Genomic DNA, 57,671 nt, shown 5'->3' with positions numbered 1-57,671 from the left:
TCCTCCGCAGCTTGGGATGCGCAAGCTCGAGGGTACAGACGCGCGTCTCACAGTCGCGCTCGGGACACCGCCGTGCCACTGGGCACAACGCCGGGGGTTCTATTCGCGCGGACGGTGGGGCGGCGCCCAGTTTCCTCGACCGCTCGGCGCGAAGGATGTTGGCGTTGGGATCTTCTCTCCGCGCCCCCAGGTTCATCATCATTTTGGCTGTCGGTGATTTCCTCGAGCAGTTTGTGTCGGCAAGCTACATGTGCAGCTGCAATCCGCTCGCTAACCACAGTGCTATCGAGGGCGCAGTCGCGAAGGACGCGCCTGTCGCCTGAGCTCGTCTGCGCGCGCGCCCCGTCCCCATTCTTAGCCGTGGGTCAAGGGCAGCTATCTGAGAGATGGCGCAGTTTACCATCTGCGCGCTCGGACACGCTTTGCAAGTGTTCGCAATCGGACCAACCCAGACTTTGTCAGCGCCGCCCTTTTCGCCCGCGCTATAATTCAGCGCCGAACCAAAGAATACGCAGAACGACACCGCTTTTGCGGCACAATTAGCGCGATCTACGCGAGCCTCGCCCCTTAGTCTGCTGGGAAGTGACTGACTCATGATCATAGCGCCGGAAATGCACGGAAGCGGCCCGCATAAGCTCAAGATGGCCGGCCTCGTCGAAACACCTTGCCGCTGCCGTTTCCGAGTGAAACCGAACAAGGATACATATGATTACGAATCCGCCTTTCCGTCCTCGTGAAACACCGACTCGCCACCACGAGATCCTCATCGTTGGTGGAGGGATTGCGGGAGCAAGTGTTGCCTTTCACCTTGCAAGGAACGGTAAGAAGGACGTCGCACTCTTGGAGCGCAACAGTCTTACGTCCGGTACAACTTGGCACGCTGCGGGTTTGATCATGCAGACGCGTGGGACACACGCACTGACGGAGATCGCAAAATATAATGCTGAACTTTACTCCGCGCTGGAGGCCGAGACTGGCCAAGCTACCGGATTCAAGCGAAATGGCACGCTTGGGGTCGCCAGAACCAAGGAACGCCTATACGAAACTGCACGCAACGCCTCGATTGCCAAAAGTTTTGGCCTTGAGGCCAACATGATCTCTCCGAGCGAGGCGAAAAAGCTCTATCCGACGCTCAACGCCTCGATCATCGAAGGCGCAGTCTTTATCCCTGGTGACGGCCAAACCAATCCTGTCGACACATGCATGGCGTTAGCTCTTGGCGCCAAAAAGAACGGCGTAAAAATCTTCGAAAACGCAGAAGTCACAGACCTCTGGCGCACAGCAGACGGGCACTACCAAGTTCGGACCAATGAGGGAGTTGTTGAGGCTGAAATTCTCGTACTTGCGTGTGGGCTTTGGACCCGAGAACTTGCGTCGAAGTTAGGTGCGCGAATTCCGATATACGCGGCAGAGCACTTTTACGTAGTGACCGAAGCGATGGATTTTGTGACGCCCACCTTGCCAGTGTTACGCGACACCGACGGGCATGTGTATCTGAAAGAAGATACAGGGAAACTTCTGGTTGGTGCCTTCGAGCCTTGGGGAAAACCTTTGCCGATGGGGAAGCTTCCGAAGGAAACGGCATACATCGAGCTTCCTGAAGACTGGGATCACTTTGAGCTACCGATGACCAAAGCGATAGAGATTGTTCCTGACCTTGCGAACTGCGGCATTGCCAAATTTTTCAATGGTCCTGAAAGTTTCACCCCTGACCTTCTCTTCATGATTGGTGAAGTTCCTGGATTGAAAAATCTTTTCGTTTCGACGGGTTATAATTCAGAGGGCATTGAATACGGCGCGGGAGCAGGACGAGCTCTGGCAGAGTGGATCATTGGCGGTGAGCCTCAGATGGACATCAGCTTCGTGGATGTCGCCCGGTTCCATCCCTTCCAGATCAATAAACGATATTTGCACGATCGCACAGCCGAAGTGTTGGGTCTTCACTATAAGATGCACTGGCCGGCTTACCAGCCTGAGACGTCCCGAGGTGTCCGCAAAAGCGCTCTTCACGATCGGTGGGCGAGGCTTGGAGCTAGCTTTGGCGAAGGAATGGGATGGGAGCGTCCCATGTGGTTCGCGGGGGAGGGGGAATCGACTAAAAACGTCTACTCCTACGACGAGCCGAGTTGGTTCAAATATACCAGTCAGGAGTGCAAGGCTGCCCGTAACAATGCCATCTTGTTGGACCAAAGCTCTTTCGGCAAGCACTTGGTTCAGGGTCGCGATGCCTGCCGTTTCCTTCAGTGGCTTTGCGCCGGCAATGTGGATGTACCTGTAGGAAAGCTGGTATACACCCACATGCTCAATGGAAAGGGCGGGATAGAGACAGATATCACTGTAAACCGCTTGTCGCAGACAGAGTTCCTAATCATCTCGTCAGCGACCGTCCATCCCCGGGATAAGGCCTGGATCACAAAACACATTACAGACGAATGGAATGTCACGGTCACTGATCTCACGTCTGGGTACGCGGTCCTCTCATTGCAAGGCCCGCGATCGCGCGAGATCCTATCGCAGGTAACCGACACAGATCTGGCGAATTCGGCGTTCCCGTTCGCCACCAGTCAGGAAATCGATATCGGTTATGCTCGCGTAATAGCCAACAGGCTAACTTATGTCGGAGAACTTGGTTGGGAGCTTCATATTCCAACCGAGATGGCACAGCACGTGTTTGATGTTGTTTGGGAGGCCGGCCAGGCGTATGGCCTTAAGGCTGCAGGGTACCACGCGCTTGAACATCTGCGGTCCGAGCGCGCCTACCGAGAATACCAGCTCGATCTAACGCCAGTTGATACGTTGCTTGAAGCGGGGTTGGGATTTACGGTGGACTGGAATAAAGAAGGCGGATTTATAGGAAAAGAGGCGTTAACGTCCCAGAAAAATGCCGGGCCGCTTAAAAAACGACTAGTGTCATTCAAGCTTCGCGATCCGAAGCCAGTCCTCTTTCATGAAGAGCTTATCCGCTGCGACGGGAGGATTGTCGGATATATTTCCTCCGGCGTGAAGAGCTTTACGATCGGAACGTCAATCGGAATGGGATATGTAAACCACCCCGCTGGTGTCACGAAGGACTTGATCGAAAACAGTCGATGGGAAATCGAGATCGCCGGCAAACTCTACGAATGCGACGCGTCGCTCCGGGCGTTTTTCGATCCAAACGGGGATCGGGCTAAGCAATAGGTCGTGCGCCACCATAGAGGCGGAACGAGCTGGTTCTCTTCTGTTCCCCGGACGGATCCGCTCCGCAACTCCTTCGAAGCCCGGAGGCCCACTTTCTTGTGCCCTATTGGACTCCTCGGCTGCGGAGGCGGCCCATATGACGAGGCTTCGATGAGCTCCGAGTTGGAGGCTTCCAATTGACATGCGCCTCCGAGCCAACTGCGCCAGCGCAATGACTGAGGTAATGGTGGTGACGAAGGCTCCACAAGTAAAGCGCATCGAGAAAGATCCGCTTGGCCCTGTAAGCATCCCGGTCGATGCCTATTATGGGCCACAGACGGCCCGGGGCATCGCTAACTTCCCGATTTCGGGTATCCGGATCAGCCATTTTCCGAACTTCATCAAGTCGCTTGCCTACGTGAAAATGGCAGCGGCACGCGCTAACGCGGCGCTCGGAGATCTGGACAAGCAAAAGGCGGATGTCATCTGCCAAGTCTGTGCAGAAATCGCGGCGGGCAGACACCTTGCCGAGTTCCCGCTCGATGTGTTTCAGGGCGGCGCAGGCACCTCGACCAACATGAACATCAACGAGGTCATCGCCAACCGCGGCCTGGAGATCATGGGACTGCCACGCGGACAATACGACCAACTGCATCCCAATAACGACGTCAACTTCGCTCAATCGACAAACGATGTTTATCCGACGGCGATCCGTCTTGCGATCCTTCTTTCACGGGGGGCATTGCAGCGAGCTTTGGAGCAGCTCGCGGGTGAGCTGGAGGCCAAGGCGGAAACCTTTTCGGACGTGATCAAGCTGGGCCGAACGCAGTTGCAGGACGCTGTTCCGATGACGCTGGGCCAGGAGTTTCAGGCTTTCGCGACGACACTACGCGAAGATGTAGCCCGTCTCGGTGAGATTTCCGCCTTCTTCCATGAAATCAACCTCGGTGGCACGGCGATTGGCACCGGCATCAATACGAACCCCGGCTATCAGGCGGCAGCTGTCGCCGAGTTGCGCGCGATTTCCGGCCTGCCCGTCGTCCCGGCCGGAAATCTGATCGAAGCCTGCTGGGATACCGGTGCCTTCGTGCTCTTCTCGGGAATGCTGAAGCGGACAGCCACGAAACTCTCGAAGATATGCAACGATCTGCGGCTGCTTTCCAGCGGCCCGCGTGGGGGGCTGAACGAAATCAATTTGCCAGCGCTTCAGCCCGGCTCCTCGATCATGCCCGGAAAGGTTAATCCTGTAGTGCCGGAGGTGGTCAATCAGGTCGCCTTCCAGATCATCGGTTACGATCTCACGATCACACTCGCCTCCGAAGCGGGACAGCTGCAGCTGAACGTCATGGAGCCGGTGATCGCCTACAACATACTGCACTCGCTTGAGCTTCTGACCAATGCCGTCGATGTTCTGCGCACGAGGTGTGTCGTGGGCATTACCGCCAATGCAGAGACTTGCCGCAGACATCTCGAAGTCAGCACCGCCGTGGCAACAGCACTGACGCCCGCGATCGGGTATGATCGGGCGGCGGAGCTTGCAAAGCTAGTCTTGTCCTCCGGTAAAACGATCCGCGAAGTCCTGGCCGAGCAGCCGGATCTTTCGGAGGAGCTCATCGCACAGGCCGCCGATCCGCACCTTTTTGACCCGCCCGGTGCGATCGCGACCGGCTTCACAACAACGGGCCGAAGATTGATCGACTGATCTGCGTAGCGGCGCTGCTGCTCGGACACCGACGCTGCTGGCGAGCCGTGTTCGAACATACGGGCCAGGGATCGCTCAGAGGTGGTGCGTTCTTCGGGCTTAAGAAGGATCGAAGGGCTCTCTTCCGCAGTAAGCCCGCAGACGGGTTCCGGCCGAGTTCAACGTCACCAGGCTAGGTTTGCCCTTTGGCTGATCGCCCTTCACCTTCGGAGCAGGCAGCGCATCGGGGTTCACACCGACCACGAAGCCGCTCCAACTGGCTAGCCAGATTCACTGTCCGCCTGCGGCGAAAGCCGACGGAGCCCGGACGTTTTCAGCGTTCTTTGGTCGAGCAAGCGGGTCGGATATTCGGCAGTGAAGCAGGCGTCGCAAAATTGAGGCTGTTTGTTCTCGCGGGCCGTTTCGCCGAGAGCTCGATAAAGCCCGTCGATCGACAGGAAGCCGAGCGAATCCACACGGATAAATTTGGCCATTTCCTCGATCGACATATGCGAGGCCAAAAGTTTCGCCGTCTCGGGCGTGTCGACGCCGTAGAAGCATGAGGAGCGAGTCGGCGGCGAGGCGACGCGCATATGCACTTCCTTCGCGCCGGCATCGCGCAGCAACTGCACGATCTTCGAGGATAAGCGCATCGTGCTGGTCTGATCCGGCGGTTGGCATTGTGCTTCAGCTTGACGCCCATGTGGCGGATGGAATCGGTCGGCTGGATGAAGGTGCGGCCAACATAGTGGTTGCGGACGATGCCGAGCTCAAAGGGCAGGCCGGCAGCTTGGGCGAAGCCGATCGCGGCCGGCGTGCCGCCGTCGGGCACAGGCACTACGATGTCGGCATCGACCGGATTCTCGTCTTTCGCACTTCATAGACGTTGCGGCCCTCGACCGACGAATCCGGACGAGAGAAATAGACATACTCGAAAATGCAGAACCGCGGTTTCTGTTTTTCGAACGGGAACAGGCTCTCCACTCCCTCAGCGGTGACGATGACCATCTCGCCAGGCTTCAGGTCTCGAACAAAGCGCGCACCGATGATGTCGAGCGCGCAGGTCTCTGAGGCCAGGATCCAGGCGCCGTCAAGTTCGCCCAGTACCAGCGGCCGGATCCCGAGCGCGTCGCGGCAGCCGATCATTTTTGTGGACGACAGCGCTACCAGTGAGAACGCGCCCTCCAGTTGGCGAACCGCATCTATGAAGCGCGAATTGACGTCCTTCCCGCTGCTGGTTGCGATGAGATGCAGGATCGTTTCGGTGTCCGACGTCGACGAGAAGATCGAACCCTGCTTCTGCAGCGTACGCTGCAGTATCATCGCATTGGTGATGTTGTCGTTGTGCGCGATGGCAAAGCCGCCGTCGGCCAACTCGGCGAAGAAGGGCTGTACGTTGCTCAGCCCGGGTCCGCCGGCGGTGGCGTAGCGGGTGTGGCCGATGGCGCGCGTGCCCTTCAGCCGCTCGAGGATCGGCTTCTTGGTAAAGGTGTCGCCGATCAGGCCGACATGACGTTCGACGTGGAACTGCGTGCCGTCATAGGAGACGATGCCCGCCGCCTTCTGGCCCCGGTGCTGCAGGGCATGCAGGCCGAGGGTGACGACAGTGGCCGCATCCCAAGGGCCGAAGATTCCGAATATGCCGCATTCATCATGAAAATGAGCATCGGCCTCCGCCGAGAAGAGTTTATCTACCTCAAGCATCGGTCACGATCACAAGCCGGAAAATAAGGCGGCCGGTCTCTTCGCCTGAATCTGACCATGAGGCCGCCGATGTCGGACGCGAAGAACCCCGCAGCCAATTAGATCCGTTCCAATGCGCCAGACTCTTGTCGCATCGGAGCTCAGTCATGATTATCCGGCATCAGCGACATCATGTGAGTGGCTTCATACGGCTTGAAAATCGATCTTGGGGGTAAATAGTCCCGCGAAGCCGACGGCATCGCGGGACCTATTCCTGTGTGATTGCGCCAGATGGGCCCTAGTAGCTAAGCATAATCTTTTGGTAGATTTCGACAGCTTTAGTCAGCTGATCAATTTCGACATACTCGTTGGCAGTATGAGCCTGATCAATACTTCCAGGTCCAAGAATAACGCAGGAAATACCTCCCAACGAGAGCTGACTCGCATCCGTCCCATATGGAACTCCGCGGTGCTGGCCCGTTCCGGCAACTTCAGCACATGCCTTTGCCGCTACTGCGGCGATCTTTGTTGCTTCCGCGCTCGGGGGGGCTGGATCTTCCAGAGCGGGTAGCAGCGAGCGCACCTTGATCCCATCGGGACCCTGGCGCAGGCCTTCCAGTATGTTCTCTACCTCCTGTAGCGCGTCTGCCGGTCGTTCTCCCGGTATAAGCCGCCGGTCGATCCACACGCGGCAGGATGGCGGTACCGTCGCCAATTCCGTACCCCCTTCGATGAGTGTAATCGTGAGAGTCGGGGGGCTAACCAGCGGGTGCGCGCGTTTGGACAGAGTTGCATTGATCTTGTCGAGTGCCACGATAACCTTGGCCATTCCTGTGATCGCGTTCACCCCAAGATGGGGCTTGGAGCTGTGAGCGGGTACACCCTCCACTTCAACCTGCCAGCGGACCGAGCCCTTATGTGCAACGACAAGCTCCAAGTCAGTAGGCTCACCGACCACTGCGGCCTCGTAGGACACACCTGATTGAGCGATTTTTCGCGCTCCTTTCTTCCGGTATTCTTCGTCGACGCTTGCGCCTAGGACAATCGTGTATCGTGGCTTACGGTCCCCTAGAGTGCTAAGAGCCATGAGCATTGCCGCGAGCGGGCCCTTATCGTCACAACTTCCTCGCCCATAAATCCGACCATCCCGTTCGTCCGGCGAAAAAGGATCTGCCTCCCAATTATCAACCGGCACCGTGTCCATGTGGGATATGAACAGGACACGCTTATCGGGCTCCTGCCCGGGAACCCAGGTGAAGAAGTTGGCGCGGCCGTCCGTTACCTCCTGATACTCAAAGGGCAGGTTTCGCTCTCGGCAAAAGGCCTCGAGGAACTCAGCGACCTTTTGTTCACCGCTCCCCTTTGCCGACGCTGAAGGGTTGATGCTCTCAATTTTTATGAGTTGTTTGAGAAGCTCTACCGTTTGTGTGCTGATGGACGACATGAATACTCCTATCCCTCCTTGAGAATGCAAGCTTGCGGCTATGCCAGCCAGTTCTTTGCCAGGCCGACAACTCGGTCAGCCTCGTCTGCTGTGTTGTATAAATGTAGCGAGAAGCGCAGCATTCCCCGGCGTACAGAGACGATCACCTGGTTCTTCAAAAAATGCTCGTGCAGCGACTGAATGCGGCTATCGGCTTTTCCCGAACCAGGTCCTGGATCTCCGAGAGCAACAATACTTCCGGTGTGATCCCCTGGCGTTCCGCCGCAGACGGGGAGCCCGAGGTCTAGGAGGCCAGACGCCAGTCGCCTTGCAACCGATGTAACGCTTTGTTCAATAGCGGGCGTGCCGATTTCCATCAGCTGTCCGATGGATGCGTGGACCGCTATGACGCCCGCAAAATTGTAATGGCCAATTTCAAAACGGGGCGCGCCCGCGCGCAAGTTTACCGAATCGAATATTGGAGCCGACTCCGGCGCGTCGCCCAAATCGACACTAAAGCGGGCGAGATAGGCAGGGCTTAGACGATCGGCCCATTCCCGGCGGCAATATAGAAATCCCAACCCATAGAGGCCCATCAACCCCTTGTAAGATGATGCCACCAAACCATCGACGCCAAGCAGTTTGACATCGGTATGGAGTATGCCAACTGATTGGGAGGCGTCAGCCAAAAGAAAGGTGCCAAGACGCCTGCAAGCGTCGGCTATCGGCTCCATCAATGTCTTGAAGCCTGGCACCATTGTGACAGTCGATACTGTAACGATACGGGTGCGCGAGTCGATTTGATCGATAGTAGCGTCGCAGGGGATTGCGCCGTTATCAGATTCTACAATCCGCAGCTCAACTCCGTGCTTGTCTCTCAGTTGCAGCCAAGGAAGGATGTTGTTTGCGTGCTCCAATTGGCGGCACAGGACAACATTGTCTCCGGGCTTCCAGGCAATCGCGTTTCCGATTATGTTAATGCCTTCCGATGCATTCTTCGTAACAGCGATTTCGTCCTTTTCGGCCCCAATAAATTCAGCAAATCTGGAGCGTGTTTGCTCGACAAGCTGCATCATTCCTTCTTCGTCATTCAAGCCGTTTAGTCGATTATCAAGGTGCTGTTCCATGGACCTGCGGGTGGTTCTGGATATGAGCCCCTGATTTGCAACATCCATGTAAATGGCGCTTTGGGTGGCTGGAAATTCCTGCCGGAGGACGTCCAAAGGAAGAAAATGGCTTGTCATGCTCGTCATCATATCCGTGTTCGTGGGTAAAGAGCGCAAAACCTACTCGGGACGCCCATTTCTGCAGTTGTAGCAAGGAAAATGCCTGGATTGAGAAGCCGTCGTGCTACCTTGCGGGCGATCATACCATTCGGCCGAATTTATAAGACAAGAGGTTCACCACCGGGAGGCAAATGCCTTTCGCTGATCGGATCATTTTATGGCTTGATCCTTGTGGAACTCAGGCTAATATCGGGTGAGCCAAGCAGTTTTTCTGCGCAAATCTCTCCGTTTTTGCAGTGATCGTGAAATGGATCTGGATCGAGTTGATCGCAAGCTTCTCAACGCAGTGCAGCGCGACAATCGCCTGACGACGGCTGAATTGGGCGAACTTGCGGGCCTTTCTGCGACCGCTTGTCAGCGGCGACTGAAGCGGCTGCGTGATGAAGGTGTGATCGAGGCTGACGTTGCCATAGTCTCGCCACAAGCCGTGGGTCGTCCCATGCTCATGCTGGCGTCGATCAGTCTCGAGCGTGAGCGGGTAGATATCATTGATCGGTTCAAGCAGGCGGTTCGGCGCACGCCTGAGATCATGAGTGCGTACTATGTGACGGGTGAAGCCGATTTCGTTCTCTTGATCTCTGTCCAGGACATGGCCGAGTATGAGGCATTTACCCGCCGATTTTTTCATGAGTCCGATATCAAGGCAGTCAAGACGATGGTCGTAATGGATCGGATCAAGGCGTCATTGGCTCTGCCTATTGAAGAATAAGGGCAGTATGCGACCGCATCGACTTGCGCTGGCACTTGCGGTCTCAAGCGAATCAACCTGATAACCCTTGCTGTTCGTCCGGTAGCAAAGCAATCCTATGCCGCATTGACCTGATGGGGCGACGGTCTCCGCTCCCGCCATCGCAATGTGCCAAAGTGCGGCTGTCGAAAGTCACATGAGCGAGAACCGTCCATGGAGAAGGTTAGCACAATCGGTCTGGATGTCGCCAAGCACGTGCGGACGGCGTGGACGCGGAGGGCGCGATGGTTGTCCGCCGGAAGTTGCGTCGTGATGATATCGTCGCGCCGGGCGAGGATGGCGTTGGAGGTGAACTCGGTGCCGTGTCGGAAACGATCATGCCGGGCTTGCCGCGGCGGCCGATCAGCCCGTCAGCTAGCGCGCCACGCGGCGGTCCGAGATCGAGGTGTCGGCGACCACGGCAAGGCATTCGCGCGTCACCTCGTCAACAATGTTGAGCACGCGGAAACGACGGCCGCATGCCCATCGACCAACGCGCGTTGGGCGTCGCTCCCACCAGGATCGGCGCCCGCGTACCGACAGCGCGCCGCCGTGACCCTCGCTTGCGCACCGTCACCCCTTCCTCGCGGTAGAGGCGATAGATGCGGTTGATGCCAGATGGCTCGCCCTCGCGCCTGAACAGGATGAACAGCCGCCAGTAGCCGAAGCGCCGGCGCTCGTTGGCCAATTCGCGTAGCCGGCCGCGCAGTTCCTCTCCGGTGGGCGCCGCGACCGGTAACGGACCATCTTGCGGTCGGCGCCGACGATCGAACTAGCCCGCCGCTCCGACAGGCCTAGCGAGGCCTGCAGACTCGCGCCTGGCGCCAGGCCTTACCCTTAATGGGACGGTCCCGCCCCGTCCTCCCGCAGCATGCCGGCGCTGCCCGCTCGAAGACTCCATCAGCGCATCGCGTCGGTAGCGAACTCGCTGGACAGGCTCGCCGTCGCTGTCCAAGCCGACGACGTGGAACATGTTCTTGCCGATATCGACAGGCTTCACGAACTGCGCTGGCTCAGGCCAACCTTGTGCCCCAGTACCTGAAGCCTTCTGGCGATCCATTGCGATCCAGCGCACGATTCCATGCCGACGATTCATCATCTGGGCAGTCACAACAAAGGACGTTGCAATGGTCAGCAGGAGTTCCCCTCGGTGGACCTTCTGTGCTGGAGGAGGAGAACGCCGGGCTGAAGAAGCTGCTTGCTGACCAGATGCTGGAAGCCTCGGCGCTGCGCGAGCTGTTGTCAAAAAATGTAGGGTCCGCCCCGTCCGTGCAAAGGTTCGGGACATCGCCGACGACGATTCCAGTTGCATAAATGTATCCGGCCTCTCGCGAGTGAACTGCTGTCGCAGCCACCATGATGAGATCCGCGCACGCCGTTCCCAACAAATGGTTCGGGCACGAAGCCCGTTTTTTTGCGCAGGGCTTACGGCATGCTGATCCACTGTTTCGTCATCTCTATTCCCGGGCCTTACAATCGAGCCGGGGCGTCAGGCGGTGTAGAGGAGCGCGAAGGCGCTTACTAACGAGCAGTAGCGCTCCTTGCTAAACCTTACATGTTCCAGAATGTTTCTTTCCTTTAGGATCGTCCGGACCTTGTCACAATTGCCAAAGTTCTCAGTTCAGCCTACCTCCCGATCTCGGGCTCAATCATCGGAAGAGTCTGGTCGGTCCTGGAGCAGGGCACGGAGAATTCGGTCCGTTGGGGCACGGCTGGCGTACTCTGGGCACCTTTGTGCCGCCCCGCCGCGCTGGCGAACATTCAGCCCATGTCTTGGTCTGGTTCCGCCAGGAGCAAGTCCTCGTTCTGCCGGACTCCAAGGCCTCGAGAAGCATGCGACCGAGTGGGAGGCGCCAGTCTATCACACGCTGCGCCACATGCTGACCATCCGGTCTATGCCGGCGCGTATGCTTTTGGCCGGCCTGGGACGCGGGTTGTGATCGAAAGCGGCCGGAAGCGGGTCGTGCGCGACAGCCTGCCCCGGAACTGGAATGGACGGGTACGTTTTGATCCACGATCACCACGAGGGATATATTTCCTGGGAGGAGTTCGAGAGGAATCGCCGACGACGCCAACGGAAAGAGCTATCTTGGTCGCGGGGCGATCCGCCGCGGCGAGGCCTTGCTGCCAGGTCTCTTCCGATGTGCCCGCTGCAGCCGCAAATTGCGTGTGGCTTACAGCGGCAACACCCAACACTATGTTCTGACGCGGGAATGATTAAGGACGAGACCGCGCCTAAGATCGCATCAGTCGGTGACCACAGTGACGCTCCTCCGAAGCGAGCAGGCTTGATGGATGCCGATGGAGCTCTCAACACATGATTTTCAAAGGACGCATGTGCATCGGGTCAGTCACTTCCATTGACGATAGGCAGCGAGGTGTACCTTTCCGAGGACAAATATTCAACGCGAATACGAGATCTCTCCACTTCTCGTCCACATTGTCGTTCTCTTAAAGTTTGAAAATTAGCTGCGCAATTCTGACTATGTACTTAGGGCAGTGAAAGCTGAGCGGATGCAGCTTGGACGGCGTTAATCACCCGTGCCAATACCGGATGAGGCTGTTTACGGCGTCGCTCTGCTGGTGGTGTAGGCCATGCCCACCACGCAGCAGGTGAAATTCCGAGTTCCTGATCAGCTTTGCCAGCCTAAAACCATTGTCGGGCGGCACAGTTGGATCATCTTTTGACCAGATGATCAACGTCTGTGCATGAAGCTGGTCAAGATAAGGTATGATGTATCGCTGTTGCAGCGTTATATAGAGTTGCATATTCGTTTCTTCTTCGGGCGCGTTCTTTAGAATCTTCCATCTTTCGCGCGTATGGGGCCGCCGGTAGGCTATCCGCCGATATTCTTTCAGCTCGGCCTCAAATGGATCGTGTCCGCCAGCGGCTTCGCCTTCACGCATGAATTCCTCTTCGGTGGGCATCGGCTTGCCGAGGTCGGAATAATATTCCTTCTCGGTGGCGTCCATCCAGGCTTTGTCGCGTTCGTCTCCAAATGGGGGCGATGAGGAGTTGCCGGTGAGCAATACGAGCCTGAAAACTAGATCGGGACGCACGATCGCGACGCGCGCGGCAACGAAGGATCCCTCTGAGTTGCCGACGAGCGTAATCCTCTTCAAGCCCATTGCTTCGATGAAACCAATGACATGTTCCACACGGCCGAGGCGGTTAATATACTGGCCTGGAGGAGCGGGATTATCTGTCCCGCCAAATTGAAGCTGATCGAGCGCAATCACTCTGAATTGATCGGAGAGACCGTGCAGCTGCCGAATCCAGGAGAGCCTTGCATCCCAAATCATCCCAGGCGAGGCACCATGTAGGCACAAGATCGGATGACCGGTTCCCTTCTCGTAATACGACGTACCGATCCCTGCAACCGATATGCGACGCTCTGCGATCATCGGGTTCCCGACCGTCGCTGCGACTGCTGAGTGTCCTCAGCGACGGGTCGACTGACAGCATCGCGTTGCTTTGACATTTATTATGCGCCCTGTAGGTAAGATTGCTAGTGTCGCACCAATTCATACCATAATAGATGGGCGGCTTGCGGCGAATCATGCCCGTTTCGCGCAAGAAATCTGCGTGGCCTCCGTATTTCAAGTTTTCTTCAGCGCTAAGCCGATCCTTTGCTAAGCGACGAATGGCTGAAGCAGCCGGCAAACCGTGGTGCGGGCATGCTACAAAGGCGGCTGTTGCCGGACGTCTAACATAAGACCCTATGCCCGCACCTTTGAGGATGGCTCTCTACAGAAGTTTTCGTCGGGATCGATGTGACGAACGCAAATTGCGGTGGCCGACGAGGGACGAGCCGGCGAGGTTCGCTATTTCGGCGAGGAATGAAGTTCGATACGACGTACGTGAAGCAACTCGCGGCCCGGCGCCGGCGCGTATACTTTTGCTCGGGGCGACCGGTTATGGACTCTACCGACTGATCCGCGAGAGGGGCTACGAGTGCTCGGTCGTTTCGCCATCGCTTAGTCGCGCAGGCAGCTCTATAAGTTTGGAAAGATGCGCACGACATTGGTGGGTCGCGGATTTGTTGGCGGACTTCAAGTGCCTGTGGGCTGGCGTGGCAGGCAAAAGGTCGGCGTGCTGTCGATGGCCTCTTCCGCCCAGGTCGTCAGCCTTGGATAGCGACCTGACGGACAGCCATGCCGCGAGATCGGTCTGGGCTTCTCGGCGAGATCGCGCCGGTCGTCGGAGCCATCTGAGTTCCAGAGCCCTTCAAGCTTAATCCGCTCCAGCGAATGACGCCAGCGACCGCCAGCCGACTGTCTGCCGTGATCACTCGCATCCGTGAGGCGGTCGGCGAGGAACCGACCTTCCTCAGCTTCGATATCACCGCACTCAACATCGCCTACGTCCACGGTACCCAGGCGCCCGCGCCAGGGGAGCTTAGCGCTGTGCCGCGCGAATTTCTCAGCGACCGAGGCTTGGCCTCGCGGATCCGTCGCCTCCTCTAGCCGTCCTGTGTTACCCTGACAGCCTTGCGATTAGCATAGGACCCCACTCGACGAATCCGGTAGAGCGTCTCAACGGCGAGATTAAGCGGCGTACCGAGGTCGTCTGACCCTTCCCGAACGACGATGCGATCGTGCGCCTCGTCGGCGCATTCCTGCTCGAACAGAAAAATGAATGGGCAGTGCAGCGGGCCTGATATATGACCCTTGTGTGGATGCCAGCCGTTTTGCAAGGAAGATTTTGAACCTTTGAACGTGTGATCGAGTGCGGTCTTGTGTCAGGCCTTGAGTTGCGGCCATGACGTGCCGCGGGCCGGTATGGTGATGCGCGGATCAGGTCCCAATCTAGAAAGCGAGCGCGAGGCTCGGTGCGTCATTCTGGTTTTCCTGACCCCGATCTGATCGATCATTTGCCCATGCGGCTCAGGCCTTCCTCACATCCCCAACGGACCGGTCAGGTGTCCTGCTGAATGCTCATGCAGGCACCGTTGCCGGATTCCGGTAATCCTTTTCCTTTGTCAGCATGGCCCAGATGCCACGCGCCATCTTGTTGGCCAGCGCAATGGCCACGAGCATGCGCGGCTTCTTCGCCATCATGCGGGCGAGCCAAGAGCCCTCGAGCGGGGCCTTTCGGGACGCCCATCGGACCACGGCCATTCCCTGCGGCGCGATGTGGCCGAACTCATAAAGGTGTGCGCACGCAATGCGTTGACCAACTCAGTGCGCTGATTGACCAGCTGTTCTCGGGCGCGGTTTTCGGTTCGACGAAGCGCATCGTTGGCCGTTGCGCTGCCTCGACGATCGCCTCCGCATCCGCTGCGTCGTTCTTCTGCCGCTTTACGAACGCCTTGACATACCGAGGTGCAATCAGCTTCGGCTGTTGGCCAAGCTGGGCCATCTCGCGAGCCCAATAATGGGAACCGGCGCACGCCTCCATCGCCACGACACATGTTGGCTGACCCGCCATGAATTTGCAAAACTGCAGGCGCGACAGCTTTTTGCGGAACACGACTGATCCATCAGCCGTCGCTCCAGCTGAAACATGTTCTTTGCCAGATCGACCCCGATGATGGTAACTTTTTCCATGGATGCCTGCCTCTCCTTTGCGTGGCTCTAACACCACAAACTTGGCACATTGCGATGCCGTCGGAGAAGGCTGGCATCCACCCCATCTGCAAACGATCAGCCAGATGAGCGATGATCCTCTGATCTAGCCTGCCAGCCGTGGCGGCCCTGATCAGCCCGGCCCATGCCGGAGAGCACGGCGACCAATGCCGCCAGCTACACCACGCAGCGGGAGGGCATCTCACAACTAGATGGCAATGATACGCAATCTGAATTTGACGTAGTCGGCCGGGCGACAGATGATCATCTGGTATTCATCAAATAAGCGCGGATCAACGGCGCGATTTGCAAGGGGATGATCGATGACAATCTCTCGACGCGATCTCATCAAAACGGGCTTGGCCGCCGGAGCGGCTATATCGATCCCATCAGTTCTACGGGTACAGGCCGCGTCAGGTAGTACACCGACGGTGCACATGGTGAAGGCGAATGACCTGCGCATCTTCGATCCAATTTTTTCGGCGACGAACGTCACCGCTGACCACGGCTTGGCGATTTACGATACTCTGTTCGCGGTGGACTCGAAGTTCATGCCGCACCCGCAAATGGTCGGCAAGTGGGGTGTGTCCGATGACAGAAAGACCTACACGTTCCAACTGCGGGACGGCCTGGCTTGGCACGACGGCACTCCCGTCACTGCGGGCGACTGTGTGGCTTCGATCCGTCGCTGGGGCCAGGTAGCCCCAGGTGGACAGTTGATCATGGAGCGCGCTGGCGACATCTCAAAGAAGGACGACAAGACATTTGTGATCTCCCTCAAGGAACCGCTTGGCATTTTGATCGATCTCCTGGCAGATCTGTCACCGCCGTGCCTATTCATAATGCGCGAGAAGGATGCCAGTCGCCCGGCAACCGAGCAGGTCACCACGAATATCGGATCGGGACCGTTCAGGTTCAATGAAGCACTTATCAAGCCGGGCGCGAGCTACACCTACGATCGCAATGAAAAATATGTTCCTCGCCAGGAGCCGGCGGACGGATTGGCCGGCGGTAAGATCGTCAAAGTCGATCGTATAATCTGGGATAATATCTCCGACCCGCAGACAGCCTTCGCGGCCTTGCAAGCAGGTGAGATTGATTACGTTGAGCAGCCGCCCAACGACCTTTTGTCGGTGATCGAGAGTGATCCCAACCTCGTGGTTGATGTTCTGGACAAATCGGGCAAGAGCATGTTGCTGCGCCTCAATTGTCTCCAGAAGCCGTTCGACAACGTGAAGGCGCGGCAGGCGATGCTTCACCTGATTGATCAGGAGGCGTTCATGAGCGTCCTGGCGCCGAAGTATGGCGCCTCGGTCACTTCGATATTCGGTGGGGATACGCTCTATTCCAACGATGAGAATACGGGCTGGTACAAGAAGGGCGGCGATCCAGAAAAGGCCAAGCAGCTCTTCAAGGAGGCCGGCTATGCAGGCGAAAAGGTCTTGGTTCTACAGGCAACCGATTGGGCGCCGAGCAACGATGGTTCGCAGTTGCTTGCTGCTGCATTGCGCAACATCGGGATCAATGTCGAGCTTGCGCCCAGCGACTGGGGTGGCCTCTCCACACGTCGCGCGAAAAAGGATTCGATCGAGAATGGCGGCTGGAGCATGTTCATTACGTCTGAGGCGGATTTCTCCCTCGCCAATCCGTTAGCTACCCCGCTTCTCCTAGCGAACGGAGAGAGCGCCTGGTATGGCTGGCCGAAGAATGATGAATATGAAGCACTGCGGGCCAAGTGGGCGTTTGTTGCAACGCTTGAGGAACGGAAGGCCTTGGCTCGCCAGATGCAAGGTCTCTGGTGGGATTTCGTGGGCGATGTGCGGTTGGGCCACTATGTCTCGCCGATGGCGCGCCGCAAGACGCTTACCGGCCTTATCGGCCTGCCGCAGGTCGTTCCGATGTGGAATATGCAGAAGGCCTGAGCGATGGCTGGTTACATCGTTCGCAGGCTGATTTCGGCCATCGCTGTCATGGCGATGGTCGGGGTTTTCGTCTTCCTTCTACTCCGGTTAGCGCCTGGCGACCCGGCGGCGATGATCGCTGGCCGGTCGGCGACGGAGGAGATGATTGCCGGCATCCGCGAGAAGCTGGGCCTGAACGATCCTATGCCAGTTCAGTTCTTACATTGGGTGCGCGACATGCTCAGCGGCGATTTCGGCACGTCGATCTTTGCCGGACGACCGGTTCTCGAGCTCATGTCGCAGCGGCTTGAGCCGACCGTCTCTCTGTCTAGCTTGACCATGCTTGTTTCAGTTATGATCGGCGTATCCTTTGGCATCTTGGCTGCGTGGCGCGCCGGTGGTCCAATAGACCGTGTTCTAACGGCATTCTCGGCGCTCGGGTTTTCAGTTCCGGTCTTTGTTGTCGGCTACTTTCTCGTCTACTTCTTCGCCATGCAGGTGCACTGGTTGCCGGTTCAGGGATACAAGCCCATTGGCCAAGGCCTTGGATCCTGGTTTGAGCACCTGATCCTGCCAACGGTTGCTTTAAGTGTTGCCTACATTGCTTTTATCGCCCGGGTTACGCGTGCAAGCATGCTCGAGGTCCTGTCAGAAGACTACATGCGAACGGCTGCCGCCAAGGGCGCTTCGTCCTATGCCATGCTTTTCCACCATGCTCTGAAGAATGCCGGCGTCCCGATCCTGACCGTCATCGGAATTAGCTTCGCCTATCTTATTGGCGGAGTCGTCCTCACGGAAACGGTGTTCAACATCCCTGGTATCGGTCGTCTCGTCGTGGATGCGATCAACAATCGCGACTACCCGATCATTCAGAGTGTGCTCATCCTGACTTCGGGTCTGTACGTCTTTATCAACCTGACGGTCGATCTCGCCTATACGATAATCGATCCCCGCATCCGGTACTGATATGACGCTCATCTCCGCACCAGTTGAAGCCGCGCCGATAGGTCGGCTGCGACTGTCTGACCTTCCCCGTCTTGCAAGGCGGCATCCGCTGGTCTTCATAGGCGGCGGCCTCCTGGCGATGTTGGTCATTCTGGCGCTCGCCGCCCCCCTTTACGCCGGCGATCCAGGGAACATAAACCCGTTCAAGCGCCTCCAGCCGCCTTCCGCCGAGATGTGGTTCGGGAGCGACAACCTGGGCCGGGACGTGTTTGCGCGAACGGTCTTCGGCGCCCGCATCTCCCTCAGGGTCGGATTGTTGTCGGCGGCGTGTGCGGCTCTTGCCGGGCTTCTGATCGGTGTCATCGCCGGCTACAGCCGCAGCTTCGACAACGTCGTCATGCGGATCATGGATGGCCTGATGTCCATCCCGACCATTCTGCTTGCCATTGCCCTTATTTCCCTGACAGGCCCCGGCATTGGCATTCTCATCGTGGCCATCGCGATCCCCGAAACGCCAGCCGTCGCGCGGCTGGTTCGTTCGGTGGTATTGGGTGTTCGGGAACGTCCCTATGTGGAGGCCGCGCTCTGCGGCGGTGCGCGCCTGCCCAAGGTGCTGTGGCGACATATTCTGCCGAGCACCGTTCCGGCGCTGATGGTCCAGGGCGCCACCGTCTGCGCCAGCGCGATCCTGACGGAGGCGGGGCTGAGCTTCCTCGGCGTGGGCGTGCCGCCCGAGATCCCGAGCTGGGGCAACATGATCGCCAGTTCGCGCCTCTATCTCGCCATCGCCCCATTGACGATCTTCGCGCCCGGCATCTGCCTTGCCGTCACGGTCCTAGCCGTCAACCTCCTCGGGGACGGTTTGCGCGACCTGTTCGATCCCCGCGCGAAGCGGAGGCGCTGACGTGCAGATGCATCAAACGATAGGGAATGACGTGCTTCTCGACGTTCGCGACCTTGAGACGCACTTTTATGGCGAAGACAGCGTCACCCGTGCCCTGGGCGGCATCAGCTTCCAGGTGAAGAAAGGCGAAACACTCGGCGTCGTCGGCGAGTCGGGATGTGGGAAGAGCGTCACCGCGCTCTCCATCCTTCGGCTCCTGCCCAAGCTGACCGCCGAGACAGTCGGCGGCGAGGTCCGCTTTCACGGACGCGATCTCCTTCAGCTCTCCGACCGGGAGATGCGACAGATCCGTGGCGACCAGATCGCCATGATCTTCCAGGACCCGATGACGAGCCTGAACCCGGTCTATACGGTCGGCCACCAGATCGCCGAGGCAGTGCAGATCCACACGAAAGCATCCCACTCGGTGGCTGCGGCGAAGGCCGAAGAGATGCTGGGTCTTGTCCGCATTGCGGACCCCGAGCGTCGCGTCAACAACTATCCTCATGAACTGTCGGGCGGGATGCGCCAGCGCGCCATGATCGCCATGGCTCTCGCCTGCTCGCCGGAACTTTTGATTGCCGATGAGCCAACCACGGCGCTTGATGTCACGATCCAGGCGCAGATCCTGCGGCTCATCGTCGATCTGAAAGAGCGCACCGGAACGGCCGTGATGTTCATCACGCATGACCTGGGGGTTGTCGCCGAGACATGCCAACGCGTCATCGTGATGTATGCTGGCCGGATCGTAGAACAAGCGAGCGTGATCGATTTGTTCGCGCGACCGGCGCATCCCTACACCCAGGGCCTCATGCGGTCGGTGCCGGATCCGCGGCGCGGCCGCCAGCGCCGCCTTCCAGAAATCCCCGGTATCGTGCCAAGTCTGCGAGAGCCCATTGTCGGCTGCAGCTTTGCGCCTCGCTGCCCGTTCGCGATCGATATTTGCCGCGACAAGACGCCCGCCCTGCGTGATGTCGGGTTGAGCCACGCTGCGGCTTGCTGGCGCGCCGAAGAGGTGATGGGCGCATGAGCGGACCTCTGCTGAAAGTCGAGAATCTGACCAAGCATTATCCGCTTGGCTCGGGAATCTTCAAGAAAAACATTCCGGTGATCCGGGCGGTGGAGGATGTATCCTTTTCTGTCGAAGCGGGTGAGACGCTTTGCATCGTCGGTGAATCCGGCTGCGGCAAGTCCACCGTGGCGCGGCTCCTGATGCGGCTCGTCGAGCCGACGGCTGGCCGCGTACTGATCGATGGAACCGACATTGCGGGCCTCAAGAAGCACGCGCTTCGCGCCTGGCGCCGTCGGATGCAGATGGTGTTTCAGGATCCTTATTCATCGCTGAACCCCCGCCTCGCGGCCGGACAGATCATCACCGAACCCGTGGAGAATTTTGAGCGTCTCAGCCGCAAGCAGCGCCAGGCACTCGCTGCGGACCTTCTCCGAAAGGTCGGAATGTCGCCTGAAATGATGCTCAGGCTGCCGTCCGAGTTGTCGGGCGGTCAGCGCCAGCGGCTCGGTATTGCACGCGCCCTGTCGCTCAACCCCTCTCTCATCATCGCCGACGAAGCGGTGTCAGCCCTTGACGTCTCCGTACAGGCGCAGATTCTGAATCTGCTTCTGGATCTTCAGCAGCAGATGGGTATCGCCTTCGTCTTCATCTCGCATGACCTCGGCGTCGTGGAGCATATCGCGCATCGCGTTGCCGTCATGTATCTGGGGCGGATCGTGGAGCTCGCCCCGAGCGAGGCGCTCTTCGCGAAACCGGTCCATCCCTACACCGAGGCGCTGATCGCGGCAGCTCCAGTGCCGGATCCGACGCGGGTTCGGATGGAGGCCCCCGTCGAGGGCGAGGTGCCAAGCCCAATCAATCCACCGAGCGGCTGCGCATTCCACCCTCGCTGCCCGCTGGCGATCGAGCGTTGCCGCATCGAAGTGCCGCCTTTGGCGCCCTTGGCCGACGGACGGGTCGTGGCCTGTCATGTGCGCGCTCCGGCCATGGCCATGCCGGCGAACGCGGCGGCCAATTCTTCGCTCACTTCCGTCGCATAGCCACCGGACTTGGGCACCGCTGATAAAAAGACGGAACATCATGCCAAGTGCGGCAGGAAGAAGCGAGACGAGGAGAAATCTATGAGCAACGAGAACGCTGGTCATCCGGTCGACGAGGCACCCGGCTATGATGTGGTCGGGTCGATTTCAACTAACGTGGCGGACGGCTTCACGATGGTAGCAGTCGGCGACCTTATCGTATCACGAGCAGTGACCAAATCTCAGGATTCTGGCTTCGGCGACGTCGTCAAGATCCTTCGCGATGCTGACACCACTTTTGGCAACCTGGAAGTCAACACCTTCGATATCCGATCGTTCAATGGATATCCGCAGGCTGAATACGGCGGTGCGTATCACCTCAGCCTGCCAGAGGTTGGTCAAGATTTGAAGTCGATGGGATTCAACATCCTTGGCCGCGCAAACAACCATTCATTTGACTGGGGCGTTGAAGGCATGCGCGAAACCAGCCGAGTGCTAGATCAAAACGGGATTATCCATGCAGGGGTAGGCGAGAATCTCGCACAAGCCGGCGCCGCGCGCTTCTTCGAGACCGCACGTGGTCGTGTGGCGTTGCTATCATGTGCTTCAACATTCAAACCGATGGCCCGTGCGGGGGATCCCGCTGGTGAGGCCCCTGGACGACCAGGACTGAATGCTCTTCGTTTAGCGGAAAGCATCGTGGTTTCGGCCGAAATGCTCGAAAATGTAAGGCTAATAAGTTCTGCCTTGCCTACCGACATCCCCTTCCGGGATGATCCACTTAAAGTCGTGCTCGCCGGAACAACCTATAAGGCTGGCGACAAGGTCGGATATAGTTTCGACCCAGACGCACGTGATGTCGCCGACATTCTACGAAACGTCCGGCGGGGCAAGCAGTTCTCCGATTTTTGCATCGTCGCGAACCACTGTCACGAGCCTGGGAACTGGAGCAACGAGCCGCCGGATTACGAACGATCCTTTGCTCATAGGCTGATCGATGCCGGGGCCGACGCATACATTGGCCATGGACCTCATCAACTGAGAGGCATCGAGATATTTAAGGGCCGCCCGATCTTTTATAGCCTCGGAAATTTCTTCCAGGATGACTTGGGGACCCCTACGGGTGCCGAAATGTTCGGCGACTACGCCAAGGACCCTCGGATACACACGGATGCCGAGGTCAAGGTCGCAGAGATGGCCAGCTATTCAAACCCGATCTTTTGGGAAAGCATCGTGGCGCGGAGCCAGTTTAAGCAGAACCAGCTTGCCGAATTGCGGCTGTATCCGATTGAACTCGGTCGCTTAAGGAGATTTGCTGATCGCGGCGTCCCACGTTTAGTAAATCAGGCGCAAGCGAAGACCATTCTGGAGCGACTACAGAAGCTCTCCAAGCCATTTGGGACCGAGATTGCCATCGAGAACGATGTCGGTGTGATAAGGCTGAAGCCTGGAGCATCACTATAAGGTATCTCCAGGCCAGAATTGCCAGCCCTCGCCAGGCACTTTGGATCTTTGCATCGCGATGTTCCCGCAACTTACGTCCGCGATCGAAAACGCGTCGCACCCCAGTGCCAAAGCTGACCGGAATTGGCGACGACAGTCTCGTACTTTGAAATTCAAGGAAATCTCCGCAATGAGCGAAGCACCACACCTTACGTTTGATCTCGACAAGGCTGGCATGAGCAACGGACATCTTGTTGTCCCAGAAGGCGCCGATTGCGAAGCTCTTTCACTTCCGGTCTTCAGTTTCAACAAAGGCGAGGGACCACAGCTCCTGATCACTGGCGGATGTCACGGCGATGAATTGGAGGGGCCGATTGTTGCGCGACGACTTGTAGAGTGGCTCCCCGAGGCGCAAGTTTGTGGAAGAATTGTAATCGCGCCGGTGCTCAATCCACCAGCCGTAAAGGCATGCAGCCGCAATACGCCGATCGACGGCTTAAATCTCAATCGGGTTTTTCCGGGCCGTAGCGACGGATCTGTAACCGAACGGATCGCGGATGCGGTTTCGCGCACATTGTTGCCATGGGCCGACACTGTCTTCGATCTGCACAGCTTCGGACTAAATTGGGATTTCCCCCCGTCGAGTACGACGCACCCAATTGCTGATCCTGTTCTCATGGCCAAGACGCTCCAAATGGCAGAAGCGTTCAAACTACCCATGACGTTGGTTTGGGAACATCCAGGTTCGCAGGGAATGTTTGATACTTTGGCCCAAAACCAGGGCAAGGTATTCGTTTGCGCTGAATTCGGCGGCGGCACGGTCAGCTTCGACGCGATTGCGATCTACGAGGCTGGGTTGCGCAACGCACTCATCGCGCTCGGACTCGTCGAGGGAAAGCCCGACCGTCCAACCTTCCGTCACCAGAAGGTCACCCAAACACTCGAAACGCGGCGCTCTTCCGACGAGCTGAAATCGCCTTCGAGGGGCATCTTTGAGCCTCGCTGCTCGGTGATGGATGAAGTCAATGCGGGTGAGATCATAGGCAAGCTGTATTCGATGGATTTATCTACGGCCGACGCCATTGACATCCGCGCGCCTGGCACGTGCATCGTGTACGCCATTCGATCCGGAGCGTATGTTGATGTAGACGAAGGAGTTGCGCTCGTTGCGCGACCCGTAAATCCAAATCACTGAAGGTCATCAGCGTCGGGCTTGCCCAAGACCACCGTCTCACATCTGGCGCTGCACACTCCGCCCAGTTCTCAAGTGAACGAATGGTCTACTACGATTTTACTTCTTGGGCGGTGCCTACCTCCGCCGGTGTGGACAAGGTGGGGGCCGCCGATTGTCTTACTTCACCAGCAGTCGCAAATGGTGAGATCGACAGATTAATCATGTTGACGGCACGCTCAAGTATCTCCTGGGTATGAGAAAGACTTAGTGAGGCGGCAATGACATGTCCTACACGATCATGGTAGTCGCCTTGCAAGTTGATCTGGGTATTGGGTTTAACATACAATTCGACCTCGGTAACACCCGGTACAGCAGCCGCATGACGGTCGCCAGTGATCCAATCGAGGGTGCCATCGCGATCAGGAACCAGGAAGCGTGCGCCCGCGGCATGGAAATGCCTTTTCTGCAAATCCCAGTCCTCCCCGATGACCTGCTTGATGTGCTCGGTAACCAGATCGACCCCGTAGGCCAGCTGAACCAGGCGAGGATTAGGGCCACCCGCAAGACGTGGATTGACTTCGACCACGACTGGGCCGCGCTTCGTCAACCGGAATTCTATGTTGGTTGGGCCCCAGCCAAGGTCGAGTGCTCGCAAACAGCTCAGCGAAACATCAGCGATACGTTTGTAGTCTTCATCGTCCAGCTGGGCCGGATGGGCGTATTCTCGAAAGACGAAATGCGGCGGCCGGCCAAATTTACCAGCCGCAATCCCAATAACTTCATCGCCCATTATGTCTACCGCATAGTGTGGACCTTCCGCGAATTCTTCAACCAGTGTTCTCGGCGAGGACTGACGGAGTTGGTTAGCGGCCAACAGATATGTCGCATGTTCAGTCAATTCATCGACGCTGCGGCACAAACGGACTCCAATGCTGCCGCTCCCTAATACTGGCTTAAGAACCACCGGCAGCCCGATGTCCGCGGCAGCGCTTTCAATCTCTGCCGCATTGGCTGCCAAACGATAAGCAGGGATTGGAATGCCGGCCTGCGCGAGCAACTGACGTTGAGTGAACTTGTTACAGCATCGTTCAATGGATAGAGGGTTTGGTCCCGGTAACTCCAAACTCTGGCAAAGCTTACCTACTGTCAAGTAGACCGACTCGTCGTCACCCGCAAAGCCAGTAAGCCCAGCAATGTGATAGGTCGCACGTAGCCGCGAACATTCGTGGATCAGCGCATCGAGTTTGCCTGTATCGACGCGGATTGCATCGCTCCCGTCCGCTGCAAGATAGTCGTACTGATCTGGGCTAGCCGACAATGTAATCGGATGAAGATCAAGGCGCCGGGCTGCTTTCACGTATAGTAGACCAATCCGTGAATGACCTTCGACGAGGATGAGCGCTCTTCTTGCCATTAGCTGTTCTCTCCTTTGTATGGGGTGCGCCGGTTTTAGCAAATAGCACCGACTTTCTCCTGCCGAACGTCACCCCTTGCGCGAGGGTACCACTGTCAGCAATTTGCGTTTGCAAAGGTTCTGTGAATTTATTTGGCTGCTCTGTGGCACGTCGGGGGAGCCGGGCAGCGTGACACGGGGAGTCTCGACGAATTCCGGAGAGTTGTCTGCGAGAGTTCGGAGGCATAGGCGTTGGATGTTCGCCAGAAGCTTGTGCCGCTAGCTTCGGTGCTGGTAGCCATCGACATTGCCGAGGTGCGCAATGAAGTTCTGATCGAAGCACCAGGCTACAAGCGCCGGCGTCGCCTTTCTGTTCGAAGTGCTACAGGCCTACGGCCGCCGTGTGGGCTATGCTTTTGAGGCGACCAGGAAATATTACCGGCCGAAATGATGCCTGGCTGTGAGGCCGGTTTGAGGTGCGGCTGGTGTCGTCTTTGTCGCTGCCGAATACGTGAAGCGTTGCAGAACAACTGCTCATCGATCGAGCTGCCGCTTGATGCGCCTGCCATCTTCGCATGTTCCGGATGGTCATCGACGAAGCACGCAGCCTGATGCGGCATGCAATGAAAGAGAAAAAGAGATCGATGGTGAGACGCGGGTTCGCGCGCGAGGAGCAAGCCGACCTCTAGCAGGCTTCTCTGATTGGGGTCGTTGAGGTCAAGCTCCTCCTGATATTTTTCCGGACCATGTCGCCCCGCAGGTCACTCGCTTCTCTTCGCGGTCGACGTTAGGCCGCCGCATGATGGGGTCAGTAGAGCGAGGCGTCTCAATCTGTTGAACGACCTTGGGAGAGTTCGGCCCAGGATCGTGCCTGCTAACGAGATCACCTTGCCCATCGTCCCCACGGGAACGATCCGGATCACGCCCTTTCGGGCGGAATCAACTCCTCCTTCGTTGGTCCGTTATCCCTATTTCATGCCGATACGCGGCCGGGTGCCTTGCCGAAGCGGAATTCTGTTGCATCACTCCACATGCGATGCAGAATGACAGCGAGCTTGCGGGCAACAGCAACTCGGGCTCGAGCCATACCGCGCCGTTTGGCGACGTTCATGCCCCACGCTCTGGGGCTCGACCATTTCTTGCTGAGCACGAGCAGCGAATGAGCCGCCTCATAGAGGGCCGTGCGGGCGAGTTCGTCACCGCATCGGCTCACCTTGCCCTGAATGTCCGTTTCGCCCGATTGGTAACGTGCCGGGGTCAGACCCAGATGCGCGCCGACATCCCTCGAGCGACGAAAGCGGTCCGGCCGATCGATCGTGGCACGAAAGGCGAGCGCGGTGATGGGTCCCACACCTGGAACGCTCATGAGTCGCCGGCAGACTTGCTCCTGGCGGGCGATAAACGCAGATACGGTCATTATGGCGCCAATCAGTTCGCGCACGCGATCAACGTCTCGTTCGATCGCTTCCGGCCATGGAAGTCCGCTTCGGCATTGCGTCCGCCACCAGCCGGCGGCTCGCCATGCCAATGAGGACCTGCTTTGTCAGTCGCCCGAACTCGCGCAGCATGGTGGCCAGGATCACCAGAAGCGGCTCGACAAGCGCGAAGGCTGCACGGCTTGGAGTGCCAAGCTTGATGCCGACCTCCCGCAAAATCGCCCTCACGACATTTTCGATCGTCCGCATTTCATTGAGGCCGTGCGTCGCGCGACGAGGAGGGACCGCCAGAACCGACACTGCCGGCTCTTCACATGCACCTGCCGATACCAGCCCGTGCGCATGATCTGCGCAAGCGCGCGGGCATCGTTGCGATCGGTTTTGTTCGGCATCGTTTTCATCGCCGCGTTGGCCTGCCGGGTCTCGATGCAGATCGCCGGCAATCCTTCGGCGCGAATACCGTCATAAAGCCGGGCTGTCAGCGAGCAGGCTTCGAGCCCGATGCGCTCCAGCGGCAGATTAATTTTCCGCAGGGCCTCATAAAGCGCCCTCGGCTCACTCGCCGACCGCCCTTCCTTCACGATCCGGCCGCTCTCGTCGACGACACAGACCGCGGTCTCTTCCAAAGACACGTCAAGTCCGGCAAAATACTTCATGGCTGCTCCTCCTGATGTTTGTGGCGATCTACATCGACCACGTTCTCACATCTCGACAGGAGCAGCCGCCCTCAATCTGGCTCGGGCGAGACCCCAATCACCCCATCTGTTGAAGAAGTCGCTCGCAGCGGCGCTGTGAGCGTGATTCACAGGCTCCGGGGAGATTCGGAGATCGATGAATGCGCGGCCGAGACGAACGGTCTGGTGAGCTGTTCAGCTATGTTGACCTTGAGGCACCGGTGCGGCGCGGACATCCGCTGCGTGCGATCCGGGAGATCGTGAACGAAGCGCTGGTCGCTTTGGAGCTGGAGTTCGCGAGGTTGTATTCGCCGCTCGGGCGGCCTTCGATCCCGCCCGAGAAACTGCTGCGGGCGATGCTTTTGCAGGCGTTTTACTCGATCCGCTCAGAGCGTCTTTTGTTGGAACGGCTCGAATACGATCTTCTGTTCCGCTGGTTCGTGGGCATCGGCGTCGATGATGCGGCCTGGGACCATTCGCTAATCTCCAAGAACCGTGACCGGCTGCGGGAGGGCGATATCGCGGCGAAGGTCTTAGGCGCGGTGCTGGCGCAGCCCAAGGCGAAGAAGCTTCTGTCGACGGATCACTTCTCGGTCGACGGCACGCTGATCGAGGCGTGGGCCTCGATGAAGAGCGTCAAGCCGAAGGACGGCCCAAGCGCATGCCTCGACCACCGATCCCGAGGCTAGGCTCTACCAGAGCAGGAAGCACCCGACGAACAAAGCTGTGTCGGGCTCTCCGGCGTCTCGCGAGTGGACCGCTGTTGCAGCCCGGCATAATGAGGTACACACACACGCTGTTCCTGCAAACGGAATCCCGGTTTGCGAAACCGGCATCCGGATTTACGAGCTTCTTCGGCGGTAGACCGAGACGTGACGATCGGATCGTTCGGTGAACGCACCTCTCGCCCAATCTCCCCACCGCTCCGCTAGCTCCAGCCCCACGCATTCGGCCATGGTATCGAGTTCCTGGTGATAAACGTAGCGAACACGTTGCGGTAAACGTCTGACAGAGGTACCAGAAAACCAGACAAGGGTTGAAACCAAGTTCTGCTTTAGTGGATCGTGGACAGCCACATTGAGAATCGTATTCTCATGATCCACCAGCCGCGCCTTTGTGGTTTGTCGGCCGCCGACGAGAGGATCCAAGCCGGGTACACCCAATTCTATCACCACAACCCCATCATGACTTAGCGCATCCGCGGCAGATCGGAGGCAAGCTATTTGCGCTTCGCGCGTGAAGAGGAGCGTGAACGTGAAATAAACGCAATACACCACACTGTAGCGCTGCTCTGATCTGAAATGGGCGATATCCCCCTGCCAAGCCGTGATTAGATCGGTGCGCTTGGCAAGAAGTTTCAACATGCTGCTCGAATTATCGATACCTTCGACCTTGGCCCCGCGCTCGCTTAAGGGTACCGCCACGCGCCCGTCTCCTATACCCAATTCGAGAGCACTCCCACCGCTGCAAAATCGCTCAAGAAAGGCGACTGTCTCATCTACCTCGGCGACTTTACCTTGCAGGTTAGTGTATTCTTCGTATATCGGAGCGTAAATTTCGCCATAAGTTAGTTCATCAGACACGTTCGATTCTCCTGACGCTTCTGCTAGCCATTCTGCTAACCTTCATACCATTACTGTTCGAAATCATTTGCGCTGCCCGTTACGAAATTCGTTTAGTTTTCAGCCGACCCCGCGACGCCTTCGGTGCAAGCACAGAAGCTTGAGCGATGTCGAACCGCTTGCCGAGGTGCTCTCGGTGCTGCCTAGCGAGCAAAGGAGCGGGTCGCTATAGAATTGAGTGCGCGTATTAAGGGCCTGAGTCCTTCGTCCGAGATGATGGGTGAGTCTCGCAGTTCAACACGCAAGAGGTGTGCCAACTCAAAAGCGGTATCGGCCTAACACATTGGTTCTTCAAGTCCTCTTCTGCCTGTCTGCTTGTCACAACTTTGTCGGGCTCCTAACATTGGGCAAGCGAAGCCTGTGGCGCGCCGTCCTCGAGGCCTACGCCATCCACCCTGCCAGCGTTGGATGTCGCGTTAGCACTGGGCCAAGACAGATCGGCTCGACACCAAAGCTTTTGACGCGCGTTTCTCGGCTGGTGGCGTGGCAAGAAGCGCTATTGCAGTGCCGCGAATCCGACGCTCGAAGAAGAGGACGCGCGTCCGAACCGGAAGCGGCAGAGCTTGGTTAGTGAGCAGACGCGACTCATCGTCCGCATCAAGGCGATTTCTCACCCGCTTCGGCACCCGTAGCCTTCGCTTGAGCCTGTGCAATGCGGCCGACAGGCTCATGGCCACCGCATAGAGGCGGCAAGGCCGCTACCGGATAACACCCGCCGAGTTGCATCGCTTGCTTGAGCGGCTCGACCTCCTGCGTGTGCAGATCATATCATTGAGGGCGACTGCCTGCGGAGGCTCGCCGCGGCTCCGGCTGCACCAGATGGCCCGCATGCGATGGTGCGCCTCATCGCACGGGTCATCGGGGTCGCTGTCGAGACGGCGGACATGCTGGTCCACCAGATCCAATTCGCGCGGATTGCGTTATCGCCGCGCAGCGGCGCGCTATGCCCGGCTTGGGGTTTGCCTGACGAGAGCAGCAACCGCCGGCGCGCGAAGGGGCTGGCACGCCGGCAGTGCTTATCCAACTGGTCTGGCGCTTTCCTCCTCCAACGACAGTGCGATGGTCCGATGGTTCCAGGTGCACCCGACGGCCGCAGGCCACGCGTAAGACGATGATCATGGCGCTGGCGCGCAAGCTTCTGATTGCGCTGTGACGCCTCGTCACCACGGGCGAGGCTCCACAGGGGCGTCAGCTTGCGTGCGGCGTGATGGGTGCACGTGGGAAGAGGAGAGCAACACGCACCCATTTGGCTGGCCCGCAGACGTCTGCCGCCGACGATCCGAGGTGGCGGCAACCCGAAGCTATACCTAAGATCGCGGACGTAGAATGGGCCTGCCGCGCCGGAGCTTGGCCACGATGCGAATGTTGCATCATGGTTCAGATCCCCTGAGATCGGCCGAATACAAGTCTTCCCGCGCGCCGCAGGCGCCTGCTCATGGCGAACTCCGCCTCGGCATCCATTGTAGGCACCTCGCGCCGCCGTCAAAGACATTCTGCTTTCGAACCCGGATGGACTGCACGAGGTGATCCGTGCGGTGATGCAGGAGGTGCTCGAGGCCGAGATGGACGAGGCGTTGGGGCTTCGAGAAGCGAACGCATGCCGGAGCGTCTCGGCTATCGGGTTACTACGGCCGTACCCTTGTTACGCGGGTCGGCAACTTGAGCTGCGGGTTCCGCAGGACCGGGCGGGCCGCTTCTCCACGGAATTGTTCGAGCGTTATCAGCGTTCCGAGCGGGCCTTGGCGGCGACGCTTGCAGAGATGTATGTGCAGGGCGTGTCGACCAGGAAGGTCAAAGCGATCACCGAAGAGCTGTGCGGCCATGCGTTCTCGGCCTCGTCGATCTCGGCCATCAACAAGCGGCTGGACGAGAGCCTGAAGGTCCTTTGCCGAGCGCCCACTTCAAGAGCCCTTTGCCTATCTCATCCTCGATGCCCGCTAGGAGAAGGTGCGTGAGGCCGGCATCGTCACGAGCCAGGCGGTGCTGACGCGGTCGGCATCGACTAAGATGGGCGGCGCCAGATCTTGGCAGTGGAAATGGCCAATCGCAAAAGCCGCTCGGCCTGGAGGGATTTCCTCGTCGCGCTGAAGGCGCGCGGCCTCAAGGGCGTCGAGATGGTTGTCTCTGACGACCATGCCGGCCTGGTCGCGGCGATCGGCGAGGTGATCCCCGAAGCCGCCTGGCAGCGCTACGTGCACTTCCTCAGGAACGCGCTCGATCACCTGCCGCGCAAGCACGGCGACGATTGCCTGCAGGAACTCAGATGGCTCTACGACCGGCGCGATCTCGCCGAGGCCAAGGCCGATCTCGCCGCATGGCTGTCCAAATGGTCGGGCCGCTTGGCTGACGACTGGGTGGAGGAGACCATCGAATGCACGCTGGCCTTCTTTTGCCTGCCGCGCCAGCACCACAAGCACCTGAAGTCCACGGATGACATCGACAAGCGTGATTTCGGTTCTCCTGTGCGTTTCTTTGTTCGGCTTCAGGTGAGCTGTTTTTTCGCCCCCGCCTACAGGATTTCCCGTGCGAGCGTGTCGAGACGCAGTCAAGGCTGGCCGGTGCGATTGGCGCCACGGCCGGCTGCGAGGTTTCCAGGCCACGCCTTGACGGCGTCGAGCACGGCGCCATTCTGGAGCGGACCGAGGCGTCGGTCGTGCAGCCACATTTCCTTGTGCTATATTTGTCCGGCACGGACGACCACGTGGCAAAGAGTGGTGCGAGAGGATGAGAGTGCCGCCACGCAGCCGTTATAGTCGTTCCTCGTTTGTGGCGTCCGTGCGCCGCTTCGGCCCTCGTGACCGCCAATGCCGAACCATCAGCTCGTAGGCACGTTCGGCGTTCTCGGCCGCTGCTTTCTCGCTGTTTCGCAACTCCTTCACGTTGTAGGCGTAAGCCGAACCGCGGCGACCGACACCGCGCTCGCCTGGCGCGCCAGCCTTGAGAGCGAGCTGCCTCTGCTTTGCCGCCACCAGCGCCGGGCGAGCCCAGAAGTAGTCCTGCTCCTTTGTCAGCAGATGCCAGATCAACACGGCGAGCTTGCGGGCGAGCGCCACGGCTTCGACCTGATGGCCGCGCTTGTTGCGGATGCGCAGGAAGAAAGCCCTGAGCGGTCCGGGCGCCTTCGCCGCCGCCCAGGCGGCCTCGACCAGCATGGCGCGGGCATGGGAACGCCCATGTTTGCTGATCCGGCCATATTGCGCCAAGCCAAGACCGGATTGACGCACACGAGGATTGAGGCCGAAGTAGCTCACCAGCTTCTGCGGTTCGCGGAACCGCCGGATGTCGCCGACGGCGGCGATGATACCACTCGCGACGATGGCATTGACGCCGGTGATCGTCTGAAGCCGCCGGACTTGCACATCATCAACTGCTTCCCGGGCGATCTCCCGATCGAGGTCAGCCGGATCCTCGGCCAGGCGGTCGATCTCGCGGATGTGGCGAGCGATAGCGGCCCGCTCGTCGTCGGGAAGCACCTGCCGCTCGAGCCAGGCGCGACCCCGACGGTTGAACAGATCGGCATGCGGGCACTTCGGCACGAGGTGCGCCTGCAGGATGCCATGCACCTCGTTCTTCACGCGCGTGCCATGCCGCACGACCTGGTTGCGCCGCGCGACGAGGCGGCGAAGCCGCTCAGTCCGCTCATCGGGAACCCAAACCTCCGGCAGAAAGCCGCTGGCATGGAGCTGCGCCAGAACCCCGGCATCGATCTTGTCGGTCTTGATCCTGGCATGGGCGATCGCCTTCCGGCGGGCGACGCGATACCTACGGATCCGCGCTCTCGGCGCAACCGGGCAGGTCGCAGGGGCGGCCAGCTACTAACGCGAGCTCGCAGCTCATCGAATAGATCGGCCTGCCCGCACCTGGCTTACTCCCGGTGCCCCTGTCCCGGATGGTCGCACCATACGCCGAAAATCGATCATCTCCAGCGGGGATCGGATGGCACCGTCATGATCATACCGGTTACCAACATGCTGGAACGCCTCAACGAGGAAATCCGCCGGCGCACCTATGTCGAGCTCATCTTCCCCAACGCCGAAAGCTGCCTGCGCCTCGTCAGGGCGCTGGCCTTCGAAACCAACGAGAACTGGATGGAGGCCAACCGATACATCAACATCGACGACTTGCGCGAGCACAAGAAGCTCGCGCTGCGCCAAGCGCATAACCAGCTTCATGGCCGCCCTTTTTCAGAACTTGACGCACACAACCCGCCAGCGCCTTGCAGCCGCCATGCTCGGCCACAATGCGCTGCGCTCGACTCGTGGTCTAGGGTTTTGGCGAACCAAAAGTGACATTCATCGCCACAATAATGGCCTGCCCTTCTCAGTTGGCCGCGCATCGCGACGAAAATCACAACCCCGCCCTGGCGCGCATGTCGGGGCGAGCCGGGAGGCGGTAAATCTGGGGGCTACAACCCTCTCGCGAGTCTGCGCAGTTTGTCGTCGGTCCACAAACCAAAATGCCAGATGGCCATCTGAAAACGCGATGGCAACGTCCAGAACATTATATTGGTGAACTCAATACCGAGTGGCGCATACTTAGGAGGCAGCGAATGAATCGCAAGCGCCCGTCAACCCATGTCCGCAAAAATCGAGCGAAGTGAAGTGCAGATCAAAGATGTCCTGCTCGTGCCTGGCAACGGCGCATTTTTCTATGACGATCAGGAAGCCATTAGGTCCGGCGCGATCCAGGACGGCTTCATTTATGTCGGCGCACCGATAACCCCTGGGTTCAAGTCGATTCGCATTCCAGCATCTTCGCTCAGCGTCGGGCTCGTCCTTACCGACGACACCGTTGTTTGGGGCGACATGATGAACGTCCAGTACTCTGGTGCCGGTGGACGCGATCCGCTGTTCGACACCAATCAAATCTCAGATTTAACGTCACGCGTTGTCGCACCGCGGCTCCTTGATGTCGATGCCTCTCGCTTTCGTGGTTCTTGCACGGATGTCTTGGAAGCGCTCGAACGGCGGTTACCTCTGGCTGTTGAGTATGGCGTCAGCCAAGCTCTTCTCCGCGCAGCCGCCCATCTTCAGCGCAAAACGATGGCGGAGATCATATGCGGTGAATTTAACCTACCGCTGCCAAAGCATAGAGTCCCGATCTACTGCCAGAGCGGTGATGCTCGCGAAATCAACGTTGATAAGATGATTTTGAAGGGCGTGGATGTGCTTCCACACGGCCTGATCAACTCTCGGCAGAAATTCGGCGTCGACGGCCAGACCTTCATGGATTTCGTGAAATGGGTTGCAACGCGCACGCGCCAAATCGGCCGCCCGGGATACAACCCGGTGCTGCATTTTGATGTTTATGGGTGGATCGGCCAGGAAATCGGTCTGGAACCGCAACGGATTGCGGACTTTATCTGCAAGGTTGCAGATACCGTCCCGGGTTTCACGCTGAATGTTGAGTCCCCGGCAGATTTTGGTTCGACGCACGCGCAAATTGAGAATTACGCCGAGATCGTATCGATTCTGGACAACCGAAATTCCGGCGCTCGCATTGTCGTCGATGAGAGATGCAATACGTTAGAGGATGTTCGGCTCTTTGCCGAAGCGAAGGCCGCGCATCTGGTCCAAATCAAGACCCCAGACGTCGGCTCAGTCGCCGATACGGCTCGCGCGGTCCTTATCTGCAAGGAAAACAAGGTGGGGGCTTATGTCGGTGGGAGCTGTACGGAAACGGATCTCTCCGCCCAGGCGTCAGTCCACGTCTCTGTAGCAACCCAGGCCGACATGATGCTCGCAAAGCCCGGAATGGGTGTCGACGAGGCATTCTCAATCGTTGGCAACGAACAAAACCGGTTGCTGGCGATACTGAACCGTCGTCGGGCTCAAAACGAAAAAGTCGGATGAAAAGCACGGTGTCACATGCAGAACTCTCTTGAGGGGATCACGATCGTAGCCGTAGAGCAGGCGGTGGCGGCGCCTTATGCCTCGTCACGGCTTGCGGATGCTGGGGCGCGTGTCATCAAGATTGAGAGGCCGGAAGGGGATTTTGCCCGAAACTACGACAAGTTGGTGCGGGGACAGAGCGCTTACTTCGTTTGGCTCAACCGGGGTAAGGAGTCGGTGTGTCTGGACCTGAGGTTGGAGGCAGACCGCGAGGTCCTCGACATGCTCATTGCCTCTACTGACGTCTTCATCCAAAATCTGAAGCCGGGCAGCATAGAAAAGCTTGGCTTTGGGTCTGTGGATCTCCGTCGACGTTTTCCGCGGCTGATCACCTGCGACATCTCTGGTTTCGGGGAGACAGGGCCGTATTCCCATTTGAAAGCATATGATCTCATCGTTCAGGCTGAAACGGGTCTGTGCGCGATCACCGGCAACCAACAAGGACCCGCGCGTGTGGGGGTTTCAGTTTGCGACATCTCGGCGGGCATGACCGCGCATAGCGCTATTCTTCAAGCGCTGTATCACCGCGAAGTCACCGGCGAAGGAACCAGCATCCAGGTGTCACTGTTCGATGCTCTAGCCGATTGGATGAACGTGCCGGTTTTGCAAAACGACTACAGCGGGTATCACACGGTGCGCGCTGGCGTGAAGCATCCGTCGCTGGCGCCATATGGCGCGTATCGGTGCGCCGACGGCAAAGAGGTTGTCTTTTCGGTGCAAAATGACCGCGAATGGCTAAATTTCTGCGAGAAGTTCCTTAAGCGAACCGAGCTGACACGCGCACCTGGTTTTTCCGACAACATGGAGCGCCTCGGTAATCGGGTGCAACTTGACGAGATCATCGCGCTGCGCTTTTCCGAACTGTCCTGTCACGAAGCAATGCAGGAGCTTGAGGCAGCCGGTCTGGCATATGGCCGTCTAAACGAGGTGGCGGATGTTTCTGGGCATCCCCACGTTCGCAGGGTAACCGTTGGCACACCCGAAGGAAATATAGAGACGATAGCGCCGGCGGCGATCTTCAACGCAGAGCGTCCCTCGCTGCGCCCGGTTCCGGCTCTTGGCGCTCATACGCAAACTGTCCGGGAAGAGGTTCTGGGGCGTTTGCGCGATAGGGCCGCGTCAGCATGAGCGCGGATCGTGTCGGTAGGTGGACGCGTTCGCGATTTACAGAAAGCGTGACGGTGCCTTGCCATCCAGTGCGGGAACTCGGCAAACTGGCTGCTACCGTCCTCGCTAACATCGGCCGCAGAGGCACTCCGTGATCAAGGACACCGTTCCGGCCGTTGAAAGCTCGACGTCTGTGCCCCGCTGGAGATCTCTGCTCTTCGTTCCCGCTCACGTTTCCCGCTTCGTGGGGACGGCTCATGAACGCGGGGCGGATGGCGTTATACTGGACCTCGAGGACTCCGTTCCCCAGGATGAAAAGGCTGAGTCACGGCGGCAGCTCCCTGAATCGGTGGCAAAGGTGGGCCGCAAGGGCGCATCTGTTTTGGTGCGCGTGAATCGTGGTTTGCGGGCGTTGGTGGCGGATCTCGATGCAGCTGTGGTGGCAGGCGTTGATGCGCTTGTCCTTCCAAAGACGGATTCGGCGGAGTGGGTATCAGAGATTGCGAATGCCGTATTGGAACTTGAAAGAGAAAGAAATCTTGTACAGGGACGCATCCGTTTCCTTGCCCAAATCGAGACAGCCGCAGCCCTGCACAAGCTCGCGGCCATAGCGTCGGCCCATCCCAGGATGGTTGCAATGGCGCTTGGCCCTGAAGACTTCAGTACCTCTGTTGGCGGCACGCCGGAGTTCGACCTTCTCTTGGCGCCGAACCTTTCCGTTCTTTTTGCCGCCCGTGCGGCCGGGTTGCTCCCTCTGGGCTTTGTTGGAAGCATCGGCGAGGTTTCAGACACTGATAAACTTCGTGAGGCCGCGGCGCATGCGCGGCGCCTTGGCTTTGCCGGAGCTTTGGCGATCCATCCGACACAGGTCGCCATATTCAATGAGGCCTTCTCCCCGAGCGCACAAGAACTCAAGTGGGCTCGCGATGTCATCGCCGCAAAGAATGATGCGGCCGCCCGCGGGCTGTCTGCATTCTCGTTGAATGGTAAGATGGTTGATCCGCCGGTGGTTCGGCGCGCCCACGACATTCTGGCTCTCGCGGGCCGCAACTGACCTACCTCCGATCAAGGGAGACCGGGCATCTTTCCGTCTTGCTGGCCATCTCGTTTCGAGATAATACGAAGAGACTGGGAAAATGCCTCAGTTGGGTTAAACCGTGGATATCAGGCAGTTAAAATACTTTGTCGGCGTCGTGGAAGCCGGCAGTTTTACGAAGGCCGCTGCGCTCCTTCACGTTGCTCAAAGCGCTCTAAGCCTGCATGTGCGGCAACTGGAGGAAGGATTCGGCACCCAGCTGCTCGTTCGCGATAGGACCGGTGTCAGTGTCACGGCGTCCGGCGACAGGCTGCTTGAGCGCGCCCGGATCATCCTAAGAGAAATTCAGCTCACTGAAGCGGAACTGACCAACACGGTGGCTGCTCCTTCCGGAGAAGTGACTATTGGCATTCCATCCGGCGCCGCTCGCGTGCTTAGTGGTCCCCTGCTTGAATCTGTAAGAAGCGAACTGCCAAGGATTTCGCTTAAGATGATCGAGGGCATGACGGGACCGCTGGAGGAATGGATGGCTGCTGGCCGCTTCAACCTGGCAGTCCTGTATCGCACTGCCGAGAGCGTGGGGCAAATGACGGTGCTCGCCCGCGAAGAGTTTTACCTGGTAGTGCCGCCGGGTGAACCGCCTTTTGAAGATTCGATCCCGCTCGTCGACTTGCACGCCTTTCCCCTGGCGGTTCCGATGCGCAATAACAATGTCAGGCGTTCGGTGGCTGATGTCGTTGCGCAACACGGTTGTGTCCTCGACGTAAGATTTGAAGTCGACTCCCTATCTACGATCATCAATATGGTTATGGAAGGAAAGGCGTATTCTATCCTTACGCCGTCGGCCATTCAGAAAGAGGCGTCTCAAGGCCGCGTCCGGACGGTGAAGATCATTGATCCGGTGATCACCCGGTCCGTTGTCCTTGCCGTTAACCCGAAAGATGAGCGCTCTCCAGCCGTCTCTGCCGTCCGCAATTTGATTCCCAAGGTCGTCAGGACATTGATCGAGAGCGGACACTGGTCAGCCACGGCTCCCGACCGGGCTTAGCCCATTCTTCAAACCAAGCTCTTCCAGCGCTATCGCCGCGCTCGCGGTTGCCTGAGCTCTATCAATCTGTCTTCGAGATGGTCTTGGTCGACATTCCATATTTGACCGGGCGGGACCATCGCGATGAAACTGCAGGGAAGCCAGCCCATGGTCGGAATATCGGCTGGTATCGCACTGAATTTAGTCAAGCGGAGCACGTTATGTCCCACGCCACGAGCTATGAGCTCTTTATCGATGGTAAATGGCGAGCCGCTGGTAACAGAGCCACGTTGCCCGTTATTAACCCGGCGACGGAGAAGGTATTTGGCTCGGTGGCCTCGGCGACGGTGTCGGATCTGGACGAGGCCCTCGCTTCGGCAGAGCGCAGCCGCAAGGCTTGGTCCTCACGGCCTGTAAAAGAGCGCGGCGAGATCCTCGTAGCAGCCGCCAGGTTTCTTGCCGCCAAGGCAGGCGGCGCAGCGAAGGATTTGTCGGCTGAACAGGGAAAGACGATTGCCGAGGCCACAGGTGAGTACGCGCGCGCTGTCGAAACGCTGGAGTGGAACGGCACCCACGCCGAACAGCTTTCGGCCCCGATTCCATTGGGCCCGAACAGGATGATCGTCCCAGAGCCCCTCGGTGTCGTTGCTGCCTTCACGCCTTGGAACTATCCCGCCGTACTCATCGCCCGCAAGCTCGCCCCTGCGCTGGCAGCAGGCTGTCCTGTGATTCTGAAAGCTGCGGAAGAGACGCCAAGCGCCGCCGTTAATATCGTCGAAGCCTTGCGCCAAGCGGGTATCCCGGATGGCGTAGTCAATCTCGTCTTCGGTGTACCGGTGCATATTTCGCGGCATCTCCTCAGTTCCCCAATCGTGAAGGTCTTGACTTTCACGGGCTCCACGGCAGTTGGAAAACAGCTGGCCTCGCTCGCGGCGAATAATTTGCAGCGCTGCGTACTTGAGCTCGGTGGACACTCGCCAGTCGTTGTCTGCGAGGATGCGGACCTTGCAGAAGCCGTCCCGGCAATAGCGGAATACAAGTTCGAGTGCGCGGGCCAGAGCTGCAACGCGCCGAGCAGAATTCTGGTTGCGCGGACACTCTATCAGGAGTTCCTATCCCGAATGACGGAAGCCGCCCGCAAGATCAAAATCGGTCCACCGGATGACCCTGTGACCGAGATGGGCCCAATGGCGAACGCGCGGCGAATTGAGGCCATGCAGCGTCTTGTCCAGGATGCGGTCGATCGCGGCGCCCACATCGAGACTGGCGGCACCCGCCTGGACCAGCCCGGTTTTTACTGGCCGCCAACCATCCTGACAGGGGTGCCAAAAGATGCGAAAGTGCTTCATGACGAGCCGTTCGGACCGATCCTCACCGTGGCGCCGTTCGACACGATCGAGGAGGCGATCGAAGAAGCCAACGCCACTGAGTATGGCTTGGCCGCCTACTTCTTCACCGCCGCCCCTAATGCGAAACGGGCGCTGATCGATGGTCTTTCGGCGGGCGCGGTCAGTGTGAATTACCTGAAAGGGGTTTCGGCAGATGCGCCGTATGGAGGCATTAAGCAGAGCGGCTATGGATACGAAGGGGGTGAGCAGGGGGTGCGGAGCTTCCAAAGCCTGAAAATGGTCAACGGCCTCGGCTCATTTGGATGAGATCCGGTGGGAAATAGATCGCGGATCATCGCCGGCACGGACATCTCAAGGAGCGTCGCCGACGCTCTTCAGTATATCTCATACTACCATCCTCCAGATTATGTCCGGTCTCTTTCGCAGGCGTATGCGCGCGAACAAAGCCCGTCGGCGAAGAATGCTATCGGGCAGATTTTGCTGAACTCGCGCATGGCGGGCTTCGGACGGCGCCCGATCTGCCAGGACACCGGTCTTGTGGTGGTCTTTGCAAAGGTCGGCATGGGGGTCCGCATTAAATCAGCGGCGAGTTTCGCCGACCTCGTGAATAGGGGCGTTCGCCAAGCATATCTTGACCCCGACAATCCCCTTCGACCGTCGATCGTCTCGGATCCGCTTGGCCGACGATTGAACACGCGTGACAACACACCGGCAGTCGTCCACGTGGAACTCGTGCCTGGTAACCAGATTGAAATCACCATAGCAGCAAAAGGGGGCGGGTCCGAAAACAAAGCGCGTTTCACCACCCTTAACCCTACCGCGTCGGTTGCCGACTGGGTGGTCGACACGGTTTCGACCCTTGGCAGCGGATGGTGCCCACCTGGCCTGATCTCGGTTGGCATCGGTGGCAGCGCTGAAAAGGCTATGCTGCTGGCCAAGGAGGCCATGAACGAACCTATTGACATGTCGGAACTGACCGCCAGGGGGCCGTCAAGCGCGGAGGAGACACTGCGGATTGAGCTTTATGAGCGAATCAATGGGCTAGGCATCGGCGCCCAAGGCCTAGGTGGCCTGACAACAGTCGTGGACGTCAAGGTTGCAACCTATCCTACCCACGCCGCGTCCAAGCCAGTCGCCCTCATTCCGCAATGCGCCGCCAACCGGCACCTGACGTTTACATTGGACGGCACAGGGCCGGTCCAACTCCAACCGCCCGACCTTTCTGAATGGCCACAGATCGGAAATGAAGACTTGCACACTGCCGACGTCCGGCGGGTTAACCTCAATGCGCTCACAAAGGAGAAGACAGCATCATGGCGCTGCGGGGAAACCCTCCTTCTGTCCGGAAAGATGCTGACGGGCCGTGACGCCGCTCACAAGCGAATGGTCGATTTGATCGATGCCGGCGAAACGCTTCCCGTCGATCTGCGAGGACGCGTGATCTACTATGTCGGACCTGTCCGAGCGGTGAGGGACGAGGTCGTCGGGCCGGCTGGCCCAACAACCTCCAGCCGGATGGACAGTTTTACTGAAAAAATGCTCGCCGTGACGGGGCTATTTGCGATGATCGGCAAAGCGGAGAGGAGCCCGGCAGCCATCGAGTCGATTGTCAGACACAAGACGCCCTATCTCATCGCAGTGGGTGGCGCTGCGTACCTGATTTCAAAATCGATCAAGACCGCGCGGATCGTGGCCTTTGAAGACCTGGGCATGGAAGCCATCCATGAATTCGAGGTGCAGGACATGCCGGTTATCATGGCAGTCGATGTTGCAGGAAACTCTATTCACAATTCCGGGCCACTCGAGTGGCGTAAGCGCATGGCTGCCGATACGATTGCGCGCAACATTGGAGTCTAATAATTCCAGTTGGCCAGCCTGCAATGCCTTGTTTACACACAGACTATGAAAGGCAGTGAGAAGCTTTGTTTTTGTTTTGGGCAAGCTGTGCGCATGGTCTTATGCCTCCGCCAGCACCGCCTGCGAGGAACGCAACGCTGGGCTGGCGGGACCGGACCATGGAGCGTGGCGCAGACCCAAGGCAGACTAACGTAAAGTTCAGCCCGGCAATGTCATGAAGTCGAAACTCAACACGGTTCGCCTGGACGCATGGGACCTTCGGATCCTCGCGGAGCTTCAGACAGACGGTCGGATATCAAAGAGCGAACTGGCGAAACGCGTTCACCTCTCCGCGTCGGCTTGCTCGGAGCGGCTCCGCATACTCGAAACAGCAGGGATTATCGAAGGCTATTGCGCGCGGCTGAGTCCATCCCTCACCGGGGGTGTGATTTTCGTGATGGTGGAGGTCGTGCTGGATCGTCATCGCCTCGAAGATCAGCGACACTTTGAGGCGGCAATTCAAGGCATCTCCGAAATCTTGGACTGCTGGGCGATCGGGGGCCGGGTCGATTACCTAATGCGCGTTGCAGCTCCTTCTATGGCTGCCTACCAGGAATTCATGGAGGGTTTGCTGCAGGTTGGACTCGGGATCGACCAATATTACAGCCTTATCGTGACGAAATCCGTAAAATCCAATTCGCCCATTCCATTGTCCGCGCCGAGACAACGGTGAGTTCCGAGTCCGTGTTTTCGACGGAGTTTGAAGCAACTTCCGTGGATTCATCGGCCACGGACGTACATTGCCGTGGAACGTGAAGTGGGACCGTCGGTATAGTCAGCCTTTGACGAGCGGGACGGAGTGTTTCCGCCGGGCGATCAACGGGAGAGCGACAATGAGCCTGACCAATCTGGGAACCAAGCAAGTCCAGGAAAAGGATCGGAGCTACGTCTTTCATCCGTCCACGCATTTGGCAAAACACAGCCGCGGCGAGACGCCAAACCGGATCATGGCAGGAGCGGAAGGCGTCTACATCTGGGATACCGAAGGCCGAAAGAGCCTCGACGGTTTCGGTGGCCTCTACTGCGTCAACATGGGATACGGATGCACGGAGATCGCTGACGCCATTGCGAAGCAAGCGCACGACCTACCGTTCGCTCATGTCTATGCCAGCCAAGGCACAGAGCCCGTTGCCCGCTTGGCGGAGGCCGTGGTCGAATATTTCGGGCAAAACATGCAAAGAGTTTATTTTGGCCTGTCCGGTTCCGATGCCAACGAGACCAACATCAAGCTCGTCTGGTACTATAACAACATTCTCGGTCGCCCTGAAAAGAAGAAGATCATTTCGCGACATCGCGGTTATCACGGTTCCGGCCTAGTCACTGGAAGCCTCACAGGTCTTCCGTTCTTTCATAAGTTCTTCGACCTGCCTTTGAACCTAGTGCGCCACACGACGACCCCACATTACTATCGCCAAGCGCATCAGGGCGAATCCGAAGAAGCCTTCTCGAAACGTTGCGCCTACGAACTTGAAGCGCTCATTATTGCCGAGGGTCCAGAAACAGTTGCAGCCTTTATCGGAGAACCGGCACTTGGGACCGGAGGCATCGTTCCGCCCCCCCGGGGGTACTGGACGGCCATTCAAGAGGTGCTGGACAAGTACGATATCCTTTTGATCGCTGATGAGGTGGTTTGCGGTTTCGCACGCACCGGTGCGAAATTCGGCTCCCACCTTTATGGAATGCGCCCGGATTTCGTCACGATCGCCAAAGGCGTCAGTTCCGCTTACCTCCCCATCTCCGGATCAATTATCGGCGACCGCGTCTGGTCGGTCCTGGAAGAAGGGACAGAGAAGCATGGGGCTCTCGGCCATGGCTGGACATATTCGGGACATACCCTTTGCGCGGCAGCCGCACTTGCCAACATTCACGTCCTCAAGGAAAGAAATATCCTGGAGCATGTCCAGGATATTGGCCCCTATTGGCTTTCCCGCATGAAGGCGGAACTGGAGGGACATCCCATTGTCGGCGAAGTTCGCGGCGTTGGAATCCTGTCCGGCGTGGAGCTGATGCGGGATCCCAAAGCCCGCATACCTTTTGAGCCCGAGCTGCAGGTAGGCGTGCGGGCCGCCGCTGCCCTGCTTGAGAACGGTGTCATCGGCCGGGCCATGCCGCACAGCGATACTCTCGGCTTTGCCCCGCCACTGATCATCACCCGGGACGAAGTCGAGATCATCGTCGATGCGACGGCAAAGTCTGTTGACACGACGTACCGCGCCTTGAAGGCCGAAGGCGCGGTTTAATCTTTGCGAGTGAAACGACTTTTGTCCGGTCCTCCCATTTGACCGCGGATGTTGCGCCGCGAGCCCTGCCGGCGCACCTCCCCGCTGGCAGGGCCCATTTTTGAGGCGTTGCAGGTCCGCCGCATCGGTCAAATGTATTGTTTGGGAACTACGATAATGATCCCTATGAAGCCACTATGATGCCGAGCATCTGGACTTGCTGCCACCTGCAGGCAAGTTGCCGAAAACCCAGGCAAGTTACTGATAAGGGCAGACATGCAATCTGTCTTCGAAAGATTTTTGGAACAGCTTTCAGAAGGCGTCGATGAGGTCGACTTCCGCAGGGCCCTGGCCTATTTGAGCTCACAACTCGACCTGCTCGCCTTCGCCTATCTCTCGCTCCCGCCGCGGCAAGGTGACAAGCCCACGCTGATCTCCAACTATCCGACGTGCTGGACAGCGCGCTATCTTGAGCACCAGTACCAGAGCATTGATCCCGTGATCGTGCGCGCCCGGGGCGGCGGATCCCCCTTCCGATGGGGCTCTTCGCTACCCGGTGTTGAGCCATCAGCAGCTCAGCGTAGGCTCTTCGACGAAGCGGCGCAGTTCGGCATCTGCTCTGGTTTGACGATCCCGATTGTCGATCTTCGAGGCAATTTCGCGGCGATGACCTTTGCCGCTGACAAGCGTGATGCTTCATTTATCCGCGCCGCAGAACGCTATGAACACGGTCTCCCTTACGTCGCGACCTGTTTTCATATGTTCGTGCGTCAGAAGCTTTCGGCTGATCGACTGGTGGATGGCGTCTTACTGACGGCGCGAGAATACGAGTGTCTGCAATGGGCCGAGAAGGGCAAATCCAATCGGGATATCGGCTGTATCCTGGGAATCACGCGGCATACGATAGCGTTTCATCTGGCGAACGTCCGCAGGAAACTTGACGTTAGCACGACCAGACAGGCAGTTGCCCGTCTCGCGGCCTCAAATTCTTCGCGTTCCTAAATCTGGCTATACCTCCGCAACTATATAGGCTGCCATAGCGTGAAGCTTTGTCTCCAATGACGGGGAGATTTCCCCGAAGAGGAGGCTTCCATGATCCAACTGATTGCACCAGACTGCTATGAGGACTTTGCCGATGATCTCCATGCCATGCATCGCCTCCGCTACCGTGTCTTCAAAGAAAGGCTCGACTGGCAGGTAAGAGGCGGTGGCTACGAAATCGACTCATTTGACGCATTGAGACCGCACTATCTGTTGCGGCGGGGTTTCGAGTGGCGGGTAGATGGTTGCGTGCGCCTTTTGCCCTCGACTGGCCCGACGATGCTTCACGATACCTTCCCCATGCTATTAGACGGAAAGAGGGCACCCGAGCATCCACGCATCTGGGAAAGCAGCCGCTTCGCGCTTGACATTGCCTCGTCGGCACTGAAGGGAGCGGGCGGCATTGCGATCGCTACCTACGAACTCTTCGCCGCCATGATAGAGTTGGGCCTCTCACACCAGCTCAGCCACATTGTAACGGTCACCGATTTGCGCATGGAACGCATCCTTCGCCGCTCCGGCTGGCCGTTGGAGCGCATTGGAGAGCCGCACACGATTGGCGCCTCCCGCGCCTTGGCCGGCTATTTGGAAGTGTCGGAAAAGATGCTCCAGGCGGTTCGGCAAAACGGTGGGATTGCCGGTCCGGTGTTATGGGCGCCGGTACTTCGCAGGGTGGCATGATCACGCCGGGAGCAGAGGCATGCCATATTTGTCGCGCCAGATGACGATCATCATGAATGGTAAGATCGCTGCTCCTATGCCTGCACCGCTCACTTGCATTAAATGGCTGGGCCTGGGAGTTCTTGCGTCGCAATCCGCATTTCGGGTGATCTGGTCTCTGCCCTCCAGCAGACAATTACGCTGTCGCGCGAAGCCTCTATCGACGTGACCGCTTCGGCCGGGGATCTTTCGCGCTGGGGTGTTTTGTTTCGCACCGTACGCACGTAGCGCGGTCGTGCTCTGGTCCGCGCCAGTGCGCAAATGTATTACGGTCGTCTCGGAATGGTCTTCTGCATCGCCAGCCGCGTCGCCGTTCCATCTGACGTCATTGTCATGTCGAACGACAGTGCTGGTTGGCCCGACGAGAATCAGCACGTCCATCTTCGCACTGCGGGGCGCACCATCCAGCTTGAGTTTCTGGAGCGGATATTCTTCAGCCAGCTTGCCTTCGTGCTGAGGCGATCTGGCCAACGGGACTCAGAAGCACCTCGAATGCCTAAATGCCGTTTGTATCGACGGAGAGCTACCCGCTCGCTTATTTCGGCGCGAAAGACGCGCAGCCTGATTGAGGTTCGTTCTTCGCGCCCTCGGCTCGCTGGAGCATCCCCACCGCGAAATCGCTGAGGCGCTGATTCGCGAAGGGCGCGATCAGACCGACTGGAAAGATCTGGCGACCATCTGCGCGATCGCATTCGCTCGTGGCGTCGCGCTGATGAATGGCGGGTACCGGACTTTCTGCTCAGAATAGGCGTCGCGACCCGTGTTGCAGTTCGTTCGGCGGACAGTTGCTTGCAACCGGTCGTCACCATCCAGTTCGCACGGTTAATATGGCTGCGGACTACCTTGCGGGCGCGCACCGGTTCGACGATCGGGTCGATGCCGAGAATGAGATTGGCCATTTCTTCCACGCCGACATTGTCGGCGCAGGCGTCGAGGATGAGCAGGTAAATGCTGCGATGTTGCCTGTCGTAGCTCGTGATGGTGTCTGACCAGTGGACAACGTCGCTGAGCTTCGCGTCTTACCTGTTCCCGTTGTTCGATTCATGGCTGCAGCGCACCTCACCAGTTAAGCGCTATCCACGCAACATATCCCAAAATGGGATAATCCGAAACCGAGATTAGTCGCTGAGCCGGTTTTTACCTGACCGGTTCCCTCTAATGCCCAAATCACTTCGGTCTCCACGTCATCAGCGATTCCTGGCGCAACTGATATCGCTGCGCAATGCAAAAGGCCTGACCCAAGAGCAGGTGGCCGAGAAAATTGGCCGGCCGCAATCTTTCGTGGCCAAGTACGAAGGAGGAGAGAGGCGTCTCGATGTCATTGAGTTTCTCGACGTAAGCGCGGCGCTTAGCGTTGATCCGTGCGAAATTCTGGCCAGGCTCCGGTCATAGTAAGCGGCCGCGTGCCTTAACGCGCGCGGAGTGCTCATTGACCGAGCTCTTCTGGCGCGCTCGGGCGGTCTCGAACATCCGGCCCGACCTGACAAAGAACGCCGCGCCAGACTGACATTCTTGTTGCGCTCGGATGACTCGCTGGAAGCATTCGGCCATCGAGACGCGCTCTTCGGCGAATGGAGCGCGTCCAGTCCGGCTGAAACTACCCTTCCAATCACATGCGTGACGTAACCGCCGCTCTGATAACTGCGTGACAGCTGCGGGTCCTCATCTTCGTCCCGGTCGTTGGGATGCGGTCCGCCGTCGAGGGCGGACCTTTTCGGTCGCTTTTGCCGACCCCGCTTCCAGTTCCGGGAGGAGGGCGCAACTGCCGAGCGGAGGACCAGACAATGCGTGCAAACAACAGTGTTCCGGCAATCGACGGGCTGGGGCGGCCAAGGTCGGACACTCAGGCGCTTGCCTCACCAGATCAAAGCGCATCATGCCGAACTTGAGCGCGGTGGCCCGCTGCCGGTTTCGTGGACACCGAGATAAGGTGTTTAAGGAACTGGAGAGAGTGGAAATGCAGCGAAGGAAGTTCAGCCGCGAGGTTCAGGCTTGAGGCAGTGAGGCTGGTGAAGGGGTGTCGCGGTGACCTTTTTTAGGATGTCGCGCTCCGCCTTCAGCTTCGCGACTTCCCTGCGCAGCCGATCAATCTCGAGCTGCTCAGGCTTCATCTGCCCCTGACCGGGAAACGCATGCTGCGGATCGGCCAATAGCTCGCGCACCCATTTGCGCAGCACATTCTCGTGGAGATCGAGGTCGCGGACCGCCTGGGGTAATCGCTCTTCGGGCCGGATGCTGCTGGCACATCCTGCGGAGTCGTATCAAAGCTCGCTTTTGATGCGGTCACCGATCAGTCCCCATTCGAGTGGGGTGTCCAAGCTTTGAACAGCACTACGAACCGGGTCAATTGACAAGAACGTGGCCGAGGTTTGCAGCCACCGTCAACCACGCATATTGGTAGGTATGCCGCCGTTGAGGAAGAGGTATGTTTGCTCACGGTGAACTAGTTGTGGAACGAGCTCTAGAATCTAGTTCTTTTAAGAAGCGCATTCTCGATCCCAACAATGTGCACCTAGCCGCAGGGATGCCTTGTCAGGGGTATGGAGGCACAGCGTCGATATTTCGCTTTGGCCCGGGCCTCATGATAGCTCCGGGAGGCAGGGGTTTGGGGTGAGAACACTGAGGCCGCTAGTCGAGCCCTCGCTCGATGCGCTGCTCAGCGCCAAGGCCGCATTAAGAAGGTACACACGATGGTCGATAGGGTTTTTGATCGCAGCAACGCGCTGTATGTGAAGAACGTTCCCCGAAAAGGCCGCGGGCTATTCGCGGGTATCACGTTCAAGACTGGAGATTTAATTGAGAGGTCTCCGACGTGGGGTTTTGACGATCGGCAAAAAAACCTTGTGGACATGACAGGAATACTACAATATTACTTTGTCCGCGGTGACAAAGAACAGAAAGATGGTCCCATAGGGCGTTATGTTGTTTTTGGACTTGCGTCCTTGGTGAATCATTCTTTAAGCCCCAATGCAGAAACGGTTTGGACTGACGAGGAGTCTGGCGCATGGGCGAGCCTTGTAGCAATCAGAGACATAAAGGAGGATCAGGAAATAACCCAGAAATACACGAACATTTCCGATTATCCGAAAGCTATCAAGTTCGTTGAATAATACCGCTACAGAATAGGATAACTCGTATCTGATAGATAAAATCGGCCGACAGAATAAGATCTAACGCCAATTGACAGCCGTAATTTTGGCAACAATGAGAAAACAACAGATAATCCAAAAATAACATCCAGTGCGGAGAATGGCATGGCTGGTAGTTTTTCTTATGACGAGAGTGTGGCTTCCACATATGAACAATATACTACCTTACTAGGAAAAGTTGAAGAGGCAGACGAAACTGCTGCCTTCCTTGAGCGACTTTCCAGAGGAGGAGTGGCTCTTGAGCTCGGTATTGGCAATGGGCGCGTGGCGGTGCCGTTGAGCGAGCGTGGGGTCAGGGTCGAAGGCATCGACAATTCGGACAGCATGTTAAAACTTCTCGCTAAGCGTACTGATCTGATCAAAGCCTGGAAGGGAGACATTGCCCATTTCAGTTCAAAACAACGGTACGACCTAGTCTATTGTGTTTATAGCACATTCACCCTGCTCTCCACGCGTGAAGAGCAAATAGCTTGTCTTCGAGCGGCTGCAGAGGTGTTGAAAGACAACGGGGTTGTGGCAATAGAAGTTCGGGTCCCACCATTGGACGGTTTAGTCGGCGGCCAGAAAACTACGACTACGTTCGTTGATCATGAGAATACCTTCGTCAATGCGGTAATCCACGACCCGGTAAAGCAGAACTTGGTTTCAACTATCCTCTGGTTTTCCGGCACCTCGGTTAGGCGTTTGCCGCAACGCGTTCGGTACGTTTATCACCAGGAGCTCGATACGATGGCTCAATGCGTTGGGCTGGAGCTGGCGGAGCGTTGGGGAGACTGGGCACGGGGCGCATTCACGAATGAGTCCAAAGGTCATGTCTCGGTCTACCGGCAAACCAGACAGTCGTCGGTGACCTGCCTCTGAAGGTCGATCCGATGTTTGTAGAGCTCGGCGGTTTTTGATCGCAACACCTTGTTGGCCGCCGTTTAGCCCGACGAGACCTGGACTAGGTCCGATACTTCAATGTTGAGCCGCCGGGACTGTCAGAATTCTGTACAGCAGGTTTCATCATTTTCGCGGGAGACTACGCCCATCCCTGCGTTCCCCGGCGTTCGACCTGGATCCGCTGGGTATTGCAATTCCGCAAACGCCCATTTGACGTCCAGAAATCTAAACTCGGGCTGCGCGCTTCGACACCAGGATACGTTGGTGGATGCCAGGCGGGTTCAGTTGGTAAGTCAAGCCCGCATCCGCTCGCCCTTCGGGTCATACATCGGTTTGAGCGAGACTTCCGCGGCAAAGCACTCGCCGGCGATCTCAATCTCGTACGAAGAGGAGAGCAGGGCCGCCTCGCTTTCGTCCTTGCACGATACATAGCCAAGGCCGAGGGCTCCACCGAGCGTGTGCCCGTAGTCTCCGGAAGTGATTGTTCCCGCGATCCGACCGTCTCGGAAAACGACTTCGTTCTTATGAATTAGCTGGGCAGGATCTTTAAGGCGGAACTGAACCAACCGACGGTCAAGTCCCGCCTCGAGTTTTCTCAGCACGGCATCGCGGCCAATATATCCAGGCTTTGCCGTATTGACAGCGAAGCCCAGCCCCGCTTCGAGCACGTGATCCCCGCTTCCAACATCATCGGGGAGGTGCCGACATGCCTTCTCCATACGGCACGAGCCGATGGCATGGAACCCACACAGCTTGAGTCCGACATCGGCGCCCGCCGCCTCGATTGCTTCGAAGACATGAGCTGCTTGGTCAGTCGGAATGTAGATCTCCCAGCCCAGCTCACCGACACCGGTCACTCTATGAGCCCGCGCCAGACCCATGCCGATCTCAATCTCCTGCCAGGTGCCGTACGGGTTGGCCTCGTTGGAGAAGTCATTAGGACTTACCTTGCCGAGCAGTTCGCGCGAATTCGGTCCCATTACTGCCAGGGTGCTTTCCGACGCCGACATATCGGTGATAACGAGGAACTCGTCGTCTAGATGCCGCCTAAGCCAAGAGAGATTGGGTTGTAGTCTGGAGGCCGAAACGACCAGCAGGAAAGCCGTCTCCGTGAGACGACTGACGGTCAGATCGCTCTCGATCCCCCCTTGCTCGTTCAGCATTTGCGTATAGACGATCCGGCCAACCGGCACGTCGACATCATTGGAACAAAGCCGCTGGAGGAAGGTGGTAGCGTCGCGGCCCTCCACTCGGATTTTTCCGAATGAGGTCAAGTCGAAAACAGCAACTCGCTCACGAACCGCCATATGCTCGGCGCGCTGATTATCAAACCAGTTTTGGCGATACCAGGAGTATCGGTATTCATGCTCCTGGCCCTCCCTGGCAAACCAGTTGGCTCGCTCCCAGCCCACCATCTCACCGAACACCGCCCCGCGTGCCTTGAGATGTTGATGAATTGGTGAGCGTCGAATGCCGCGTGCTGTTGTCATTTGACGAGCGGGAAAGTGGTCGGCAAACGAGAGTCCCACCACCTCCGAGACCCGCTCTCTCAGGTACGAACGGTTCTTCTGAAAGGGCTCTATCCGACGGATGTCTACGCCCGATAAGTCGAAGGGCGGCTCGTCGTCATTCATCCACTGCGCCAGCGCTAAGCCCGCACCTCCTGAGGCAGCCATCCCTGTACTGTTGTAACCACACGCCAGCCAATAGCCCCTAACACTAGGAGATTCACCCAAGTGATATTGGTCGTCCGGAGTGAAGCTTTCTGGCCCATTGAAGAAGGTACGAATACCGGCTGTAGCCAGCATCGGAATTCGTTTTAGAGCCATGTCCACAATAGGTTCAAAATGCGCAAAGTCCTCCGGCAACTGATCGAAGCAGAAGCTTTCCGGGATGCCGCCCATTCCCCAGGGTTTCGCCTTCGGTTCGACCGCCCCGAAAAGAATTCTTCCTGCATCTTCTTTGTAGTATGTATATTCGTCAAGAACACGTAAGACCGGCAGCCGAGTTAATCCACCTATTGGTTCTGTAACTATGTAGAAATGTTCGCACGCATGCAATGGAACCGCGACGTCGCTTCGAGCGCCGAATTCCCGTGCCCACATGCCAGCACAGTTTACGACGTGTTCGGTTGCAATCAGCCCTCGCTGGCCCTCCTTCTCCCAGGTTACGCTGTGTACCCGGCCATTCCTCACCTGAACACCAGCTACATTGACTCCTTCAAAGATTGCGGCGCCGCGCTGACGTGCGCCTTTGGCCAGCGCCATTGCGACGTTGGCCGGATCACATTGTCCGTCATTAGGAAAATGAAGCGCTGCAGTGACATCAGACACATCGATATGAGGGTACATTCCCTCGAGTTCTCGCACAGAGATCATTCGCGCCTCCACGCCGTAGGCAGCTGCGAGAGAGAGTTGCCTGTACAGCTCGTGCTTGCGCTCCGGGGTAAGCCCGATAGACAATGAGCCGACGCGGCGAAGTCCGGTTGCAATCCCCGTCTCTTCCTCCAGGCTCGAGTAGAGTTGCATCGAGTACTTGGTCAATTTTGTCATGTCGCTAGACCCGCGAAGCTCGCTGAGTAATCCGGCGGCGTGCCAGGTCGTCCCGCACGTAAGTTGCCTACGCTCGAGCAGGATCACGTCCGTCCATCCAAGCTTCACCAAGTGATATGCGACGGAGCACCCCGAAACGCCGCCTCCGATTATGACAGCTCGCGCTTTAGAAGGCAGTGGCTTCATTTTAGATACCTCAACCCGGAAAATTCGACTCTCATTGTAAGCTCCGGTTCACCTCTTTTCGGCACCCTCGCTAGAGCCAGGGGAGCGCGTTCTCAGAAGCTCCGGATCAATGGTGAGCTTCGCGAGACCACAAGGCAGATCGCTATCCCTTGTCGCTCCCGCGAAGAGTGCCCGGCCAGAGCCGCATGGTCGGCTGACGGGCGACGTTGTTCATCCTTGATATCTTCGTGGTCTGCGAGGTGTGCCGCCAGTCCAGCATTTAGACCGCGGCCGCTCGGTGCCAGGACCCAAGGTACTCTTGGCGGTGCATGTGTCGGATTATCGGCGCGGAGTGGCGACTTGCCACTGCCTCTGGTCGTGAATGACAGCGCTGGCGGGCTGCCAGCCCGCCCGCGCCGCCCCGCTCGAACGTCAGACGAGGCTCGGGTCGGCAAGCCCCACTGCTCCCACCGCTCCAGAATCGGTTCGACAAATTCGCGACGCCTGGAAGCTGCGGTGATCTGCCGCTTCGCCCGTGGGAACTTCGAAGCGCCAGCTTAGGTTGAGTGAAAACGCGGCTATAGCAAAGACCAAGCTTGTCCCGTTGGATGCCCACGACACCGAGGCGATCACCCCGGTGCGGAAAGTCCGGGTTCTGCTCCATGCCGCTGGTGATCGCGAATGAAGGCCAAGTTCCCCCCATTTCGTTGCTGATGATGGTGGCGAGCGCTGGGTCGGGCGCGAGCGCCATCGCAACTTCATCCAAATCAGGCCTTCTTCGGCGAAGGAGTAGAAAAGGGTTTCTGCCGGATTCACGTTCGTGCTCAAGAAGTTTCCTATACTGTTTAGCTAAGGCCAAGCTCGCGATGTTTGAGGTGGCGGCGTTACTCGATGCCGATTGGAGAGCAAACGCACATTCTTGCGTCGGGGGAACGCTCAGTGTAGCGGGGGCGAAAGCATGTTCGGCGAGCGTGATCATGGGATGGGTCCATGCGGGGCGGTGCTTTGGCAGAACGACAGCACGTGGCATGCCAACCGAGAAAATCATTTCAGAACAACGAGTGACTCTGACAGGACTTGTGTCTCATGTCCGACACCGTCAGAGATCCGACGACAGTGCAATTTTAATCGCCTGGTCGGTCTTCCTGTGCCAGCCCGCAGGAACACCCTGCAAACTCAAGCAGTAAAACTCACAGCGAGCTTCGCTGGCGCGCAGCATCTTCGCTCCAGCGATGCTTCACGTACCCGGCTCTAACCGTAATGACTAACGATCTGAACAACGAAGATCGGCTGTGCGTGTGCCCGACGTCAGAGCAAACTGCCGCCGAACAGCTTGCAATCCACCCTCCACACTACCGCGTCTCCAGGAAAGTCTGGAACGCAGAAGTCGACAGTGCTTTGAAACGATGCCTTTTACCCGCTCACACCACACTAGTTGCGCGGCTTTGGGTCTGTCGCTGTTGCAACCGTAGTTGACAGTGTCAATGGCACACGGTTCACGAAACGGCGGCATTTACGACGAGTGCTTTCGGGCGCTGGTGCTCCGGACCGGTCCTGCTGCTATGGCTCGCGGCATTGCTCCGTGCGTCCCCGTTCAACCACCGTTGGAGATGGAGCGGAGCGAGGTGCTGCGGCGGCTCGCTCCGCCAGGCCCTCCATTGGTCACCGTTGGCGTGCTGTTCCCAGCGAGGCGACTGGGGCGCCTGTTTCGGGGCACTGCAGCTCGACGAGGGAACTCAGGCGGCTGGTCTTTGCTTAAGAAGCGCGATGTCTAAGGGATCAAGTTCCGTATGCCGGAAGCTGCGAAAATATGGTCATTTTCGCAGGAATGCTGCTTAGCCGGTGCAATTGCATCGTCACCCGCGGGTCCTGCAAAATTATTTTAATGCCAAAGCCATTTAACCGGAGTCACGGATGAGAGGCACAGCAACGACCGCGCTACGGGGCTCAAACGGCCGGGCCTTCTGCAAAGATCAGGGGAACGCGCTCGGCACACTATGCCGGAAACACTCGCAGTAATGGATTCAGCGGCCGAGAGGAGCTGGCTCAGGGCAGCAACCTGCGAAGGGCCCCATATGATATGCCGTCTACTTCGCAAGAACCGCATTTTGCAGTGGCGCGATGGACTCGCTCATTTTGCATGGGATATATTCGGCTTACACGAGGGTTCACTGTCGTGATCGTCAAAAAGTGCGCCGTGCAGATGAAATCCGCGGACTACTCGTTCCGTCCGCGATCTGTTCCACGCTGAGTACAGTCTCCATCATGACAAGATAAAGTCTGCGCCTTCTTGGTCGGTGGAAAACGTGACTGTATTTTGGTTTTGAGATCAGGAGAGCTTCACGATCGAAGTTCAGAGTCGTCCGGCTAAACTAAAGGGTCAAATGTGTATCGAGCTTTCGACCGAATGGAGCCCTTCACGCGGGAGGCCGAACCTCGCAAGAGATTTCCTCAGGTTGGGCTCGCAGCGTCTACAACGAGGCAGGGAATTTTGAGATCCGGTTGTGGAATACCATCCCGGTCAACACGGGGTGAAAGATATATGCAAGCAGTCTTTGGCGAATTCTGAGGCCACTGACGCCGCTGGCGCAGTTTGTGGCAATGCTCTCGCAAGAGCGTCATGGACCTCTTCCGCCCCGTCACCCTTCAAATGAAACGTTGCCGGAGAGCCAAGGGAAAGAGCTGAAAAGGGCAGAGATGCAAACTGTCTTCGAGAGATTCTTGGAACGGCTTTCAGAAAGCGTTGATGAGGCTGATCTCCGCGGCGCCCTGGCCGATGTCGCCTCTGGGCTCGATCTGCTCACTTTTGCCTATCTCTCCTTTTCCCCGCGGCCTGACGGCAAACCGACGCTGATCTCGAATTATCCGGCGCCTTGGACGGAACGTTATCTTGAGAACCGGTATCAGAGTGTTGATCCGGTCATTGTGCGTGCACGCAGTGGCGGATGCCCGTTTCGATGGGGATCCGATCTGAGCGGCGAGGAGGCTGCGGGGGCTCAGGTTTTTGACGAAGCGGCGCAGTTTGGCATCTGCTGCGGCATGACGATCCCGATTATCGACCGCCGAGGGAATTTTGCTGCGATAACCTTTGCCGCTGACAAGCCCAACGCTGTGTTTTTTCGTGCCGCAGAACGCCACGAAGAAGGTCTCCCGTATATCGCGACCTGTTTTCATATGTTCGTTCGCCGCAAACTGTCCGCCGATCGAATGATCGATGGTGTCTTGCTGACGCCGCGCGAATACGAGTGCCTGCAGTGGGCAGTACAAGGCAAGTCCGATTGGGAGATCGGCTGCATCCTAGGGATCACGCAGCGCACGGCCGCCTTTCATCTGGGCAACGCTCGCCGGAAGCTTGGGGTGACGACCACCAAGCAGGCAATTGGACGCCTGGCCCGTTCGGCTTTTTTCGATTCACTGACAGATTAGCTTCACGTGCGCGGCGGCGTTGAAGTTCTGCGGGGTCCCGGCAGATCGCTCGCCGGACCCTCACATCGCGGGATCATTGAAGTGCTAATCGGGGGAGCGCGTCCACGCCGACCAGACAGATCCTGGCGATCACCTCCGCGACCGCATTCGGTGCGCGTCCCTCCGGCCCTGCGTTCATGAATGGGGACTGTCGTGAGGTCCTTGCCTGAAAACGTGACAGTTCCAGCCATGCGTCAGCCGCCGAACAGTTCCTTGTAGCCCGTTGTTACCATCCAGTTCGCCCGGTCGATATGGCTGCGAACAGCCTTGCGGGCGCGCACCGGTTCAAGGACCGGGTCGATGCCGAGAATGAGTTCGGCCATTTCCTCTATGCTGGCATTGTCGGCGCAGGCGTCGAGGATGCGCAGGTAAATGGTGGAATGCTGCCTGTCGTAGCTCGTGATGCTGTCTGACCAGGGGACATCGTCGTGCAGTGTTGAGCTTCGGGCCCCATCTGTTCCCGTTGATCGATTCATATCTGCTGCGAACCTCACATGTTGATAGCTGGATTCAAGACAGTATATCCCAAAACGGGATAATCCGGAACCGGGATTAATGGCTGAGCCGATCTTTACCTGACCGGTTCGCCTACATGCCAAAATCACTTCGATCTGCCCGCCACCAGCGGTTTCTGGTCCAGTTGAGATCGCTGCGCAAGGCCAAAGGGATGACCCAGGCGCAGGTAGCCGAGAAGCTTGGCCGGCCGCAATCCTTCGTGGCGAAGTATGAAGGTGGGGAGCGGCGGCTCGATATCATTGAGTTCCTCGACGTAACTGCAGTGCTTGACACCGACCCGTGCGAGATTCTGTTGAGCCTACGATGATAGCTGGCGTCCGTGCGCTCGCGGAGCGCACCGCCTCCCGTCGGACCACCAGCCCTCTTTTCTTCGGCAAGTTCAGGTATCCCAGCAAGCGAAGAGACGCACGGGGCGTGTGGATGGTTCTCCGCGACAGCCTGCTGTGCCAGCAGCATCAGGACGACGCCCGTTGCTACCCATGGGTGACGGACGACTGAGCGACAAAGACCGGCTGGGCCTGGGGATCTAGACACCTCCAGCGGAAGAATCGGAGGTTCGAGGAAGGGGAAGGGGCACCGCTTGCCCGACCTGACGGTTGTTCAAGCCATGCGCTGCTCCGTCCCCTTAATGCATTTCGAAGTCGATCGCGCAGCAAGCTCGTCCGACCGAACACATCGGACGGTTCCCTATCCCAACTTGGGCTGCAGGCGAGCCGTCGTTCTAATGCAAACTAGGAGCGTTCACGAGACCGGCCGCCTTGGCTAGGTGCAGTATCTCGGCGATGCCGCCATCAGTCGACAGTGTTTCGCTGACGACCCGCAGTGGTTGCCCGCGAGAAGGGCATTGCGGGGGCAAGTCCGCCTGGGAAATCGGCTGCAGCAGGGGAAGCGAAGCCTAGCCGCGCTCCATCTCCATACCGCCCGCAAAGAAAGCTCGCCGTGAGCACCACCAAACAAACGATTGCGCGCCTCGGCGGTTCGTTTTGCGTCCACTGACCAGTCGGCTCACCTGTACAACTATACAGGCTGCCATAGCGTGAAACTTGGCCTCCAATGGGAGAAATTTCCCAGGAGACCTCCCGATGACTGACCTTATAACGCCGGCGTTACGACAACTTGCCCACAACCGGCGTGCAATCCACCGCCACGCCCACCGCCCCTTCAATGAAAATCTGGGACGGGATGCACGAGCCGATCACGGAAATGAAATCAATTGCGTTTGCGTGCACAGGCTGCGGTGGCTATCGCTGTGCGGGTTGGACGGCCTGAACGCTATTGCGCGCCCCTTCCGCCGTCGACAGTGCCGGTGGCACACGCTTCGACGAAATGCCTGCTTCGAGATCTGGTGCCCTCAGCGCCGGTGCCTTGCCAGGTGGCATAAAGTTTCGGCCTGCCTGCGGGCGGGCAGGGGAGCACACTCATGCCTACAGTTTTCGTGAGTGGCGCGGGCGAGGCTGTTTGGCGCGATGAAAGATCATACGATTACACCACAGGTCTGACGCCGCGCGAATGGGCCTGGGAGTTCTTACGCCGCAATCCAGCATTCCAGCGTGATGTGATCGCTGCGCGCCGGCAGGCCAATACTTTGTCCCACCGGCCCTTTCTCGACGTGGTCACGTCGCCCGGT

The 57,671-nt window shown here is 58.2% G+C and carries 42 protein-coding genes and 10 pseudogenes (1 of these 52 only partly in view); 35 read left to right on the top strand and 17 right to left on the bottom strand.

Translation table 11 applies throughout. The features are described from left to right. Positions 1 to 705: 705 nt before the first annotated feature. Both ACSQ3Z_RS35820 and ACSQ3Z_RS35815 read left to right on the top strand, forming a co-directional pair. Complete coding sequence (locus tag ACSQ3Z_RS35820; protein ID WP_436175766.1) at positions 706 to 3,180, top strand: GcvT family protein; 2,475 nt, start codon at positions 706 to 708, stop codon at positions 3,178 to 3,180. A gap of 223 nt (positions 3,181 to 3,403) precedes the next feature. Then, the gene (locus tag ACSQ3Z_RS35815) at positions 3,404 to 4,861 is read left to right on the top strand and encodes an aspartate ammonia-lyase (protein ID WP_436175765.1); all 1,458 of its coding nucleotides are present in this window, start codon (positions 3,404 to 3,406) and stop codon (positions 4,859 to 4,861) included. A 270-nt stretch (positions 4,862 to 5,131) separates the two neighbouring features. Here the strand turns inward: ACSQ3Z_RS35815 and purF are convergent. The 3 genes and pseudogenes from purF to ACSQ3Z_RS35800 all read right to left on the bottom strand — a co-directional run bounded on the left by purF (position 5,132) and on the right by ACSQ3Z_RS35800 (position 9,202). Further along, positions 5,132 to 6,544: pseudogene (gene purF / locus ACSQ3Z_RS35810) on the bottom strand (amidophosphoribosyltransferase). Between the two features lie 277 nt (positions 6,545 to 6,821). Then, on the bottom strand, positions 6,822 to 7,967 hold the full coding sequence (locus tag ACSQ3Z_RS35805; RefSeq protein WP_436175764.1) for a M20 family metallopeptidase: 1,146 nt from the start codon (positions 7,965 to 7,967) through the stop codon (positions 6,822 to 6,824). Between the two features lie 38 nt (positions 7,968 to 8,005). Further along, positions 8,006 to 9,202: an aminotransferase class V-fold PLP-dependent enzyme gene (locus ACSQ3Z_RS35800; RefSeq protein WP_436175763.1), complete on the bottom strand. Its 1,197-nt coding sequence runs from the start codon at positions 9,200 to 9,202 to the stop codon at positions 8,006 to 8,008. A 277-nt stretch (positions 9,203 to 9,479) separates the two neighbouring features. Here ACSQ3Z_RS35800 and ACSQ3Z_RS35795 point away from each other — a divergent pair, with 277 nt between their 5' ends. Continuing rightward, the gene (locus ACSQ3Z_RS35795) at positions 9,480 to 9,941 is read left to right on the top strand and encodes an Lrp/AsnC family transcriptional regulator (protein ID WP_126057703.1); all 462 of its coding nucleotides are present in this window, start codon (positions 9,480 to 9,482) and stop codon (positions 9,939 to 9,941) included. A 308-nt stretch (positions 9,942 to 10,249) separates the two neighbouring features. Here ACSQ3Z_RS35795 and ACSQ3Z_RS35790 read toward each other — a convergent pair. Beyond that, positions 10,250 to 10,775, bottom strand: a pseudogene (locus tag ACSQ3Z_RS35790) (IS3 family transposase); the annotation flags it as partial. Between the two features lie 769 nt (positions 10,776 to 11,544). Between ACSQ3Z_RS35790 and ACSQ3Z_RS35785 the strand changes: the two are divergent. Further along, positions 11,545 to 11,724, top strand: a pseudogene (locus tag ACSQ3Z_RS35785) (aspartate aminotransferase family protein); the annotation flags it as partial. A gap of 770 nt (positions 11,725 to 12,494) precedes the next feature. Here ACSQ3Z_RS35785 and ACSQ3Z_RS35780 read toward each other — a convergent pair. After that, a complete protein-coding gene (locus ACSQ3Z_RS35780; RefSeq protein WP_436175762.1) occupies positions 12,495 to 13,364 on the bottom strand; it encodes an alpha/beta fold hydrolase in 870 nt (289 codons plus the stop codon). An 846-nt stretch (positions 13,365 to 14,210) separates the two neighbouring features. Between ACSQ3Z_RS35780 and ACSQ3Z_RS35775 the strand changes: the two genes are divergently transcribed. Both ACSQ3Z_RS35775 and ACSQ3Z_RS35770 read left to right on the top strand, forming a co-directional pair. Further along, the gene (locus tag ACSQ3Z_RS35775) at positions 14,211 to 14,426 is read left to right on the top strand and encodes an arginase family protein (protein ID WP_436175761.1); all 216 of its coding nucleotides are present in this window, start codon (positions 14,211 to 14,213) and stop codon (positions 14,424 to 14,426) included. Positions 14,427 to 14,470: 44 nt separating this feature from the next. Beyond that, a pseudogene (locus ACSQ3Z_RS35770) lies at positions 14,471 to 14,614 on the top strand (transposase); the annotation flags it as partial. A 283-nt stretch (positions 14,615 to 14,897) separates the two neighbouring features. On the opposite strand, the gene ACSQ3Z_RS35765 reads toward ACSQ3Z_RS35770, so the two are convergent. Together ACSQ3Z_RS35765 and ACSQ3Z_RS35760 are read right to left on the bottom strand one after the other, a co-directional pair. Further along, positions 14,898 to 15,020 carry a hypothetical protein gene (locus ACSQ3Z_RS35765; RefSeq protein ID WP_436175793.1) on the bottom strand — a complete coding sequence of 41 codons (123 nt, stop codon included), beginning with the start codon at positions 15,018 to 15,020 and terminating at the stop codon, positions 14,898 to 14,900. A 63-nt stretch (positions 15,021 to 15,083) separates the two neighbouring features. Beyond that, a pseudogene (locus tag ACSQ3Z_RS35760) lies at positions 15,084 to 15,509 on the bottom strand (IS110 family transposase); the annotation flags it as partial. Positions 15,510 to 15,850: 341 nt separating this feature from the next. Here ACSQ3Z_RS35760 and ACSQ3Z_RS35755 point away from each other — a divergent pair. The 7 genes from ACSQ3Z_RS35755 to ACSQ3Z_RS35725 all read left to right on the top strand — a co-directional run bounded on the left by ACSQ3Z_RS35755 (position 15,851) and on the right by ACSQ3Z_RS35725 (position 23,925). Continuing rightward, on the top strand, positions 15,851 to 17,449 hold the full coding sequence (locus ACSQ3Z_RS35755; RefSeq protein ID WP_436175760.1) for an ABC transporter substrate-binding protein: 1,599 nt from the start codon (positions 15,851 to 15,853) through the stop codon (positions 17,447 to 17,449). A 3-nt stretch (positions 17,450 to 17,452) separates the two neighbouring features. Next, a complete protein-coding gene (locus ACSQ3Z_RS35750) occupies positions 17,453 to 18,394 on the top strand; it encodes an ABC transporter permease (RefSeq protein ID WP_436175759.1) in 942 nt (313 codons plus the stop codon). A gap of 1 nt (position 18,395) precedes the next feature. Next, complete coding sequence (locus ACSQ3Z_RS35745) at positions 18,396 to 19,277, top strand: ABC transporter permease (RefSeq protein WP_436175758.1); 882 nt, start codon at positions 18,396 to 18,398, stop codon at positions 19,275 to 19,277. A gap of 7 nt (positions 19,278 to 19,284) precedes the next feature. Beyond that, entirely contained in the window at positions 19,285 to 20,286 is a 1,002-nt protein-coding gene (locus tag ACSQ3Z_RS35740; RefSeq protein ID WP_436175790.1) for an ABC transporter ATP-binding protein, read from the top strand. Next, positions 20,283 to 21,308, top strand: coding sequence for an ABC transporter ATP-binding protein (locus ACSQ3Z_RS35735; RefSeq protein WP_436175757.1), 1,026 nt, complete (start codon positions 20,283 to 20,285; stop codon positions 21,306 to 21,308). Before ACSQ3Z_RS35740 ends, ACSQ3Z_RS35735 begins: the two co-directional genes overlap by 4 nt. An 81-nt stretch (positions 21,309 to 21,389) precedes the next feature. Continuing rightward, positions 21,390 to 22,751, top strand: a complete 1,362-nt coding sequence (locus ACSQ3Z_RS35730; RefSeq protein WP_436175756.1) for a CapA family protein — start codon at positions 21,390 to 21,392, stop codon at positions 22,749 to 22,751. A gap of 169 nt (positions 22,752 to 22,920) precedes the next feature. After that, the gene (locus ACSQ3Z_RS35725) at positions 22,921 to 23,925 is read left to right on the top strand and encodes a succinylglutamate desuccinylase/aspartoacylase family protein (RefSeq protein ID WP_436175755.1); all 1,005 of its coding nucleotides are present in this window, start codon (positions 22,921 to 22,923) and stop codon (positions 23,923 to 23,925) included. Positions 23,926 to 24,013: 88 nt separating this feature from the next. On the opposite strand, the gene ACSQ3Z_RS35720 is transcribed toward ACSQ3Z_RS35725, so the two are convergent. The 4 genes and pseudogenes from ACSQ3Z_RS35720 to ACSQ3Z_RS35705 form a co-directional block, all read right to left on the bottom strand. Beyond that, a complete protein-coding gene (locus tag ACSQ3Z_RS35720) occupies positions 24,014 to 25,318 on the bottom strand; it encodes an ATP-grasp domain-containing protein (protein ID WP_436175754.1) in 1,305 nt (434 codons plus the stop codon). Between the two features lie 952 nt (positions 25,319 to 26,270). Then, positions 26,271 to 26,693, bottom strand: a pseudogene (locus tag ACSQ3Z_RS35715) (transposase); the annotation flags it as partial. Between the two features lie 49 nt (positions 26,694 to 26,742). Then, complete coding sequence (locus ACSQ3Z_RS35710) at positions 26,743 to 26,961, bottom strand: hypothetical protein (protein WP_436175753.1); 219 nt, start codon at positions 26,959 to 26,961, stop codon at positions 26,743 to 26,745. Beyond that, the gene (locus ACSQ3Z_RS35705; protein WP_436175752.1) at positions 26,958 to 27,389 is read right to left on the bottom strand and encodes an IS110 family transposase; all 432 of its coding nucleotides are present in this window, start codon (positions 27,387 to 27,389) and stop codon (positions 26,958 to 26,960) included. Before ACSQ3Z_RS35705 ends, ACSQ3Z_RS35710 begins: the two co-directional genes overlap by 4 nt. 179 nt (positions 27,390 to 27,568) lie before the next feature. Here ACSQ3Z_RS35705 and ACSQ3Z_RS35700 point away from each other — a divergent pair. After that, positions 27,569 to 28,060 (top strand): annotated as a pseudogene (locus ACSQ3Z_RS35700) (transposase); the annotation flags it as partial. A gap of 189 nt (positions 28,061 to 28,249) precedes the next feature. Here ACSQ3Z_RS35700 and ACSQ3Z_RS35695 read toward each other — a convergent pair. After that, complete coding sequence (locus ACSQ3Z_RS35695) at positions 28,250 to 28,990, bottom strand: class I SAM-dependent methyltransferase (protein WP_436175751.1); 741 nt, start codon at positions 28,988 to 28,990, stop codon at positions 28,250 to 28,252. Positions 28,991 to 30,567: 1,577 nt separating this feature from the next. Between ACSQ3Z_RS35695 and ACSQ3Z_RS35690 the strand changes: the two are divergent. Beyond that, a pseudogene (locus ACSQ3Z_RS35690) lies at positions 30,568 to 31,782 on the top strand (IS256 family transposase). On the opposite strand, the gene ACSQ3Z_RS35685 reads toward ACSQ3Z_RS35690, so the two are convergent. Further along, the gene (locus ACSQ3Z_RS35685; RefSeq protein ID WP_436175789.1) at positions 31,777 to 32,736 is read right to left on the bottom strand and encodes an IS110 family transposase; all 960 of its coding nucleotides are present in this window, start codon (positions 32,734 to 32,736) and stop codon (positions 31,777 to 31,779) included. The pseudogene ACSQ3Z_RS35690 and the gene ACSQ3Z_RS35685 overlap by 6 nt on opposite strands. Before the next feature lie 255 nt (positions 32,737 to 32,991). On the opposite strand from ACSQ3Z_RS35685, the pseudogene ACSQ3Z_RS35680 reads away from it, so the two are divergent. The 15 genes and pseudogenes from ACSQ3Z_RS35680 to ACSQ3Z_RS35610 form a co-directional block, all read left to right on the top strand. Continuing rightward, positions 32,992 to 33,186: pseudogene (locus ACSQ3Z_RS35680) on the top strand (transposase); the annotation flags it as partial. A gap of 444 nt (positions 33,187 to 33,630) precedes the next feature. Further along, positions 33,631 to 34,881 carry a methylaspartate ammonia-lyase gene (locus ACSQ3Z_RS35675; RefSeq protein WP_436175788.1) on the top strand — a complete coding sequence of 417 codons (1,251 nt, stop codon included), beginning with the start codon at positions 33,631 to 33,633 and terminating at the stop codon, positions 34,879 to 34,881. 15 nt (positions 34,882 to 34,896) lie between these two features. After that, complete coding sequence (locus tag ACSQ3Z_RS35670; protein WP_436175750.1) at positions 34,897 to 36,048, top strand: CaiB/BaiF CoA transferase family protein; 1,152 nt, start codon at positions 34,897 to 34,899, stop codon at positions 36,046 to 36,048. A gap of 130 nt (positions 36,049 to 36,178) precedes the next feature. Next, positions 36,179 to 37,081 (top strand): HpcH/HpaI aldolase/citrate lyase family protein, encoded by a 903-nt coding sequence (locus ACSQ3Z_RS35665; protein WP_436175749.1) that lies wholly within the window; start codon positions 36,179 to 36,181, stop codon positions 37,079 to 37,081. Between the two features lie 103 nt (positions 37,082 to 37,184). Continuing rightward, a complete protein-coding gene (locus tag ACSQ3Z_RS35660) occupies positions 37,185 to 38,111 on the top strand; it encodes a LysR family transcriptional regulator (protein WP_436175748.1) in 927 nt (308 codons plus the stop codon). Between the two features lie 200 nt (positions 38,112 to 38,311). Next, positions 38,312 to 39,745, top strand: coding sequence for an NAD-dependent succinate-semialdehyde dehydrogenase (locus tag ACSQ3Z_RS35655; protein WP_436175787.1), 1,434 nt, complete (start codon positions 38,312 to 38,314; stop codon positions 39,743 to 39,745). A gap of 6 nt (positions 39,746 to 39,751) precedes the next feature. Beyond that, positions 39,752 to 41,296 (top strand): fumarate hydratase, encoded by a 1,545-nt coding sequence (locus tag ACSQ3Z_RS35650; RefSeq protein WP_436175747.1) that lies wholly within the window; start codon positions 39,752 to 39,754, stop codon positions 41,294 to 41,296. Between the two features lie 214 nt (positions 41,297 to 41,510). Then, positions 41,511 to 42,008, top strand: coding sequence for an Lrp/AsnC family transcriptional regulator (locus tag ACSQ3Z_RS35645; protein ID WP_436175746.1), 498 nt, complete (start codon positions 41,511 to 41,513; stop codon positions 42,006 to 42,008). 160 nt (positions 42,009 to 42,168) lie between these two features. Then, positions 42,169 to 43,575 carry an aminotransferase gene (locus tag ACSQ3Z_RS35640; protein WP_143976551.1) on the top strand — a complete coding sequence of 469 codons (1,407 nt, stop codon included), beginning with the start codon at positions 42,169 to 42,171 and terminating at the stop codon, positions 43,573 to 43,575. 255 nt (positions 43,576 to 43,830) lie between these two features. Next, a complete protein-coding gene (locus tag ACSQ3Z_RS35635) occupies positions 43,831 to 44,556 on the top strand; it encodes a LuxR family transcriptional regulator (protein WP_436175745.1) in 726 nt (241 codons plus the stop codon). A gap of 90 nt (positions 44,557 to 44,646) precedes the next feature. Beyond that, positions 44,647 to 45,276, top strand: coding sequence for an acyl-homoserine-lactone synthase (locus ACSQ3Z_RS35630; RefSeq protein ID WP_436175744.1), 630 nt, complete (start codon positions 44,647 to 44,649; stop codon positions 45,274 to 45,276). A gap of 56 nt (positions 45,277 to 45,332) precedes the next feature. Continuing rightward, positions 45,333 to 45,425 (top strand): transcriptional regulator domain-containing protein, encoded by a 93-nt coding sequence (locus ACSQ3Z_RS35625; protein ID WP_436175743.1) that lies wholly within the window; start codon positions 45,333 to 45,335, stop codon positions 45,423 to 45,425. 455 nt (positions 45,426 to 45,880) lie between these two features. Then, positions 45,881 to 46,063 (top strand): hypothetical protein, encoded by a 183-nt coding sequence (locus ACSQ3Z_RS35620; RefSeq protein ID WP_436175742.1) that lies wholly within the window; start codon positions 45,881 to 45,883, stop codon positions 46,061 to 46,063. 79 nt (positions 46,064 to 46,142) lie between these two features. Continuing rightward, a complete protein-coding gene (locus tag ACSQ3Z_RS35615; protein ID WP_436175741.1) occupies positions 46,143 to 46,304 on the top strand; it encodes a hypothetical protein in 162 nt (53 codons plus the stop codon). Positions 46,305 to 46,473: 169 nt separating this feature from the next. Then, a complete protein-coding gene (locus ACSQ3Z_RS35610) occupies positions 46,474 to 46,707 on the top strand; it encodes a helix-turn-helix domain-containing protein (RefSeq protein WP_436175740.1) in 234 nt (77 codons plus the stop codon). A gap of 638 nt (positions 46,708 to 47,345) precedes the next feature. On the opposite strand, the pseudogene ACSQ3Z_RS35605 reads toward ACSQ3Z_RS35610, so the two are convergent. Beyond that, positions 47,346 to 47,525: pseudogene (locus tag ACSQ3Z_RS35605) on the bottom strand (transposase); the annotation flags it as partial. Between the two features lie 480 nt (positions 47,526 to 48,005). On the opposite strand from ACSQ3Z_RS35605, the gene ACSQ3Z_RS35600 reads away from it, so the two are divergent. Together ACSQ3Z_RS35600 and ACSQ3Z_RS35595 are read left to right on the top strand one after the other, a co-directional pair. Further along, positions 48,006 to 48,425, top strand: coding sequence for an SET domain-containing protein-lysine N-methyltransferase (locus ACSQ3Z_RS35600; RefSeq protein WP_436175739.1), 420 nt, complete (start codon positions 48,006 to 48,008; stop codon positions 48,423 to 48,425). Between the two features lie 144 nt (positions 48,426 to 48,569). Next, a complete protein-coding gene (locus ACSQ3Z_RS35595) occupies positions 48,570 to 49,325 on the top strand; it encodes a class I SAM-dependent DNA methyltransferase (protein WP_436175738.1) in 756 nt (251 codons plus the stop codon). Positions 49,326 to 49,639: 314 nt separating this feature from the next. Here ACSQ3Z_RS35595 and ACSQ3Z_RS35590 read toward each other — a convergent pair whose 3' ends face one another. Next, the gene (locus ACSQ3Z_RS35590; protein WP_436175737.1) at positions 49,640 to 52,084 is read right to left on the bottom strand and encodes a GcvT family protein; all 2,445 of its coding nucleotides are present in this window, start codon (positions 52,082 to 52,084) and stop codon (positions 49,640 to 49,642) included. Between the two features lie 411 nt (positions 52,085 to 52,495). Beyond that, positions 52,496 to 52,891 (bottom strand): hypothetical protein, encoded by a 396-nt coding sequence (locus ACSQ3Z_RS35585; protein ID WP_436175736.1) that lies wholly within the window; start codon positions 52,889 to 52,891, stop codon positions 52,496 to 52,498. A 1,869-nt stretch (positions 52,892 to 54,760) separates the two neighbouring features. Here ACSQ3Z_RS35585 and ACSQ3Z_RS35580 point away from each other — a divergent pair. Beyond that, positions 54,761 to 55,489 (top strand): LuxR family transcriptional regulator, encoded by a 729-nt coding sequence (locus ACSQ3Z_RS35580; RefSeq protein ID WP_436175735.1) that lies wholly within the window; start codon positions 54,761 to 54,763, stop codon positions 55,487 to 55,489. Between the two features lie 233 nt (positions 55,490 to 55,722). On the opposite strand, the gene ACSQ3Z_RS35575 is transcribed toward ACSQ3Z_RS35580, so the two are convergent. After that, positions 55,723 to 56,004, bottom strand: a complete 282-nt coding sequence (locus ACSQ3Z_RS35575) for a DNA -binding domain-containing protein (protein ID WP_434725446.1) — start codon at positions 56,002 to 56,004, stop codon at positions 55,723 to 55,725. 116 nt (positions 56,005 to 56,120) lie between these two features. Between ACSQ3Z_RS35575 and ACSQ3Z_RS35570 the strand changes: the two genes are divergently transcribed. Together ACSQ3Z_RS35570 and ACSQ3Z_RS35565 are read left to right on the top strand one after the other, a co-directional pair. Continuing rightward, a complete protein-coding gene (locus ACSQ3Z_RS35570) occupies positions 56,121 to 56,351 on the top strand; it encodes a helix-turn-helix domain-containing protein (RefSeq protein ID WP_434725447.1) in 231 nt (76 codons plus the stop codon). Between the two features lie 1,113 nt (positions 56,352 to 57,464). After that, a protein-coding gene (locus tag ACSQ3Z_RS35565; RefSeq protein WP_436175734.1) for a transcriptional regulator domain-containing protein crosses the window boundary here: on the top strand, positions 57,465 to 57,671 show its 5' portion. The gene runs 186 nt beyond the window's last position; 207 of the gene's 393 nt are visible here — the first part of the coding sequence; its start codon is at positions 57,465 to 57,467; its stop codon lies off the right edge, out of view.

Source organism: Mesorhizobium sp. LjNodule214, from assembly GCF_964252735.1.
GTDB lineage: Bacteria > Pseudomonadota > Alphaproteobacteria > Rhizobiales > Rhizobiaceae > Mesorhizobium.
Note: the sequence above shows the minus strand (reverse complement) of the source record. Positions and strands in the feature narration are given on the sequence as shown.

What these genes read in the sequence shown, in the direction of transcription:
- ACSQ3Z_RS35820 (WP_436175766.1), top strand. Translation starts at nt 706, where the DNA reads ATGATTACGAATCCGCCTTTCCGTCCTCGTGAAACACCGACTCGCCAC.
- ACSQ3Z_RS35815 (WP_436175765.1), top strand. Translation starts at nt 3,404, where the DNA reads ATGGTGGTGACGAAGGCTCCACAAGTAAAGCGCATCGAGAAAGATCCG.
- ACSQ3Z_RS35805 (WP_436175764.1), bottom strand. Translation starts at nt 7,967, where the DNA reads ATGTCGTCCATCAGCACACAAACGGTAGAGCTTCTCAAACAACTCATA.
- ACSQ3Z_RS35800 (WP_436175763.1), bottom strand. Translation starts at nt 9,202, where the DNA reads ATGATGACGAGCATGACAAGCCATTTTCTTCCTTTGGACGTCCTCCGG.
- ACSQ3Z_RS35795 (WP_126057703.1), top strand. Translation starts at nt 9,480, where the DNA reads ATGGATCTGGATCGAGTTGATCGCAAGCTTCTCAACGCAGTGCAGCGC.
- ACSQ3Z_RS35780 (WP_436175762.1), bottom strand. Translation starts at nt 13,364, where the DNA reads ATGATCGCAGAGCGTCGCATATCGGTTGCAGGGATCGGTACGTCGTAT.
- ACSQ3Z_RS35775 (WP_436175761.1), top strand. Translation starts at nt 14,211, where the DNA reads ATGACGCCAGCGACCGCCAGCCGACTGTCTGCCGTGATCACTCGCATC.
- ACSQ3Z_RS35765 (WP_436175793.1), bottom strand. Translation starts at nt 15,020, where the DNA reads ATGATGGCGAAGAAGCCGCGCATGCTCGTGGCCATTGCGCTGGCCAAC.
- ACSQ3Z_RS35755 (WP_436175760.1), top strand. Translation starts at nt 15,851, where the DNA reads ATGACAATCTCTCGACGCGATCTCATCAAAACGGGCTTGGCCGCCGGA.
- ACSQ3Z_RS35750 (WP_436175759.1), top strand. Translation starts at nt 17,453, where the DNA reads ATGGCTGGTTACATCGTTCGCAGGCTGATTTCGGCCATCGCTGTCATG.
- ACSQ3Z_RS35745 (WP_436175758.1), top strand. Translation starts at nt 18,396, where the DNA reads ATGACGCTCATCTCCGCACCAGTTGAAGCCGCGCCGATAGGTCGGCTG.
- ACSQ3Z_RS35740 (WP_436175790.1), top strand. Translation starts at nt 19,285, where the DNA reads ATGCATCAAACGATAGGGAATGACGTGCTTCTCGACGTTCGCGACCTT.
- ACSQ3Z_RS35735 (WP_436175757.1), top strand. Translation starts at nt 20,283, where the DNA reads ATGAGCGGACCTCTGCTGAAAGTCGAGAATCTGACCAAGCATTATCCG.
- ACSQ3Z_RS35730 (WP_436175756.1), top strand. Translation starts at nt 21,390, where the DNA reads ATGAGCAACGAGAACGCTGGTCATCCGGTCGACGAGGCACCCGGCTAT.
- ACSQ3Z_RS35725 (WP_436175755.1), top strand. Translation starts at nt 22,921, where the DNA reads ATGAGCGAAGCACCACACCTTACGTTTGATCTCGACAAGGCTGGCATG.
- ACSQ3Z_RS35720 (WP_436175754.1), bottom strand. Translation starts at nt 25,318, where the DNA reads ATGGCAAGAAGAGCGCTCATCCTCGTCGAAGGTCATTCACGGATTGGT.
- ACSQ3Z_RS35705 (WP_436175752.1), bottom strand. Translation starts at nt 27,389, where the DNA reads ATGAAGTATTTTGCCGGACTTGACGTGTCTTTGGAAGAGACCGCGGTC.
- ACSQ3Z_RS35670 (WP_436175750.1), top strand. Translation starts at nt 34,897, where the DNA reads ATGCAGAACTCTCTTGAGGGGATCACGATCGTAGCCGTAGAGCAGGCG.
- ACSQ3Z_RS35655 (WP_436175787.1), top strand. Translation starts at nt 38,312, where the DNA reads ATGTCCCACGCCACGAGCTATGAGCTCTTTATCGATGGTAAATGGCGA.
- ACSQ3Z_RS35645 (WP_436175746.1), top strand. Translation starts at nt 41,511, where the DNA reads ATGAAGTCGAAACTCAACACGGTTCGCCTGGACGCATGGGACCTTCGG.
- ACSQ3Z_RS35640 (WP_143976551.1), top strand. Translation starts at nt 42,169, where the DNA reads ATGAGCCTGACCAATCTGGGAACCAAGCAAGTCCAGGAAAAGGATCGG.
- ACSQ3Z_RS35635 (WP_436175745.1), top strand. Translation starts at nt 43,831, where the DNA reads ATGCAATCTGTCTTCGAAAGATTTTTGGAACAGCTTTCAGAAGGCGTC.
- ACSQ3Z_RS35630 (WP_436175744.1), top strand. Translation starts at nt 44,647, where the DNA reads ATGATCCAACTGATTGCACCAGACTGCTATGAGGACTTTGCCGATGAT.
- ACSQ3Z_RS35625 (WP_436175743.1), top strand. Translation starts at nt 45,333, where the DNA reads ATGGTAAGATCGCTGCTCCTATGCCTGCACCGCTCACTTGCATTAAAT.
- ACSQ3Z_RS35615 (WP_436175741.1), top strand. Translation starts at nt 46,143, where the DNA reads ATGGCTGCGGACTACCTTGCGGGCGCGCACCGGTTCGACGATCGGGTC.
- ACSQ3Z_RS35610 (WP_436175740.1), top strand. Translation starts at nt 46,474, where the DNA reads ATGCCCAAATCACTTCGGTCTCCACGTCATCAGCGATTCCTGGCGCAA.
- ACSQ3Z_RS35600 (WP_436175739.1), top strand. Translation starts at nt 48,006, where the DNA reads ATGGTCGATAGGGTTTTTGATCGCAGCAACGCGCTGTATGTGAAGAAC.
- ACSQ3Z_RS35595 (WP_436175738.1), top strand. Translation starts at nt 48,570, where the DNA reads ATGGCTGGTAGTTTTTCTTATGACGAGAGTGTGGCTTCCACATATGAA.
- ACSQ3Z_RS35590 (WP_436175737.1), bottom strand. Translation starts at nt 52,084, where the DNA reads ATGAAGCCACTGCCTTCTAAAGCGCGAGCTGTCATAATCGGAGGCGGC.
- ACSQ3Z_RS35580 (WP_436175735.1), top strand. Translation starts at nt 54,761, where the DNA reads ATGCAAACTGTCTTCGAGAGATTCTTGGAACGGCTTTCAGAAAGCGTT.
- ACSQ3Z_RS35575 (WP_434725446.1), bottom strand. Translation starts at nt 56,004, where the DNA reads ATGAATCGATCAACGGGAACAGATGGGGCCCGAAGCTCAACACTGCAC.
- ACSQ3Z_RS35570 (WP_434725447.1), top strand. Translation starts at nt 56,121, where the DNA reads ATGCCAAAATCACTTCGATCTGCCCGCCACCAGCGGTTTCTGGTCCAG.